45 protein-coding genes and 1 pseudogene (1 of these 46 cut by a window edge) are annotated in these 52767 nt (G+C 39.5%); 27 read left to right on the forward strand and 19 right to left on the reverse strand.

The genetic code is table 11. The annotated features are described in order from the left end of the window. The 4 genes in view from AC0UA9_RS02040 to AC0UA9_RS02055 are tightly spaced (at most 17 nt apart) and all read right to left on the reverse strand, a layout consistent with a single transcriptional unit that may run on beyond the window. Nucleotides 1–361 carry the 5' portion of a DUF6933 domain-containing protein gene (locus AC0UA9_RS02040; protein ID WP_475656306.1) on the reverse strand. It extends 236 nt beyond the left edge of the window, so 361 of the gene's 597 nt are visible here — the first part of the coding sequence; the start codon lies at nt 359–361; the stop codon falls past the left edge of the window. Then, the gene (locus AC0UA9_RS02045; protein WP_475656310.1) at nt 361–1743 is read right to left on the reverse strand and encodes a restriction endonuclease subunit S; all 1383 of its coding nucleotides are present in this window, start codon (nt 1741–1743) and stop codon (nt 361–363) included. The genes AC0UA9_RS02040 and AC0UA9_RS02045 overlap by 1 nt, the downstream gene beginning before the upstream one ends. Further along, nucleotides 1733–3394 carry a type I restriction-modification system subunit M gene (locus AC0UA9_RS02050; protein WP_475656313.1) on the reverse strand — a complete coding sequence of 554 codons (1662 nt, stop codon included), beginning with the start codon at nt 3392–3394 and terminating at the stop codon, nt 1733–1735. Before AC0UA9_RS02050 ends, AC0UA9_RS02045 begins: the two co-directional genes overlap by 11 nt. Nucleotides 3395–3411: 17 nt before the next feature. Further along, nucleotides 3412–4323 (reverse strand): WYL domain-containing protein, encoded by a 912-nt coding sequence (locus AC0UA9_RS02055; RefSeq protein ID WP_475656316.1) that lies wholly within the window; start codon nt 4321–4323, stop codon nt 3412–3414. A 195-nt stretch (nt 4324–4518) separates the two neighbouring features. Between AC0UA9_RS02055 and AC0UA9_RS02060 the strand changes: the two are divergent. Further along, nucleotides 4519–4884: pseudogene (locus tag AC0UA9_RS02060) on the forward strand (TniQ family protein); the annotation flags it as partial. Between the two features lie 17 nt (nt 4885–4901). Here AC0UA9_RS02060 and parE read toward each other — a convergent pair. From parE to AC0UA9_RS02085, 5 genes are all read right to left on the reverse strand, one after another. Further along, nucleotides 4902–6794 (reverse strand): DNA topoisomerase IV subunit B, encoded by a 1893-nt coding sequence (gene parE / locus AC0UA9_RS02065; RefSeq protein ID WP_475656319.1) that lies wholly within the window; start codon nt 6792–6794, stop codon nt 4902–4904. An 81-nt stretch (nt 6795–6875) separates the two neighbouring features. After that, entirely contained in the window at nt 6876–7502 is a 627-nt protein-coding gene (locus tag AC0UA9_RS02070; protein WP_475656322.1) for a YqiA/YcfP family alpha/beta fold hydrolase, read from the reverse strand. 144 nt (nt 7503–7646) lie between these two features. Further along, on the reverse strand, nt 7647–8405 hold the full coding sequence (locus AC0UA9_RS02075) for a metallophosphoesterase (protein ID WP_475656326.1): 759 nt from the start codon (nt 8403–8405) through the stop codon (nt 7647–7649). A 7-nt stretch (nt 8406–8412) separates the two neighbouring features. Further along, nucleotides 8413–8886 carry a DUF1249 domain-containing protein gene (locus tag AC0UA9_RS02080; protein ID WP_475656330.1) on the reverse strand — a complete coding sequence of 158 codons (474 nt, stop codon included), beginning with the start codon at nt 8884–8886 and terminating at the stop codon, nt 8413–8415. A gap of 134 nt (nt 8887–9020) precedes the next feature. Then, nucleotides 9021–9656, reverse strand: a complete 636-nt coding sequence (locus tag AC0UA9_RS02085) for an NUDIX domain-containing protein (protein WP_475656334.1) — start codon at nt 9654–9656, stop codon at nt 9021–9023. A 234-nt stretch (nt 9657–9890) separates the two neighbouring features. Here AC0UA9_RS02085 and tolC point away from each other — a divergent pair, with 234 nt between their 5' ends. The 3 genes from tolC to AC0UA9_RS02100 all read left to right on the forward strand — a co-directional run bounded on the left by tolC (nt 9891) and on the right by AC0UA9_RS02100 (nt 13138). Beyond that, nucleotides 9891–11273 carry an outer membrane channel protein TolC gene (tolC, locus tag AC0UA9_RS02090; protein ID WP_475656339.1) on the forward strand — a complete coding sequence of 461 codons (1383 nt, stop codon included), beginning with the start codon at nt 9891–9893 and terminating at the stop codon, nt 11271–11273. A 161-nt stretch (nt 11274–11434) separates the two neighbouring features. Continuing rightward, nucleotides 11435–12373 carry an LpxL/LpxP family Kdo(2)-lipid IV(A) lauroyl/palmitoleoyl acyltransferase gene (lpxL, locus tag AC0UA9_RS02095; protein WP_475656341.1) on the forward strand — a complete coding sequence of 313 codons (939 nt, stop codon included), beginning with the start codon at nt 11435–11437 and terminating at the stop codon, nt 12371–12373. A 120-nt stretch (nt 12374–12493) separates the two neighbouring features. After that, nucleotides 12494–13138, forward strand: a complete 645-nt coding sequence (locus AC0UA9_RS02100; protein WP_475656345.1) for a TcpQ domain-containing protein — start codon at nt 12494–12496, stop codon at nt 13136–13138. 89 nt (nt 13139–13227) lie between these two features. Here AC0UA9_RS02100 and glnE read toward each other — a convergent pair whose 3' ends face one another. Further along, nucleotides 13228–16215: a bifunctional [glutamate--ammonia ligase]-adenylyl-L-tyrosine phosphorylase/[glutamate--ammonia-ligase] adenylyltransferase gene (gene glnE, locus AC0UA9_RS02105; RefSeq protein WP_475656346.1), complete on the reverse strand. Its 2988-nt coding sequence runs from the start codon at nt 16213–16215 to the stop codon at nt 13228–13230. 120 nt (nt 16216–16335) lie between these two features. Between glnE and AC0UA9_RS02110 the strand changes: the two genes are divergently transcribed. The 7 genes from AC0UA9_RS02110 to AC0UA9_RS02140 all read left to right on the forward strand — a co-directional run bounded on the left by AC0UA9_RS02110 (nt 16336) and on the right by AC0UA9_RS02140 (nt 22585). Continuing rightward, nucleotides 16336–17334, forward strand: a complete 999-nt coding sequence (locus tag AC0UA9_RS02110) for a hypothetical protein (RefSeq protein ID WP_475656348.1) — start codon at nt 16336–16338, stop codon at nt 17332–17334. Between the two features lie 25 nt (nt 17335–17359). Continuing rightward, on the forward strand, nt 17360–18262 hold the full coding sequence (locus tag AC0UA9_RS02115; protein WP_475656350.1) for a DUF350 domain-containing protein: 903 nt from the start codon (nt 17360–17362) through the stop codon (nt 18260–18262). 183 nt (nt 18263–18445) lie between these two features. Then, a complete protein-coding gene (locus AC0UA9_RS02120; RefSeq protein WP_475656352.1) occupies nt 18446–20167 on the forward strand; it encodes a polyamine aminopropyltransferase in 1722 nt (573 codons plus the stop codon). Between the two features lie 133 nt (nt 20168–20300). Beyond that, nucleotides 20301–20714, forward strand: coding sequence for a YjfI family protein (locus tag AC0UA9_RS02125; RefSeq protein ID WP_475656355.1), 414 nt, complete (start codon nt 20301–20303; stop codon nt 20712–20714). Nucleotides 20715–20756: 42 nt separating this feature from the next. Further along, on the forward strand, nt 20757–21446 hold the full coding sequence (locus tag AC0UA9_RS02130) for a PspA/IM30 family protein (protein WP_475656359.1): 690 nt from the start codon (nt 20757–20759) through the stop codon (nt 21444–21446). 132 nt (nt 21447–21578) lie between these two features. Beyond that, the gene (locus tag AC0UA9_RS02135) at nt 21579–22223 is read left to right on the forward strand and encodes a hypothetical protein (RefSeq protein WP_475656362.1); all 645 of its coding nucleotides are present in this window, start codon (nt 21579–21581) and stop codon (nt 22221–22223) included. 32 nt (nt 22224–22255) lie between these two features. Further along, nucleotides 22256–22585 carry a hypothetical protein gene (locus tag AC0UA9_RS02140; protein ID WP_475656366.1) on the forward strand — a complete coding sequence of 110 codons (330 nt, stop codon included), beginning with the start codon at nt 22256–22258 and terminating at the stop codon, nt 22583–22585. Nucleotides 22586–22703: 118 nt separating this feature from the next. Here AC0UA9_RS02140 and AC0UA9_RS02145 read toward each other — a convergent pair whose 3' ends face one another. Then, a complete protein-coding gene (locus AC0UA9_RS02145) occupies nt 22704–23351 on the reverse strand; it encodes a CYTH domain-containing protein (RefSeq protein WP_475656370.1) in 648 nt (215 codons plus the stop codon). A gap of 152 nt (nt 23352–23503) precedes the next feature. On the opposite strand from AC0UA9_RS02145, the gene AC0UA9_RS02150 reads away from it, so the two are divergent. The 7 genes from AC0UA9_RS02150 (at nt 23504) to leuD (ending at nt 31620) form a co-directional block, all read left to right on the forward strand. Next, a complete protein-coding gene (locus tag AC0UA9_RS02150; RefSeq protein WP_475656372.1) occupies nt 23504–24121 on the forward strand; it encodes a TIGR04211 family SH3 domain-containing protein in 618 nt (205 codons plus the stop codon). 75 nt (nt 24122–24196) lie between these two features. Beyond that, the gene (locus AC0UA9_RS02155; RefSeq protein WP_475656374.1) at nt 24197–25102 is read left to right on the forward strand and encodes a glycosyltransferase family 2 protein; all 906 of its coding nucleotides are present in this window, start codon (nt 24197–24199) and stop codon (nt 25100–25102) included. A gap of 20 nt (nt 25103–25122) precedes the next feature. Further along, on the forward strand, nt 25123–26229 hold the full coding sequence (locus AC0UA9_RS02160) for a glycosyltransferase (RefSeq protein ID WP_475656378.1): 1107 nt from the start codon (nt 25123–25125) through the stop codon (nt 26227–26229). 472 nt (nt 26230–26701) lie between these two features. Then, nucleotides 26702–28285, forward strand: a complete 1584-nt coding sequence (leuA, locus tag AC0UA9_RS02165) for a 2-isopropylmalate synthase (protein ID WP_475656382.1) — start codon at nt 26702–26704, stop codon at nt 28283–28285. A 176-nt stretch (nt 28286–28461) separates the two neighbouring features. Then, nucleotides 28462–29553, forward strand: a complete 1092-nt coding sequence (gene leuB / locus AC0UA9_RS02170; protein ID WP_475656385.1) for a 3-isopropylmalate dehydrogenase — start codon at nt 28462–28464, stop codon at nt 29551–29553. Between the two features lie 25 nt (nt 29554–29578). Beyond that, on the forward strand, nt 29579–30994 hold the full coding sequence (gene leuC, locus AC0UA9_RS02175; RefSeq protein ID WP_475656389.1) for a 3-isopropylmalate dehydratase large subunit: 1416 nt from the start codon (nt 29579–29581) through the stop codon (nt 30992–30994). A 29-nt stretch (nt 30995–31023) separates the two neighbouring features. Then, a complete protein-coding gene (gene leuD / locus AC0UA9_RS02180; protein ID WP_475656393.1) occupies nt 31024–31620 on the forward strand; it encodes a 3-isopropylmalate dehydratase small subunit in 597 nt (198 codons plus the stop codon). A 256-nt stretch (nt 31621–31876) separates the two neighbouring features. On the opposite strand, the gene AC0UA9_RS02185 is transcribed toward leuD, so the two are convergent. Then, entirely contained in the window at nt 31877–33547 is a 1671-nt protein-coding gene (locus AC0UA9_RS02185; protein ID WP_475656395.1) for an AAA family ATPase, read from the reverse strand. Between the two features lie 131 nt (nt 33548–33678). Here AC0UA9_RS02185 and AC0UA9_RS02190 point away from each other — a divergent pair, with 131 nt between their 5' ends. Further along, nucleotides 33679–34965, forward strand: a complete 1287-nt coding sequence (locus tag AC0UA9_RS02190; protein ID WP_475656399.1) for a multifunctional CCA addition/repair protein — start codon at nt 33679–33681, stop codon at nt 34963–34965. A 90-nt stretch (nt 34966–35055) separates the two neighbouring features. Here the strand turns inward: AC0UA9_RS02190 and AC0UA9_RS02195 are convergent, their stop codons facing one another. The 4 genes from AC0UA9_RS02195 to AC0UA9_RS02210 all read right to left on the reverse strand — a co-directional run bounded on the left by AC0UA9_RS02195 (nt 35056) and on the right by AC0UA9_RS02210 (nt 39037). Next, the gene (locus AC0UA9_RS02195; protein ID WP_475656402.1) at nt 35056–35271 is read right to left on the reverse strand and encodes a DUF3820 family protein; all 216 of its coding nucleotides are present in this window, start codon (nt 35269–35271) and stop codon (nt 35056–35058) included. Nucleotides 35272–35330: 59 nt separating this feature from the next. After that, on the reverse strand, nt 35331–35894 hold the full coding sequence (locus AC0UA9_RS02200) for a response regulator transcription factor (RefSeq protein ID WP_475656405.1): 564 nt from the start codon (nt 35892–35894) through the stop codon (nt 35331–35333). After that, nucleotides 35884–37152, reverse strand: coding sequence for a sensor histidine kinase (locus AC0UA9_RS02205; protein ID WP_475656408.1), 1269 nt, complete (start codon nt 37150–37152; stop codon nt 35884–35886). The genes AC0UA9_RS02200 and AC0UA9_RS02205 overlap by 11 nt, the downstream gene beginning before the upstream one ends. Nucleotides 37153–37414: 262 nt before the next feature. Beyond that, entirely contained in the window at nt 37415–39037 is a 1623-nt protein-coding gene (locus AC0UA9_RS02210) for a methyl-accepting chemotaxis protein (protein ID WP_475656411.1), read from the reverse strand. Nucleotides 39038–39426: 389 nt separating this feature from the next. On the opposite strand from AC0UA9_RS02210, the gene msrA reads away from it, so the two are divergent. Beyond that, a complete protein-coding gene (msrA, locus tag AC0UA9_RS02215; RefSeq protein WP_475656415.1) occupies nt 39427–39987 on the forward strand; it encodes a peptide-methionine (S)-S-oxide reductase MsrA in 561 nt (186 codons plus the stop codon). 214 nt (nt 39988–40201) lie between these two features. On the opposite strand, the gene nadC is transcribed toward msrA, so the two are convergent. Beyond that, the gene (gene nadC, locus AC0UA9_RS02220) at nt 40202–41119 is read right to left on the reverse strand and encodes a carboxylating nicotinate-nucleotide diphosphorylase (RefSeq protein ID WP_475656419.1); all 918 of its coding nucleotides are present in this window, start codon (nt 41117–41119) and stop codon (nt 40202–40204) included. Nucleotides 41120–41131: 12 nt separating this feature from the next. Further along, on the reverse strand, nt 41132–41653 hold the full coding sequence (locus tag AC0UA9_RS02225) for a retropepsin-like aspartic protease family protein (RefSeq protein ID WP_475656422.1): 522 nt from the start codon (nt 41651–41653) through the stop codon (nt 41132–41134). A gap of 43 nt (nt 41654–41696) precedes the next feature. Between AC0UA9_RS02225 and ampD the strand changes: the two genes are divergently transcribed. The 6 genes from ampD to lpdA all read left to right on the forward strand — a co-directional run bounded on the left by ampD (nt 41697) and on the right by lpdA (nt 50625). Then, nucleotides 41697–42311, forward strand: a complete 615-nt coding sequence (ampD, locus tag AC0UA9_RS02230) for a 1,6-anhydro-N-acetylmuramyl-L-alanine amidase AmpD (protein ID WP_475656426.1) — start codon at nt 41697–41699, stop codon at nt 42309–42311. A gap of 58 nt (nt 42312–42369) precedes the next feature. Beyond that, nucleotides 42370–43302, forward strand: a complete 933-nt coding sequence (ampE, locus tag AC0UA9_RS02235) for a beta-lactamase regulator AmpE (RefSeq protein WP_475656430.1) — start codon at nt 42370–42372, stop codon at nt 43300–43302. A 357-nt stretch (nt 43303–43659) separates the two neighbouring features. Further along, nucleotides 43660–44406 carry a pyruvate dehydrogenase complex transcriptional repressor PdhR gene (gene pdhR, locus AC0UA9_RS02240; RefSeq protein WP_475656434.1) on the forward strand — a complete coding sequence of 249 codons (747 nt, stop codon included), beginning with the start codon at nt 43660–43662 and terminating at the stop codon, nt 44404–44406. A gap of 221 nt (nt 44407–44627) precedes the next feature. Beyond that, nucleotides 44628–47309 carry a pyruvate dehydrogenase (acetyl-transferring), homodimeric type gene (gene aceE / locus AC0UA9_RS02245; protein WP_475656437.1) on the forward strand — a complete coding sequence of 894 codons (2682 nt, stop codon included), beginning with the start codon at nt 44628–44630 and terminating at the stop codon, nt 47307–47309. 25 nt (nt 47310–47334) lie between these two features. Then, nucleotides 47335–49038 carry a dihydrolipoyllysine-residue acetyltransferase gene (aceF, locus tag AC0UA9_RS02250; protein ID WP_475656440.1) on the forward strand — a complete coding sequence of 568 codons (1704 nt, stop codon included), beginning with the start codon at nt 47335–47337 and terminating at the stop codon, nt 49036–49038. Between the two features lie 153 nt (nt 49039–49191). After that, nucleotides 49192–50625 carry a dihydrolipoyl dehydrogenase gene (gene lpdA / locus AC0UA9_RS02255; RefSeq protein WP_475656443.1) on the forward strand — a complete coding sequence of 478 codons (1434 nt, stop codon included), beginning with the start codon at nt 49192–49194 and terminating at the stop codon, nt 50623–50625. Between the two features lie 193 nt (nt 50626–50818). Here the strand turns inward: lpdA and purT are convergent, their stop codons facing one another. Further along, nucleotides 50819–52006, reverse strand: coding sequence for a formate-dependent phosphoribosylglycinamide formyltransferase (gene purT, locus AC0UA9_RS02260; protein WP_475656446.1), 1188 nt, complete (start codon nt 52004–52006; stop codon nt 50819–50821). A 220-nt stretch (nt 52007–52226) separates the two neighbouring features. Between purT and AC0UA9_RS02265 the strand changes: the two genes are divergently transcribed. After that, complete coding sequence (locus AC0UA9_RS02265) at nt 52227–52601, forward strand: hypothetical protein (RefSeq protein WP_475656450.1); 375 nt, start codon at nt 52227–52229, stop codon at nt 52599–52601. The last annotated feature ends 166 nt before the right edge of the window (nt 52602–52767 follow it).

Genomic DNA, 52767 nt, shown 5'->3' on the forward strand with positions numbered 1-52767 from the left:
AACGATCAAATGATTTTTCAATACTCACCGCTGCTAATAAATTTTCGGCCGCTTGTAGTTGCTCTTGATCAGCGCCCACTTTTAATAAGGTGTTCATTAGGCTATCGGCAAAGTGATAGTCGAGGGCAGCAAAATCAGGCTTTTTCAGGCCTATTAATAATAACGGGAAACGGGTTTGGTTATGCACCATTAATACGCAGTTTCTACGCTGTAGCGTTAGCAAATTAGCATGCCAGCCAGACAGTGGGTTATCGACAACGTGTTCCGCTAAACTTGCTTGCAAATGTTCGCCCTCAGGTAACAAGCCCTGCTGAACAGGTAACTTAGTGATAAGTTTTTTCGTACAAGCAAGTTCAATCATTAGGCGACGTCCTTATTGATGGTGATTTGACCTGAGATAAGTTTTGGTAACAAAACATCTCTTGTTTTTATTAGCTCTGCGTTCTGCTTATTATTCAATAAAACTTTATTTAAGAACGGTGTCACTACCTCTGAAAATTTTTGTGTTACTTCACTACCACTGAATGGGAGCATAATCGATTTAAAAGTTTCACGAGTAATAGTGTTAAATACTGAACCGTGCCCTCTCTTTTGAAGATCAGAAACTTGGTGTCTGGTCATAAAATAAATATACTCATCCGAAACACCTTCGTTGCCATTGATACCGTAACATGATTGGTTCATCGCCATAGGCTCTCCCACCAAAGCACACTTACCTACAGTTCCACGAGCACTGATTATCGTAGTTCCAGTTCTTAAAATTTTGGTGGATGACTTATCTACGCCAAGTTGAGTAACATGCTTTTCAGTATCTAAAACAAAGACATCACTATCATTAGGCGCGTCTACAACTGAAAACCAAGGAATATCGCCATTCCAGTATTCATCAATGCTTGTTTTGGGCGTGCCGCCACCAATCAGTTTTATCAATGATTCAAATGAAGTCTTTTTCCAGCCCTTAGGTATCCACCCATTAATACCGATTGAGGGTTGATTGGTTTGTTCAAATTCACTTGGAAATAATGCGCGGATATCATTAGGTAGTGATTTAAATTCTTTTAGCTGCTGCGCTTGCTTGCGTTGCTCAGCTCTGTGTTGCAGGGCTTCAGGAAAATCACTTATATTGGTGCCATTGGCAAAGGCGTTATCGATAACAGGATCAAAATCTACAAACCAGCTTTTAAATAATGCCTGCGCCATTTGTTCTAGGGTTTGATTGAAGTTCTGATTTAGCGCAATTTTATCATCTAAAGTGCCTAAAACCTTTGAGACTTTGATTTGTTCATCTATTGGCAAGTAAGGAATTTTAATAGACTTGATAATATCAGGGCTTAAATTAGGTTGGCCTGAGCCACTTGCAGCATTAAAAAGTATCTTTTCATATTTTTCTGAAGAAAGTATGTAAAACAAATAGCCTAAATCAAGAGACTGTTTAGGTATAAACTTACCTACACGTTGATTAAGCAAAACTTTTTTATTATCAAGGTCTCTGAAACGTCCAACCCTTCCGACACTTCCTTGACCTGTCATTGCAATTAGGACATCACCATCAGTTAGCAGGAACTTATTTAACTTTTCGTTCATTTTATCTTCTGATAACAATTGTACATCATCCATTTTTACGACTTTGTTATTAACATTTTTAATCTTAATAACAGGTATTCCCTCATGAGATTTAAGGTCTTGGCTTTTAAAAGCAAAACCTCCCAAGAAATCACAGTGTTCGCCAAGGCTAACTAACATAACCCAACACCTCCAAGTTTTGACGAATTGCTTTATCTAACTCTTCTGCCTGTTCCATCTGGCTATAAAGGGTTTGGCTTAGTTCTTTCATTTTTACTTCAAACGGGATGCCGTCATCCTCTAGTTCAGCAGCCCCCACATAACGGCCCGGTGTTAATACAAAGTCATTGGCTTTGATTTCGTCAAGCGTGGCTGATTTACAAAACCCTGCAATGTTTTGATAACTGGTTTGTTGTAGGTCGGCCTTTAGGCCGTCGTGGTTATTATTAATATTATTTTCTTGATCTTGTCGGGCTAAAGCCCGACCTACATTTTGGTTATTTCGCCAATTATGATAGGTGTTGGTTATTTTGGCGATATCTTCATTGGTTAGTTCTTTATGAACCCGGCTAACCATTGTGCCCATTTCACGGGCATCGATAAACAGAGTTTCACCTTCACGATTACGGTAACCTCGTTCAGAGTCTTGTATTTTATTCTTAGTGATAAACCATAAGCAAACAGGGATTTGTGTGGTGTAAAAAAGTTGCCCCGGTAATGCAATCATGCAATCGACTAAATCATTTTCAATGATTTTTTGTCGAATTGTGCCTTCACCGCCCGTATTAGAACTCATTGAACCATTAGCTAGTACAAAACCTGCTGTGCCGTTTTCACTCAACTTGGAGATCATGTGCATGATCCACGCATAGTTTGCGTTGCCTGTCGGTGGCACTTCAAAGCCTGACCAACGAGGATCATCAACTAATTCGTTATCTGCACGCCATTGTTTCTGGTTAAATGGCGGATTCGCCATAATGAAATCGGCCTTAAGATCTGAGTGCTGATCTTTAAAAAAACTATCACCTGCAACATCACCTAAATTGCCAGAAATACCTCGTACCGCCAAGTTCATTTTGGCTAACTTGTAGGTGGTATTGGTATATTCTTGCCCATAAATTGATACGTCTTTTTTATTGCCATTGTGACTATCAATAAACTTCAACGACTGAACAAACATGCCGCCACTACCACAACACGGATCGTAGATCTTGCCTTTAAAGGGTTCGATCATTTCAGCAATGAGCGCAACAATAGATTTTGGCGTATAGAACTCTCCACCACCTTTCCCTTCGCTAGCGGCAAACTTACCTAAGAAGTACTCATAAACACGACCAACTAAATCTTCTTCGGTCATTTCACATTCATTTGCAACTGTGTCGATATTATTGATGGTATCGATAAGGGCGGCTAATTTACTGCCATCAAGCCCAAGGCGAGAAAAGTAATTGTCTGGCAATGCTCCTTTAAGTGATACGTTGTTCTTTTCAACGGTATGCAGAGCCGTATCAATTTTTACCGCTATATCATCTTGCTTGGCTTGCTTTTGAATAAACGACCAACGGGCATCATCAGGTAAATAGAACACATTGTCTTTGGCGTAGAACTCAACCATATCAACATAGTCGGCCATGCCTTCTGCTCTTAATTTTTCACGTTGTTTTTCAAACTTATCACTGATGAACTTTAAGAAGATAAGACTTAGTACAATATGCTTGTACTCTGCTGACTCAACACTGCCGCGCAGCTTATTCGCTGCATCCCAAAGTGATTCTTCAAAACCAAGTTCTTTTGCTTTGTTCTTTTTTGCGCTTGTTTTAGCTGTTGCCATATGGGTAATTATCCTTTTTAAATATCGTAACCAGGCGCAATCGACAGACTCTCAATTCCCTGCAATTCGTGAATATTGGCGAGCCTAAGCTGATACTGTTCGCCAACTAATGTGCTTTCTAATGAGCAATCTACGTTCCATTGCCTCATTAAGTAACCTAACAGCGCTTCTCGCACGTTTAATTCTATTTTCCCACCCGTCATAGCATAATCGAGTTCGATTGCTTTAAAATGTTTTATAGAAAGGTGCGGTACTAATGTTATTTTGTGAATGCTGTTCCATTGCTTATCAAATTCTTTTGATTGTATTGTCGCGATTGGCTTTTCAATTTCAGTAACGTTTTGTAATCGTGTACAAACAAAATCTCTAAAGCCTTTATTCTTTTTATCAAAAGCACGAACATGCCAGCGTTGACCATTGTTAGCCAAACTATGCGGCACAAGAACACGTTTTGTTTCACCTGATGACAGTGAAATATAATTGCATGAGATAGCTTGCCTGTTATTGATCGCACGCATTATTGTTGCGATAACATTTGAGTCAGGATGAATTAATCTTGTTGCATCAATGCAAACATCTGACGGTGTAATTCCATTAGAAAAACCATCACCAAACCCTCGACACAAACTATTAAGTGTTGCTTCAGGGTTATGTTCAAATACAGGATTAAATTCTGAAGTGCGGTAATATTGCTTGGTTTCGTGCTTTAGGTTGAGGTTATTAGGCGCAACTTCACGATACAAAGTTAAATCGCGAGAGCATGATGCTAGCCCTGTTTCAAAGTGGTTAACAAGGTCTGCGCGCGATATTTGCCCGAAAAACTGCAAGCAGAAGTCGATGAACGCAAGGCGTTCACGCTGTGCATAATTGATATTTGTTAAATCTACCAAGTGACATTCAACATTATTTTTATGTTTATTAAATAACACTTTAAATCGAACCGGAGTAACTTGCAATTAAAATGATACTATCATTTAGATATTATCATTTTGATTTAATCTATTCAGATTTACTGCTTAACTAAAAGGTAACATTTGTAAAAGCAAGATTTGAATATGTTACTTATTCGGCCATACCCGCCACCAACAGATACATTGCCCAATTATTAACTTCGCTTAACTGCTGCAAACGGCTATAAGAACTCTATGCAGTTGTTGCGTGATGAACACTGTTTACTGGCAAACAATAGACTTCCCGGTAAAAAGATCTTCTTTGGATATTTTGATTTAGAGCGTGTGGCAATGTTAGCGAATGTTAATACACATCAGCTTTACGCATTAAGTTTTAAGCATACATTTAGCACTCGCTGCTTGGCTTTTGGGCAAGAATTTCTTACAAAGGCTGTTAACTTTTCTAGTGTTCGAGTGTGTCCATATTGTTATCAAGAACAAGGCTCTATTCCATTTTATAACAGCTTGGTAGCGAAAACGTTTTGCACAAAACACAATTGCTTGTTGATAACAGTTCACCCAATAACAGGAAGAAATTAACTTGGGCTACCCATTAATTAAACTATCGCCAAATCACCTTTAGTTTGTAGCCATTCTTTTCGGTCTCCCGCACGTTTTTTAGAGAGAAGCATATCCATCACCTCAATCGTTTGGCTTTGCTCTTCATCCACGGCGGTAAGTTGTACTAACCGACGAGTGTTTGGGTCCATGGTCGTTTCTCGTAATTGCAGCGGATTCATTTCACCTAAGCCTTTAAAGCGTTGTACGTTCACTTTTCCACGTTTTTTCTCGGCTTCTATTCGGTCAAGAATGCCATCTTTTTCAGCTTCATCTAGCGCGTAAAATACTTCTTTTCCTACATCAATACGATAAAGCGGTGGCATTGCTACATAAACATGGCCCGCTTGTACTAATGGCAGAAAATGTTGCGTAAATAAGGCGCACAACAAGGTTGCTATATGAAGCCCGTCTGAGTCGGCATCGGCTAGAATACAAATTTTACCGTAACGCAGCTCTGATAAGTCATCACTGTCTGGGTCAATGCCAAGCGCTATAGAGATATTATGTACTTCTTCTGATGCTAATATTTGTTCTGAATCAACTTCCCAAGTGTTAAGAATTTTACCGCGCAATGGCATGATAGCTTGTGTTTCTCGGTCTCGGGCTTGCTTGGCGCTACCTCCAGCAGAATCACCTTCAACTAAAAATATTTCAGTGCGCGATAAATCTTGGCTACCACAATCGGTTAGCTTGCCGGGTAAGGCTGGCCCTTGAGTAATTTTTTTACGCACGACTTTTTTACTAGCACGCATACGTTTTTGGGCGTTGCTTAAACAAAACTCGGCGAGCAATTCTGCTATATCGGTATGCTCGTTTAGCCATAAACTGAACGAATCTTTTACCACGCCAGTAACAAAGGCGGCACATTGGCGAGACGATAAGCGCTCTTTAGTTTGCCCAGCAAATTGTGGGTCTTGCATTTTAATGGATAGAATATAACTACATTTATCCCATACATCGTCGGGCGTCAGTTTTACGCCACGGGGGATTAAATTGCGAAATTCACAAAATTCACGCATTGCCTCTAATAAGCCTTGGCGTAAACCATTCACATGCGTACCGCCAGAAACGGTTGGGATTAAGTTAACATAGCTTTCACCAATACTCTCGCCCCCTTCTGGCAGCCATGTTACCGCCCAGCTTGCAGCTTCGCTTTGAGCGATAAACTCACCTACAAAGGGTTGTTCGGGTAAGCTTTCATACTCAGCAACAGATTCTTTTAAATAGTCGGTTAAGCCATCTTCATAGCACCATTCATATTTTTTATTTTCAACTTTGTCATGAAATTTAATGGTTAAGCCTGGGCATAATACCGCTTTAGCTTTAAGTAAATGTTTGAGTTTTAATACTGAGAATTTTGCTGAGTCGAAGTATTTAGGATCAGGCCAAAATTTTACTCGGGTACCCGTATTGCGTTTACCTACTGTGCCTGTTTCAGTTAACTCTTCAACTTTAAAACCGTTTTCAAACGCCATTTCATACACTTTACTGTCGCGTTTAACTGTGACGTCAACACGCGTTGATAAAGCATTAACAACTGAAATACCAACACCGTGTAAACCACCAGAGTATTGATAGTTTTTATTAGAGAATTTGCCGCCAGCGTGCAGTTTACAAAAAATTAGTTCAACACCAGACACACCTTCTTCTGGGTGTATGTCCGTTGGCATGCCACGGCCGTCATCCGTAATTTCTAGCGACTGGTCTTTATCTAAAATAACATTAATATGTTGAGCATGACCTGCTAAGGCCTCGTCAACCGAGTTATCAATAACTTCTTGCCCCAAGTGATTTGGGCGCGAAGTGTCTGTATACATGCCAGGGCGATGGCGTACAGGATCTAAGCCGCTAAGAACTTCAATGGAATCGGAATTATATTGCTCGGTCATGGTTTATTTTCTATCTATAAAAAGTAGGTTGTTATTTTTACGCTATAAATAGCGCTTTATCTTTCAATGTTTATTCAAGCGTCACTGATTGAAAAACGCTGCGATCATTGGTAATTTATTATTAAAGCCAATAAAGCTGTGATCACCACCTTGCTCTATTATTAAGTGACTGTGTTGAAACTTTTCAACTGCTTGTTGATAATCTAACACTTCGTCACCTGTTTGTACCATAACAAGGTAATTATTTTTTTGCTCGTCATTAATACGGGGCGCTCGCTGCTCTATAGCTTTTAGGTCGCGCATGTGCTGCGCTGTTACTTGGTAAATAGTGTTGGTATAGGTATTTATTTGCTCACCAATATAGTCAGCTAATAAAGTATAAGGTTTAATAGCTGGGTTGATCAGCACCGCGCGCAGTTGGTATTTATTGGCTAAATAATGGCAGAAGTAACCACCTAATGACGAACCAATTAAGGACCAAGTGTGATGCGCTTGCGCCGTGCTACTTTTGGCATTAAGTATTTCTTCTAGTTGCGTAATAGCTTCGTTAGGCGAATTAGCGAGTTGCGGGCAAACAAAATTAATAGTGGGAAAATGTTCGGTAAAATACTGACGAGCTTGTCTTGCTTTTAATGAATTAGGTGATGAATTAAAACCATGAACATAAAGGATATTTTTGCTCACATCATTATTTTTATTTAATTTCATTTTTCTCTGGTTTTATCCCGACGTTATTTTCCTGTGATAAACATTACCCCAACACGCTTCATCATTCTCCTTTTATAACCCAACTACCTCAAAATACTTAGTTACAGTTGTTAGTTTAGCTATTAAGCCAGCAACAAAGGAAAGTTAACACGAGATAATATCACTACGGATTGTGCCGTTATCTTCAAGGTAAAATAGTCGATACCTTGGGACGACACAGCCGGCACTTTCTTTTGTATCACCAAACTGCACCGAGGTTGCTGGGCAAGTAAAAACTTCAACATTCTGCTTAAATAAATGCACTGCTCGGTGAACATGCCCACAGGCAATGGCTTTAACTTTATTGGTTTGTTGATGTATTCGCGTCAGAGTTTGCCAAAACTCTTCTTGCGCTAATAAACCATGGTTATCAATAGCGTAGCCGATATTAATAGGGTGGTGATGCATCATCAACAGTTGGTATTTACTTTTATCCATTTGCTGTGACATTGCCTGCAGTTTTGTTGAGCCTACTAAACCTGAAGGGGTATCACTTTTACTGTCTAGCAGTTGTATTTGCCAATATTTATGATCAATTAATTTATTACGATTAAACTCAGGTGAAATTAAGTGCTTATTTAATAACGCTCTATCATCATGGTTACCCGCTAAAAAATACACTGGCATTGCTATATTGGCCTGCTTAACTGCGCTAACAAAATGTTGATAAGATTGCTCACTGTGGTCTTGCGTTAAATCTCCAGTAAATACGACACAGTCAATGGTCGCTCTGTGGGCAATGTCTGTTAATACACTGTTTAAATTTTGCCAAACATTGGCCCCCAAGTGTTTCGCTTTTTTGTCAGCAAATAAGTGGCTGTCTGTAAACTGGGCGACGACAAAAGGTTTGTTTTGGTTACTCATCAATATATCATCCACTTGTTGCTAGTGTTAAATGTACTTGCCCATGCGCCAAGCACAACTTTAACCATTCATTTAAAAATTGATTGGTTTGTTGTTTTTCATCTTGTTGATGCATCTGTTTATTAGGGTAGTCGTAACGCGGCTTTATTTGAAAAATGCCTTGGCTACTAATTACCTCAGCCATGCGAGCGTCATGATATAAACGAATATTCATACGAGGATAAAGCGAATGAACGCTGTGTTTTTTCAAGGCTATTTGTTCAAAAGTTATCAAAGAGGTATACCGAGTGACTTCATTTACCCTGATCATATAGCTAAGCTGCTCGTTAATAAAAAAATGGCGCTGCTGGTTAAGTTGTGTTTTGTCGGCTTGTACCTTTAACAGTAAAAAATAGTTGTCAGCGCACAATGCCATCAAGCTAACAAGGTTAGGCCGATACTTTTTTTTACCATTTACGGTACTATTAGGGAAGAAACTCACTACTGTCCTTTTGGCTAAATTACTTTGGTTGAACTAGTTTTTTGGTTACGCTGTTTTGATTAAACGATATGCTCGAGCGTTATTTGTTAATTATGCCATATTTTACGGTTAACCGCAGCGATGTAATGCTGATATTAAAGCGTTTGGTAATTCAACGCTAACCATTGTAAGCCAATAATGGTTGCTGCATTCACTATTTTTCCTTCTGTTAATAGTGCAAGTGCTTGCTCTCGTGAGACAAGGTGTAGCAATATATCTTCATGCTCTACGTCTAAACCATAAACACTACCAGGTGATACTGCATTACTGTCAAAACTTGACCAATATAAATGAATGCGTTCACTCATGCCGCCGGGGCTAGAAAGGTATTGCATAATAGGCTTAATATTCTCTGATATTAAACTGATATTAGCTTCTTCTTTTGTTTCTCGAATAGCTACCTCAATAGGGTTTTCATTGTCGCCAAACATACCTGCAACAAATTCAAGTAACCAAGGAGTTTGCTCGGTGCGCAAGGCGCCGGCTCGAAACTGCTCTACTAGCAATAGTTTGTCTTTTTTAGGGTCATATAAGACAACAACAACGGCATCCCCGCGCTCAAAGACTTCTCGGGTGAAGACATCACTACACTCACCTGAAAATAACTTATGTTTTAGCTGATACTCATCTATAGAAAAAAAGCCTTGATATTGAGTATTAATTGCCGTAATTGCTACGTCATTTACATTATATTGAAACATCGTTGGGTATTTATTTTTATCGTCTGACATAAATGCTCTCTTGCGAATAAAACACGATTTTTTTAATCATTATTTGTTACACTAACCACCATGGATTTTATTTTGTTACGTTAAAAACTTTTGTAACCTATAAAATAGCTATATATTCTGTAAGTATAATTGTCTGTAATAGGCCTGTTTAAAGCATTAAATATAATGCTCAACCTTATTTCTATTGTGATCACACGATATGCAGAAATACACCTTCGAAGGAAAGTTCGACTCATGAAAAAAACATTAAGTACATTGATTATAGCTATTGCCGGTGCTGTAACTGCAGTGAATGCGCAAGCCGACGATTTATTATCAGTTTATCAGCAAGCATTATTAAACGATACTGTGGTTTTAAAAGCAAAAGCGCAATTTGACATAGTACAAGAAGATATTGTACAAGCTCGCTCGGTTTTGTTACCACAAATTAGTGCACAAGGCAGCATGAATATTAGTGAAAGAGAATCGCAACAATCAAACGTCGGCGATGATGGTACTATCAGCTTTTTTGATACCACCACCACTACAGATTCAATCAACTTTGGCGCTAACTTGAATATGCAGCTTTATCACCATGACAGTTGGTTGCGTTTAAATATTGCAGAAAAGACAGCACATCGCAGTGACTTAACTTACCAAGTAGCAAAACAAGATTTAATTGTACGTGTTGCCCAAGCATATTTTGCGTTGTTAGCCACCAAAGACGATTTAGCTTTTGCTAAAGCAGAAAAAGCAGCTATCGCTCGCCAGTTAGAGCAAACCAAACAGCGCTTTTCTGTGGGGTTAACTGCCGTTACGGATGTGCATGAAGCACAAGCCCAGTTTGATAATGCGGTATCGGAAGAGATTCGTGCTGAAAACGCTATTTTTAGCGCAGAAGAAGAGTTACGCGTTATTACCAATACTTACCCTAGAAATATTCATGTGTTAAACACTGATCGTTTTAGCACGTCAACACCCAACCCAGCCAGCGCAGATGAGTGGCAAAAAACCGCTGAAGCAAAAAACTTAGAGCTTATTGCAGCGCAAGTGGGTATTGACGTTGCTAAACAAACTATTCGCTCAGCAAGAGCTGGCCATTACCCAACCTTAGATTTAAATGGTCAGTTGGGGCGCGGTAAAAGTCAAACTGACATAGATGCTTTTGGCGAGAATAAAAGCTTTGATGACACCCCCTTTTTTAATAATTACTCGGTTGGCGTAACACTGAATGTCCCTATATACTCTGGTGGAGCAATAGAAAGCAGCGTCCGCAAAGCGCAAAGTAATTTTGTTTTAGCGAGTCAAGACTTAATGCAAACGCATCGCGCAGTCGTGCGTACCACGCGCAATGCTTATAATACAGTTGTTGCCAGTATTTCTAGTATTAAAGCATTTGAGCAATCAGTACTCAGTGCAACAAAAGCATTAGAAGCAACTGAAGCGGGTTTTGAGGTGGGTACACGCACTATTGTGGATGTATTAGACAGTACTCGTAACTTATACAATGCTAAACGTAACTTATCATCAACACGTTATGCATATATCCAAAACGTATTATTATTAAAACGTGCTGGTGGTACAATTACTGATGAAGATATTGCAGCGATCAATGCTGGGTTAATTGCCGAAAAGTAACGCGTGTCAAGCGCTATTAACAAGGATACACAATTACTGTGTATCCTTTTTTATGTCATTGTTGCGCCTTTGCTTTCGCATATCTTTGCTTTCATATCACCAACAATACCCGATATAATTCCCCCTTTAAGTGTCTTTATAAATTATTAAGAGAAAATACTGTGAGTAAAAACAAAGTTTTACAGCCTGATTTTAAATTAGCTTTTTTATTACCTAAATACTGGTTAACTTGGTTAGGTGTTTTTATTCTTTATAGTATTTCATGGTTACCGTACAAATGGCAGTTAGGCCTAGGACGTATGCTAGGGCGTGTGTTATATAAAATTGGTTCAAAAAGAAAACACGTTGCCAATGTAAATTTATCACTTTGCTTTCCCCAAATGAGTGAACAAGAAAGAGAGCAACTGTTAAAGAAAAACTTTGAAAATACCGGTATAGCCTTATTTGAAACCGGTATGGGTTGGTGGTGGCCTGATTGGCGGATAAAAAGAAAGTTTACCGTGACGGGGCTAGCGCATTTAGAAAATGCTAAAGCAGCGGGCTATAATACCTACATTTTAGGAATGCACTATTTGTCGGCTGAAATTATCGGCCGAGGGTTTGGATATAACTACCCTTCTGTTGTATTTTATCGCCCGCATAACAACCAATTAATGGAGTTTTTTCAATACCGAGGCCGAGGGCGTTCAAATAAGTATATGTTAGGTAAGCAAGATGTTAAAGGTTTAATTAAGGCGATACGCGATGGGGAGCCGTGCTTATATTTGCCTGACCAAGATTACGGGCGTAACCGCAGTGTATTTGTCCCTTTTTTTAATGTTAAAGAAACTGCCAGCACTACGGGAACACTTATCTTTGCGCGCCAACCTAACACTAAAACCTTTATGATAATACCGCAACGCCTTGACGATGGCAGTGGTTATACTGTAGAAATTACGCCGGCATTAAACAACTTCCCAACAGACAATGATGTGAACGACGTCACCCGGGTGAATCAGGAAATTGAAAAAGCAATTTTACGTAAACCAGAACAATATATGTGGTTGCACAGGCGTTTTAAAACGCGTCCCGACCCTAATGCGCCGTCGTTATATAAATAATGAGGGATAGCTGTTAGTTGTTGAATGTTGTTAGTGTACAAATTTAATCTTTTGCTAAACCAACTAACCTTTTGTATTGTGTATAGCTATAATAAATGAATCAATTAGAGGCTAGCTGTTATGAGTTTTTGGATCAGAAGCATTATAGTAGCCGTGGTACTTATCGGGCTAGCGGTAGCATTTTTTCTTAATAAAGATGTGTTACTGGGTGCCAACCAAGTTGAAATAACAACATCACCAACCGGTGAAGAGGGAAGTAAATCCAGCCAACAATACAAGCAAAACCAAAGACGAGTTAACGCAGCAGCTGAAGGCCTGTCTAACTTTTACGCTAAAGTGTATGGCGATAAAAAAGAAAGAAGGGTCGTCAATAACGTTATTTTTCTTCCTGAGCCTGAAGGTGATTTAGTTGAAATACTACAAGCAAGAAAGATGATTGTACGCCCTTATTCAAAAAGTTGGACTGGCAGAAAATTAGCTCGCCCCTTTAGAGCAAATGAAACGCTTTACCAAAAACTCACTGAATATGCTAAAGATGAGGGTCTTGAAGTGCTTTGGTGGATCAATAAAGACTTTATTATTAAGGACCCATTTCGCATCAATAAAGACATTGTTAAAACAGCACGCCAAATAGCCCTTGCAGTGTCGGGCCATTATCCAGAAGGTGTTAATAGTTACTTTTGCTTTCGCCAGCGAACGTTAGTGTTTATTAATGAAGCTATTCCTTACCTTAAAGGTGAGTGTACATATTTAAATTCACCTTAACAGGGCTTAGTCACACGCCATATTCGCATTAAACATACCTTTGCTTTAATTTTCTCACCTTCATTACTGTGCATCAAGTCAAGACCGGCTTACACTTTATGTTGTCCAGTTGCTGGTAACATAAACTTTTGCCATATTTTCTGCACATGTTTGCTTTGTGGTAATAACGATTTATCGATTAATAGCGCTTCATTCTTTAAGGTTGCTTTGTGCCCAAAATGTCTAAGCTGCTGATAACTTTTAGCGAGTATCTCTTGCTCTGTAGTACTGACTATGTCAAGTGCTACCAATAACTTAAAAATACCTAAGGTATCACAACGTGCGGTTAGTTTTTCATAGGCATGGCTATGTGCTAACACAAGATATTGCGCCAAAAATTCTATATCAACTAAGCCGCCCCCACCTTGCTTAATGTCCATAAGCTCAGCCGTCGATTGGTCAAGGTGGCTGCGCATTTTCTTTCGCATCGCGCTCACTTCATCTTTTAACTGGGCAATATTTCTTTTTTTACTTAGCACCTGCTGTCGAATACGTTTAAAGCGATTAATAATAATGTCGTTACCATAAACCACTCTTGCTCGAACTAACGCTTGATGCTCCCATGTCCATGCATCGTGTAACTGATACTCACCAAAGTTATCAATATGTATTACTAATAGCCCTGAATTGCCAGAGGGACGCAGGCGCATATCTAATTCATATAAAACACCGCTATTCATACGGGTATTAAAAATATGCATTATGCGTTGGGCGAGTTTCATATAAAATTGGCTCGCTGAAACCACCTTATGGCCACCAACTAAGCCTGTTGTTAATTCACCTTCTGGGCTGTTATCAACAAAAACCAAATCAAGATCTGAACCATAACTCAACTCTTTACCGCCAGTTTTTCCATAAGCGATTACAGCAAAGCCTTTATGCTGGCTGTCAACTGTTGAGGTAGGAATACCAAAGCGTTTCGCCACTTGTTGCCAAGCAATATTAATCACTTCATTTATGATCGCTTCCGCCAAGGCCGTTAAATGGTCGCTGACTCTTTTTACATCGAGCACACCCGCAATATCTGCTGCAGCAATACGCAGTTGCTGTGCTTGTTTAAAAACGCGTAAACCATCCATTTGCGCTTCCAAATCTTCTTCTGGAATACGTAACATATTTTCACGTAACTCAACGCCATAAGCAGATAATTCTGGCGGGTTATGGAGTAAGTTAGGGTCAATTAGTTCATCGAGTAAAATGGGGAATTTTGCAATGTAATCAGTGACCCAGCTGCTCGCTTGACATAAGTGAATTAATTGTTTTAATGCGCCTTCGTTTTCAAATAGTAGTTCTAAATATGCGGTACGTGTCACAATTCTTTTAAATACATGTAACACACGCTCAAGCACATATTCAGCTTGCTTGGCCTGCTGAATATGACAAATAAGTAAGGGGATAAGCTTATCTAATACTTGTCGCCCCCGACTACCAATACTACGCTTGCTCAAGTCGTCTCTGAAGTCTGCAATTAAATGCCAAATTTTTTCACTATTCCAGATAACCGTATTTTGTAATACTTGCTCTTGCTCAACCCAGGCAATTGACTCTTCATTGCTCCAGCGACTATTCCACAGTACACTCCAGTGCTGATCATCTGCTTGGTGATTTGGGCTTTCTATACCTATTAATTGATCAAACTTTTCGTGTACAGCTTCCATATGTCCTTGCAATACTTCTATAAAGTCATCCCAACAAGAAAAGTTTAAGACAAACAATAACCGTTGTTTGTCTAACGCATTGTCAGGTAAGGTTTGTGTTTGTTTGTCTGCTAAAGCTTGTAAAATATTTTCTACTCGGCGTAAAAAACAATAAGCTTTTGCTAAAACTAATGTACTTTCTTCTTCTAATTCGCCAGAAATAACCAATTCAGGTAATACAGTTAATAAATTTCGCTGCTGCAATGCCGGTACTCTGCCACCACGAATCAGTTGAAATACTTGCACAATAAATTCAATTTCTCGAATACCACCTGCCCCTAGCTTAATATTATTAACCAGTTGCTTACGGCGTACTTCTTGTGAAATCATACTTTTCATTCTACGCAAGCTATCAATCACACTGAAATCGATATAGCGACGATAGACAAAAGGCCTTAATAACGCTGATAATTGCTTAGCGTAGTCTTGATTATCAAGGGTTATGTTGGTTGGTTTTTGTTGCGTTTCACTACTTGCAGTGTGACTAGCAGCGTTTTTTGTAAAAGGAATAACCCGCGCTTTGAGCATGGCATACCGTTCCCAGTCACGGCCTTGCTCTTGATAATAATCTTCCATTGCGCTAAAAGTTAGCACCAAGGGGCCACTTTCTCCAAAAGGCCTTAAACGCATGTCAACTCGGTATACAAAACCATCTGCGGTCTGTTGGTGTAGTGAGGTAATAAGTTTTTGCGCTAAGCGGGTAAAAAATTGCTGGTTGTCTAGGCTGCGCCGGCAACCTTGCGTTTCACCACTATGGGGGTAAACAAAGATTAAGTCGATATCAGATGAAAAGTTCAATTCTTTTCCGCCAAGCTTACCCATACCATAAACGAGTAAACGTTGTGGCACACCTGCCCTACTTGTTGGCACCCCCCATTTGTCCTGACAAAACTGTGTTAACCAGTTAAGACTAGCTTGGATCAAGGCGTCTGCTAGCGAAGACAATCGTTGTAACGAGCTTTGCAAATCAATATTTAACACCAAATCAGCAATGGCGATATTTACCATTTGCTGTAGTCTAAAGCGCCTTAACAAACGGTGCAGTTGTTCTTCACTTTGACAGTCTTGTAACAGCGTCTCTAATAGTGTTTCATAAGGCGGTGTTGTTGTATGATAAACACTTTTATTCTCAAATAATGCTAAGACTAATTCAGGTGCTTGTAATGCACTCGTTAAAACAAAATCACTTAAGGTAATAGCAAGTTTAAAGTGTTCAAGTTGCTCTGGTGTCAATACTTGAGTGCTTTCGCCGTGCTGTTGATGAAACTGCTGCCAACTTTTTTGTTGCTGCTGCTCAAGTAACTCATTATCATGAAGCTGTGAGAGAGTAAAATAAGACAAAGGCGTTCCTTTAAGTGGTTAATTTTATATTACCAAGAAGATGGACATAATATGTCATCAATGATATTAATACGGTATAATTTAACAATAACATAGCATTTTATGGAGATGATGGCAGTAATGCAAAAGCTAACACAATCTTTTCCTCGGCGCTGTTTAAAAAGTATGTCTACAAAAGCAATAATCGTATGCACACTTTTTTTATTGTCTGCCTGTGGAGACCCAGTCAAAGAACAAGCTTTACAACAATTGCCGATTACCGAGCAAAGAGTGGCGCAGTTAGGTGATGCCCTTAAAAAGGGTCAGGTACGTAATGCAACGTTAATTAAACAGTATGCTGCGCAAGTAGCAGCGCTCAAACCAAACCTGTCTACTTTAATAAATGAATTTAAAAAAGATGCCTCAGTAGAAGGTCCAATGTATTTAGCACTACTTGACCGAATTAACACGGCCAAAAATCAACCTCAAATGTTTGCTTCAAGCCAAGCACTTTACGAAGAGTTACTTAATATTTATCAGGCAGCTGACCCTACACTGTTTTCTGAAGCATTAAGCGACCCACTCAATGTACTAGCAGATATGTCTGATGGCCAACTACCGCGTATCAATGCATTGTCAAAAGCGCAAAGCCAACAAGCTAACAATGCGCAAGACTTTGGTACTGGCGAACAGCTAATTGGTAACCCAAGTTATGGTCAATGGCAAACCGGCAGTAATGGCATGTCTTTTTGGGCCTGGTATGGCATGTATTCAATGCTAGGCGATTTAATGGGCCGTCGAACTTATTATAACGACTGGGGAAGAAGCCGTAATTACAGCTATTATAATGACTACGGTAGAACGCGGTATAGTTCTCCTAGCCAGCTAAATAAACAAACCAAACTTGATGAACGCACAAAAAAGTCATTTGCTAGTCGTGGGCAGAGGTATTCAAGTCCTTACAGTAAAAACCGTACGGGCGCATCAAGTTTATCAAGTAAAAGTAAAACGGCACAAAGCAGTGCTAATCGTTTTCGCAGTAATAACGTTAAAAAAAGTAGCTATGCAAGTAAAAGTAAGCGCTCTAGCTTTAGAAATTCTAATACCAACACTTCTCGCAGCTTCAGACGCGGTAAGTAACCAGCAATAGGGATCAAAAAACATTATGAATAAATTAATTGAGCTTGTTGGTCTAAGCCAAGAACTACTCATTTTTTTAGCAATAGACATTACTATTGCTATCGTGCTTTTAGGCGCAATGCGCTTTTTGTTAGGTGTTACGAGTAAGGTTAACAGTACCGAAGAATTAGCCCAAAAAGACAACTTTTCATTTGGTGTCAGTGTTGCGGGGAGCATTTTAGCTTTAGGTATTGTGCTTACCGGCGCCATTACTGGTGAGAACGCCCCTAGCTATACTATGGAAGTAATTGGCATGTTAGCTTACGGTGCTTACGGTTTAATTTTAATTAAAGTCGGTCGCTTTATTCAAGACAAAGTTGCATTACAGCACTTAAATAAAACCGAGCTCATAAAAGAGCAAAACCTCACCATTGGTATAGTCGATGCTGCTGGTGCAATTGCCACTGCCATTATCATTCGTGCAGTATTACTTTGGGTTGATGGCTTAAATGCAGCAACTTTCATTGCGATTACTAGCGGTTTTATTGTTGCCCAAACGGTTTTAGTATTAGTGACTCGTATTCGAGAAAAGCAATACGCTACAAACAACCAAGACGATTCATTACAAGATGCATTAAGCGAAGGTCAGTTAGCGCTTGCCATCCGTTATAGCGGCCAAGTAATTAGTACCGCACTAGCCGTTACCGCAGCGAGTTATTTCTTTGTTTACAGCCCAGATGATTTGGTGATGATCCTTGTTGGATGGTTAATATTTGGCGTTATTATGACAGTATTGGTGTCGCTACTAACCACCATAGCAAAGCGCATTGTGTTATGGGGTATTAACTTAGTAGAAGAAGTGGATCAGCAACATAATATTGGTGTGGCTAGCATTGAAATGGCAACAAGTATCGCCATCGCATTAATTTTAACGGCATTGATGGCCTAAGTTAAGTGACAGCTGCTAGGTACTTGGTGTTAGGCGCTAAGGGGTAACGATAACAGTTAAACGCTAGGCCTAGTACTTCCTTGTGCCTAGCGCCTGGCTTTTTGCTCGTCACTCAGCACTGTCTAAGTACTTAACCCCTGGTCAAGCGTCCATTCTTTTACTTTTTCTTTATCGAATTTTATTATGCTTTCAAAAGACTCACGCCTGCTTGACGATACCTTACTTATTTTAACCATGGCTGTGTTGGCAGGCTGCGGGTTAATTTATGAATACCTGCTTTCACATTACGCTGGCAGAGTATTGGGCGTAATGGAAAGCACCATTTACACCATGATTGGCTTAATGATTGTGGCTATGGGGTTAGGTGCTTTTGCTGCCCGCAAGGTGCGCTGTGCTTTTAATGGTTTTGTTTATTTAGAGTTAATTATTGCCCTACTCGGCTCAAGCGCTATTTTATTTATTGGTGCTTTAATAGCTATCACACAAACGTTGCCACATATTATTGCCGACCTATTTTCGTTGCCGCCCGACATGCTTCCCCAAGGCGGGCTCTTTAAGACCTTAAGTTTTTTAGCCATTAATAGCCCTTATTTTTTTGGTGTTGTTATCGGCTTTTTCATTGGGATGGAAATTCCGTTAATTGCGCGAATTCGTGAACAAATTCATGGCCAGCATTTAGCAAATAACCTTGGCACAATTTATGGTGCTGACTATATCGGTGCTGGGGCAGGTGCCGCCATTTGGGTAATTTTCTTACTAAGTATCGATATCAGTAAAGCCGCTGCGTTAACTGCTAGCCTAAACCTAATAGCTGGCGCATTCTTTATCCTGCGGTATTGGCAACAGTTGGTTTGGCGTAAAACTTTTGTCGGCTTGCATTTGCTTTTGGCACTACTCATTCTACTCATGTTTAATTATGGCAACCAATGGCTTAACCAAATGAATAGCTTACTCTATTTAGATAAGGTCGTTCATGTACAAAAAACAAATTATCAACAACTGACTTTCACTGAAAGAAAAATGGGCTTAAATACAAGCGATATTAAAGCAAACAAAACGCAAAGCAGTGTGATTAATTTTTACCTTAATGGTCGCTTACAGTTTTCTTCTCTTGACGAACATATTTATCACGATTACTTAGTCGTCCCGGTGATGGCAGGCTCAGCACGCCATGATAATATTTTAATTGTTGGCGGTGGCGATGGTTTAGCATTACGCGATGTATTAACTTACGATCCAAAAAGTGTAACCTTAATTGACTTAGACGGTGAGTTAATAGATATTTTTCAAAAACCTGATGAACATTTAAGTGCCAGCCTGGCTAACAAAATTCGTTATTTAAATCAAAATAGTTTACAAGATCAGCGGGTAACAATTTTACGTAGCGACGCTTTTGTTACCTTGAATGACCTACTGAAAACTGGGCAGGTATTCGACGCAATTATTGTTGACTTACCTGATCCAAGCCACCCAGATTTAAATAAACTTTACACGGTTAACTTTTATGCTAGGTTAAAACAGCTCCTAGCGGGCGATGGCTTAATTGCTATACAATCAACCAGTCCATATCATGCTAAAGACTCTTTTATTTCTATCGGCAAAACACTAAAAGCCGCTGACTTCCCACATGTTCAACAGTACCACGACAATATTCCTAGCTTTGGTGAATGGGGCTGGACTATTGCCGCTAAAATGGGTGCGAGCCCTTTGGCACGGCTTAACCAATTAGACGAACTTCCCATTGCACCTAATTGGCTTAATTTAGCGCTCCTAAAAGCGGCCTTTATTTTCCCCAATAACTTCTACAAAAACGAAGAAAATATTGATATAAATATCTTAGGCAGTCACACCTTATATCAGCTTCATCAACAAGCTTGGAAAAACCAACAAGGACTAGGCCAGTAGATTATTGTTAAGGGTTAAGTGCCGAGAAATGAAATAGTATAAATAAATGCTTGACATAATATGTCAAGGTGGTAAATTTAACTTAGATGACATATTATGTCATCAAAAGAAAATAAATTAAGGATAGGAACATATGAATATTCATAGTATAGCCGACCACTTAAATGGCTTAGGCGACAACTCAGAAACAGGAATGAACTTTGACTGCCAACCGATTTCAGGCGAAGTAGATGTACTACAAATTACTGTTTTAGGTAGAGAAGAGTTACCTATTTTTGTTTCAGTAACTGATGATCAAGTACTTTGCATTAGCTATCTTTGGGGAGTTGATGAAGTAAAACCTGACAGCATAACTGCAATGCACGAGAGCATGTTAGAAATGAACATTCCTATGCCATTATCATCTTTTTCTAAAATTGGTGAAAAATATGTGGTTTTCGGTGCCCTTTCTATCAACTCAAGTTTTAATGATATAGAACACGAATTAGCGGTATTAAGTAATAACGCTTTAGAAGTTATTGATGATATGAGCGACTACCTACTTTAAGCCAATCGTTAGCTTAGCTAGTTACCTTATTAGGAGAGAAAAATGAGTATATTTAAAAAAATTATGACTGCAGTTCGTGGTGGTGCTTCACAAGCAGGTGAAGCGATCATTGATGCTAATGCAACCCGCATTTTCGAACAAGAAATTCGTGATGCAGAGAACCATTTAACTAAAGCAAAGCGTGATTTAACCGGCGTAATGGCCGAGCAAATGTCAGCGCAACGCGAAGTAACACGTTTAGAAAAAGAAATCACCGAGCACGAAGGGTATGCCGGACAAGCATTAGAAAAAGGTGATGAAGCCCTAGCGCTAGCTGTAGCAGAAAAAATTGCCACACTAGAAAGTGATCTAGCGACACAGCAGCAAGCCCATGATAGTTTTGCTGGTAATGCACAAAGATTAAAAGAATTAGTCAAGAAAAGTGAACGTCAAGTAAGCGAACATAAGCGTCAACTTTCTATGGTGAAAACCACAGAAAGTGTACAAAAAGCAACCTCTGCAATTACTGATAACTTTTCATCAAGTAATTCTAAATTGTTAAGCGCTAAAGACTCATTAGAGCGCATTAAAGCAAAACAGCAAAAATTTGACGATAAGATGAAGGCAGCTGAGGTACTTGAGTCTGAAGATTCTGACACATCACTTGCCGCACAATTACAAGCTGCCGGCATTGGTGCTCAAAGTAGTAATGCCAATTCGGTATTAGACCGCATTAAAGCGAAACAAAAGTAATAGCAAGCGGTTGAGTCAAAACATTCACGCTAACGCGACAAGCAGTAGATTATAGTTTCTGTTGCTTGTCGCTTTTGCTTACTGATAGCTTTATTAGCACAGCGCTTGTTAGCGCAATACTTAAGGTGGGTTATGAGTTTTTTTACACGGTTATTCAAGAAAAACAACCAAACAGAGCAACGTCAATTAACGCATGTAAATCAACTTTTAGTGGGTGATATTATTGTCCTTACTGATAGTTTCGCTTTACCAGAGATACTGCGTAACCAACAGCTACAAGTTACGGCTGTAAATACTTACGAGTATGAGCACAGCACTGAAGCTGAATGGACCCTACAAGGGAGTGATGATTTGCTATTGTTTCTTTCTTTAGCTATTGATGACACTACCGAATTAAAATTTGCCTTAAAGCTATCTCCTCAAGACGTTGAAACGCTTTTTGATTTAGACACTTTTTCTGAAATTTTTGATGAGCCAGGCGACGCATTTCTTGAGCGTAAAGCAGACAATAAGCTTACTGCCAACTGGACTAGTGAACAATATCAACAAAGCACTTTTGCAAAAGTAGGTTTTTTTCACCGTAAAGATCACCGAAGTGAAACCATTAGCGCTTATGAAGGGAAAGATAGCGGCGAACAATTCGAACTTTATACCTTATACAATGAAGATCAAAGTAAAGGGGTTGATATAGAAGTCTGGCAAGATGGCGACACGGATGTATTTCTCACTATTTTTCGCCCGTTAACTGATATTATAGATATGTATTCAGCAAGTTAGCGATACTAACCAAAATATAATTAGAGGTTATCATGACCAAAAAAATGCCTGACAAATGGCAATCTTCTGTAAAAGCAATCAAGGCTGTTCAAGTCGCTTTTGACATGGACGAAAAAATACAACTTGCTATTAGAAAGCAAGCCCTTGACGCTGGCCTAAGCCCTTCTGAACAAATACGTGATATTTTAGGGCTCCCAGTTAATAAGCGCCCAAAACGCCCTCGCCTTACTGTTAGCTTAGCCCCTGATGACTACCAAGTTTTAGCTAAAAAGTATGGTTTGCCAGCCGAGCAACAGCTGGAAATAAAAAAGCGCTTAATGGATGAACTTATTTCTCATGTCAAAAATAATGAGACTAAATAGCCTATGCTAACGACATTCAGATCAGTGATAACACTATTCATTCCTAAAAGTTAACGCTACATAGCTAGCATAAAACTCTCCCCTAGTTTGCACTGTTTACTACTCGCAAACAAAGCTACTAAGGTGTTTTTACTGCATCGTAATACAAAGCATAACCACGTGCAGCTTTACTAATGTTCGAAGGTGTCATTGAAATAAAAGCCATTAATTGCTCTGCTAACGAGAATAGCGCTTGCTGGCTACCACTGACTAATTCAATTTCAATTTCATTAATAGCTAAACTGGGTTTTCCTGCTTCGGTTGTAATATCGCCGCTATCTAACGCCAGTTCAATAACATTGTCATTTTGACGAATAAGCCAAGTGTGGCGTGAGAAATTAGTTGAAAAAATAACGTTTAAACGCTGTTGTAATGCCATCACATCAAAGTTTTCAGGCCAAATTTTCTCAGGAAAGAGTGATAAATCTAGCTTGCCTTTTGCAATATCAACATTATATTCTGGCCGTTGGTGTAAGCCAGCAACCACTTTTCCGGCTGTTTTAATCGTTTGCTCATAGTGAGCACCCTTATTGCGTATTCGCAAACCAAAATCTAGTTTTCTTAACTCTAAGTCATCACTATCAAAGTACTCATTCACCAAGTGGTATTGATCAAGCTCAAAAGCGGATTCGCTTTTATTTAACATCGCCGTAATAGCACTGACAATATTGTGGTGGGTAACATTGTCTTGCGATAATTGATATTTTAATTCTATTTCTGTAGTCATTGTTGTTAATATTCTTCATTTATTTCGTTGTGAATAGGATACACTTAGTTTATCAGCAGGCCAAAGCTTTCCTAATCTTAACTTGATCTAACGACCTCAAACACATAATATCTTCTTTTTAAGGATTTACTTTTACTTTACTGGCTTTTTTCATGAATATACTTTGCATACTTTTTAACCGGTTGATAAAGCGCAATGTCATCTTTGTTTTCATCTCTTTAATTGCAGCCTTTGCAACACAAGCACAAGAAAATCAACTAGGGTATATCTCTGACGATTTAACGCTCTTTATGCACGCAGGTCCCGGCACTAATTACCGTATTTTAGGTACAATTAATGCTGGTACTGAAATACAAACTACAGGTAAGTCCGAAAAAGGTTACAGCGAAATACTTGATGACAAAAATCGGCTTACTTGGGTTAAAACTGAGTATATTACACGCCAACCGGGCTTACGCTTTGCCGTTACAGAGCTCAGCCGCAAACTTGAAGCGGTCAATGAGTACCGCGACCAGCTTGATGGCGAGCTGAATAACTTAAAAAGTAGTGTAGACTTAATAACGCAAGAGAAGTCAAGTTTGCAAGCAGAGCTGCTTCAAGTACAACAACAATTTAAGCAAGCGCAAAGTAAACTAAAAGACCAAGACACCGCCATAAAAAAACAATGGTTTTTTAATGGCGCCATTGTCTTAGGTATAGGGTTAATTTTAGGGCTTGTACTTCCCAAGTTTTTTGCTCGTCGCCGCAGTTCAATGGATAATTGGGGGTAAACCGGCTTTAATCCGTTAATAAAAGAGTGATATACTCTAGCCATAACCATCACAATCCAAAATGCGAACGAGTTAATGATAACTACAAAAACTTATGCTCCTTGTTGGTATAATACTTATGCCGTTCATTTTTTTCGCCTAGTCTTGAAACATATTTTACCTGTTTCTTGGTTTCGCCCTGCTTTACCCGCAACAAAAGATAGAACGGCGGTAGATGGCACTTTTAATTTAGAAATTGTCAGCCACTGCTGGCAATATTCAAATATGCTGGTATACCAACTCAGCTCATTTGTGAATTACCCCCCAAAAGATTTAACACTGACTGTTACTGTTTTTTATTCTACAGACGATCAAGCTACACAAAAAACACTGGATCTTTTTTCAAAAATTGAAGTACCCAATGTTATTTGGAATTGGCAAGCAACTGACAATAACAAACTTTTTCGTCGTGGAATAGGCCGTAATGCTGCTGCCTTATCAACAAAAGCCGATTGGATCTGGTTTACTGATTGTGACATTATTTTTCATGAAAACTGCTTAGACTCTTTAGCACAACAACTTCAAGGAAAAACAGATAGTTTATTTTTCCCAAAAGAAATTCAAGTCACCGATATGCTTGAAGAAGATGACCCATTATTACAAGCCGACGCACAACCACAAGTTATTGATATAAACACCGATGACTTCAAATCACATGCGCGTAGTAAAGCAATAGGGCCATACCAAATAGCCCATGGTGATGTTGCTCGCGCTATAGGTTACTGTGACAATTTTCGTATTTTTCAAACTGAATCAGAACACTGGCGAAAAACCTATGAAGATACCGCTTTTAGATGGTTATTAGGTACCGACGGCATACCGCTATCAATCGACAGTGTCTTCCAAATACGTCATGTTAAAAAAGGACGCTACACTGAAGATTCTAACGTGTCAAAAATTCGCACTAACGTAAGACGAATACAAAAAAAAGTAGCTGAATAACAAACAGTAGATTTAAGCTAATGAACAAAAAAGTTTTGATTTTCACCAAAAAAGTTTTGCCTAGGTCAAACACTTTTGTTGCTAGCCAAGGTAATCATTTACCAACAACCTCCCCTGTTTTTATTGGCTTTAGCAAAGATGAAACTGGGATTGATTTAATTACAGGCAAAAAAACCTGTGTGCAAGCGGAATATCAGCGCTTTTCTGGTATTAGCAAACTCGCTCTGGAAAAGTTTTCTTATTTATCTTCAGGTTGGGAGAAAGCGCTAAAAAGCCACAAAGCAAATATCATTCATGCTCATTTTGGAAAAGGTGGCTTTTATTGCTTACCTATAGCAAAAGCGTTAAAACTGCCATTAATTACCACATTTCATGGCTCTGATATTACCCAAAAAGATAAATTTTCTTATAACCAAAAACATAGAAATGCCGTGTTTGAGCACTCAGACAAAATCATTGCCGCCTCTAAGTTTATACAACAAAAACTTATTGAGCGTGGTTGTCCAAGAGACAAAATAATTCAACATTATATTGGCATAGATAATCACTATTTTTCACCCGAAGGCAATAAATCACCGCAAGCCACTATTTTATTTGTTGGCCGGTTAATTGAACAAAAAGGTTGCCAGTATTTATTACAGGCGATGAAAAAAATCAACAAAGTGCTCCCTCAAGCGCAACTGGTTATTGCAGGTTATGGCACCTATCAAACTCACCTAGAAAAAATGGCTGCTCAAGTTAACAATGTGCACTTCGTTGGCTCGCAAAACCAACAGCAAATAAAGAAGTTAATGGCAAAGTCTTGGCTAACCTGCTTACCTAGCATTAGAATGGCAAGAGGTAATGAAGAGGGGTTATCAACAGTTTGTATAGAAAGCCAAGCAATGGGCACTCCTATCGTTGCCTTTAATACCGGGGGGGTTAAAGAAGTGGTTGCCCATGATAAAACTGGCTTACTAGTCCCCGAAAAAGATACAGAGCAACTCAGTAACTCTTTAATCACTTTGTTAACATCCCACTCACTTAGAAAAGAGTTTTCTTTAGCGGGTATTGCCAGAGTTGATAAATACTTTAATGTGAGAAAGCAAGGTAGAGCGCTTGAAGATATCTACTTAAGTCTCTATTAACCTGATAAAACTGCCTAACAAGCTAAACGCTGAATTCCTAGCAAGAAATAAAGAGAAATAACCAGCAAAATAAACTAACGCCTTAAAATTCAAGCTTCTAAAACCTATTAATCCAAGTTCGACCTGTTCACCAAAAATTTATAATACTTTTTAATTGACAGCTAGCATGTTAATGCGTTACTAATAGACATAGATTATATTTAACAAGTGATTTTTATCGGGATTTTCCGTATAATTATTCAAGCGCTAGAAGAACATTAAAAAATGATAAACAAAGTTGAACGCACTAATACTAACCTCCTCCTCGCATTATCCATGCGCGGCTAGGTTTTATTGCTATTCAAAATTTTAATCATTAAATAAATAGAATTAAATTAAAACCCGCGCTAAATTTCGCGGGTTTTTTTATGTCCGCGGTTAGCTAAAAAGTTAAAACGACTGACAACAGCAAAGATTTACAAGGATCTGACAAATGAGCAATTCACAGGTAAACAATGACCAAGTTATTATTTTCGACACCACCTTACGTGATGGTGAACAAGCATTAAATGCTAGCTTATCGGTACATGAAAAACTACAAATTGCCTTAGCCATCGAACGCTTAGGGGTTGATGTAATGGAAGTAGGCTTTCCCGTTTCATCACCCGGTGATTTTGAGTCAGTACAACAAATTGCTCGTGCGGTTAAAAATGCTACTGTATGTGGTTTAGCCCGTGCTGTTGAGGCTGATATTGACGCCTGTGCTCAAGCATTAAGTGTTGCTGAACAGTTTCGTATTCACACGTTTATTTCTACCTCTGATGTACACGTACAACAAAAGTTAAAAAAAGAATTTAGCGACGTTGAAGCCATGGCTATACGCGCAGTAAAACACGCGCGTAAATATACCGACGATGTAGAATTTTCATGTGAAGATGCTGGTCGTACTCCTATCGACAACTTATGCCGCATGGTTGAAAGCGCCATTAAAGCAGGTGCAACCACGGTCAACATTCCTGACACAGTAGGTTACACCTTACCTTTTGAATTTCAAGGAATTATTACTGATTTATTCAACCGTGTACCTAATATTGACCAGGCGATAATTTCAGTGCACTGCCATAATGATTTAGGTTTAGCCGTTGCTAACTCAATGGCTGCGGTACAGGCTGGGGCGCGTCAAATTGAATGTACTATTAACGGTATTGGCGAAAGAGCGGGCAACTGTTCGTTAGAAGAAGTGGCAATGATCATGCAAACCCGCCAAGCGTTATTAGGCATGAAAACAAATATTAACCACCAAGAAATAGCCCGTGTTTCCAAATTAGTCAGTACTGTGTGTAATATGCCAGTGCAATTAAACAAAGCCATTGTTGGTGGTAACGCATTTAGTCATTCTTCAGGTATTCATCAAGATGGCATGTTAAAAGCCAGCAATACTTATGAAATAATGACCCCAGAAAGCGTCGGTATAGCGAAAACCAAATTAAACTTAACCTCGCGAAGTGGTCGTCATGTGATAAAACACCGCATGGAAAGCTTAGGCTATCAAGCGTCTGACTATGATATTGAAGAGCTATATACCGACTTTTTAGCCTTAGCTGACAAAAAAGGTCAAGTTTTCGATGATGACTTAGAAGCCTTAGTATTTAAGTTACAACAAAAAGATTTAGAAGACTTTTTCCAGCTAGAAAAAATCAATGTACAATGCGGCGACGGAGACTTTGCCACGGCCAGCATTAAGCTAAGAACCGGTGATAAATCAGGGACAGAAGACAACACTAAAGTGCACGCAGCAACAGGTAATGGCCCGGTAGACGCCCTATATCAGGCAATTAAGCAAAGTGTAGACATTGAGTTTGAAGTCAGTGATTACACTATTTCAAACAAAGGCTCTGGTGAAGACGGCTTAGGCCAAGCTGATTTAGTAATTACTTGGCAAGGACGAAACTTTCATGGTTATGGCCTAGAAACTGACGTGATTGAAGCATCAGGCCAAGCATTAATTAATGCCTTAAACAGCATTCATCGCGCTATCACTATTGCTGATTTAAAGTCGGCAAAACAAGTCAGCTAAAACGTCAACGGTAAGCGAACACTTAGCGCGGCTACTTTTTAATAAATTAGCTGCGCTTACCTTACTGAGCAAGTTAAACGTCCCTGCATTGAATCGTGCCAAGTTGCCCGTATTAAGTGATGCGTTATTTTACACTGTTACTTTTAACAAGTAATAAAATTTAAAGAGAAATATAAATGTATAACATAGCAGTTTTAGCCGGAGATGGTATCGGCCCAGAAGTGATGGTTGAAGCGAAAAAAGTATTAACCACAGTAGCAAACAAATTTAATATTAACATCAACACAAAAGACTATGATGTTGGTGGCGCTGCCATTGATAATCACGGTAATGCTTTACCTGCCTCAACCATGGCAGGCTGTGAGGCTAGCGACGCTATACTATTTGGCAGCGTTGGCGGCCCAAAATGGGCAAATTTACCACCAACAGAACAACCTGAGCGTTGTGCTTTATTGGGCTTACGTGGTCATTTTGATTTATTTTGTAATATGCGCCCTGCCACTTTACAGCCAGCCTTATCTTCACTGTCTACGTTACGTAGCGATATTTCATCGCCAGGTTTTGACGTATTAATTATTCGAGAATTAACCGGCGATATTTATTTCGGTGAACCCAAAGGCCGTAAAGGCGAAGGTGAAGAGGAAACAGGCTTTGATTCAATGTTTTACTCTCGCCGTGAAATTAAACGTATTTCTCACCTTGCTTTTCAAGCGGCACAAAAACGCGACAACAAAGTAACCTCTGTAGATAAAGCAAACGTGCTAGCAACCAGCCAATTATGGCGTCAAGTAGTTGAAGAAGTAGCGGCCGAATACCCCAACGTTGAACTTGAGCACTTATACGTAGACAACGCTGCAATGCAATTGGTACGTGACCCTAACCAGTTTGACGTAATGCTTTGCCCTAACTTGTTTGGTGATATTTTATCTGATATATGCGCTATGATCACCGGCTCTATGGGGTTATTACCCTCAGCAAGTTTAAACGAAAAAAGTTTTGGCATGTATGAACCTGCCGGTGGCAGTGCACCTGATATCGCAGGTATGGGCATTGCCAACCCGATTGCACAAATTTTATCTGCTGCCTTAATGCTGCGTTATAGCCTTAATGAAGAAAAAGCAGCGAAAGCCATTGAAAGTGCCGTTGGTAGCGCACTAGATAACGGCATACTCACCGCTGACTTATTACCTGAAAATGAAAGAGAAAAGGCAAAATCAACCCATGAAGTGGGTGATTATATCTGCCAACAAATTATTGCCCAGCCTTAATATTTAAGAAAAGAGAGCGAATAAAATGACAACGTCTACCCCGCAAACTATGTACGAAAAATTATGGCAAAGCCATTTAGTTGAAGAAACTGAAGGCGAAACACCATTACTTTATGTTGATCGCCATTTAATTCATGAAGTGACATCACCACAGGCATTCGCAAACTTGCGTTTTCATAACCGCCCAGTACGCCACCCTGAACGCACTATTGCTACGATGGACCATAATATTTCAACGCGTTCAATTAAAATTGATGCCGCCGGCGAAGGCGCTGCAAATCAATTACGTGCCTTAGAAAAAAACTGTAAAGAGTTTGGTATTGAACTCTTTGGCATGGGTCATAAAAACCAAGGCATAGCCCATGTAATGGGGCCTGAACTAGGCTTAACCTTACCTGGCACTATCATTGTTTGTGGTGATTCTCACACCGCAACACATGGCGCTTTTGGTGCACTTGCTTTTGGTATTGGCACTTCTGAAGTAGAGCACGTTTTTGCAACACAAACATTGCGTCAAAACAAAGCAAAAACCATGAAAGTTGAAGTGAACGGCCACGTTGGCGCAGGAATCAGTGCTAAAGACATTATTTTAGCCATTATCGGAAAAACAGGTAGTGCTGGTGCCACCGGTTATGTCGTTGAGTATACAGGTGAAGCCATTGAAGCGCTTAGTATGGAAGAGCGCATGACGGTATGTAACATGAGTATAGAGTTTGGCGCTAAAGCGGGTTTAATAGCGCCCGATCAAACGACATTTGACTACGTTGAAGGCAAAGAATATGCCCCTAAGGGTGATGTGTTTAAACAAGCAGTGGTTGACTGGACTAACCTAAGATCTGACCCAGACGCTGAATTTGATTTAGTCATCACATTGGATGCTAAAGACATTAAAGCGCAAGTGACTTGGGGGACGAACCCTGGGCAAGTCGTTAGTGTAGACGGAAAAGTACCGTCACCTGATGATTTTACTGATCCGGCAGAAAAAGAGTCTTGTCTTAGTGCGCTAAAGTACATGGATTTAACCCCAGGCACTAAAATGACAGACATCCAAGTAAACAAAGTATTCATTGGCTCTTGTACCAATTCACGTATTGAAGATTTACGTGCTGCTGCCGATGTTGTACAAAGTTACAATGGTCAAAAGGTGGTAGACACAGTAGACGCCATTATTGTGCCTGGCTCTTACCGCGTAAAAGAACTAGCTGAGCGTGAAGGGTTAGACAAAATATTTATTGATGCAGGTTTTGAATGGCGTCTACCCGGCTGTTCAATGTGCTTAGGCATGAACGACGACGTATTAAAAGCGGGTGATCGCTGTGCATCTACCAGCAACCGTAACTTTGAAGGCCGCCAAGGTCGTGGTAGCCGTACTCACCTAGTGAGCCCTGAAATGGCGGCTGCAGCTGCTATTACTGGTCACTTTGTTGATTTAAATGCGTAACCACCGACAAGCTTACTGAGGATTAGAACATGGAAAAATTTAACATACACACAGGCTTGGTTGCACCATTAGATGTTGCCAACGTAGATACCGACCAAATTATCCCAAAACAGTTTTTACAAAAAACAGAACGTGTGGGTTTTGGGGTACATTTATTTCACGATAGACGTTACCTTGACCAAGCCGGCACACAAGAAAACCCAGATTTTGTGTTAAACAAACCTGAATACAAAGGTGCAAGCATTTTATTAGCCGGTGAAAACTTTGGCTGTGGCTCAAGTCGCGAACATGCGCCTTGGGCATTACAAGAGTTTGGTTTTAAAGTGATTATTTCATCAAGCTTTGCTGATATTTTTTATGCCAACTGTATTAATATTGGTATTTTACCAATACAGCTTGCCGAAGAAGAAATTGAGCAACTATTCAAACTGTCGGCAGAGTCACTATTAAATATCACAGTAGATTTACCTAACAACACGTTGTCTTGCGGCGACTTAACCTTTAAGTTTAGTTTAAGTGAGTTTCAACAATACAGCTTAGAAAATGGTGTTGATAGCGTAGGTTGGACCTTAAATAAATTAGACGCCATTGAAGCCTTTGAAGCAAAGATGCCTGCTTGGCAGTAATGTTTTAGCGCTAATACTAATAAGCCCCTTGCATGATGATTTAAAGATTCATGTAAGGGGCTTAATGTAAATAAAGCCACCAAAGCAAGTACTGCGTCGAATGTGCTGAAGTTAGCGCAATTACAGTCTTGTAACATTGTAGACTTCTATCAAGAGCTAGTTGCCGCTGGCGTTAATATAAAAGTGAGAGAATTGGACTTTATACCGAGTAAACTTAATTTAATTTAATAAAGCTTATTTCCCACATTATATTACCTTACCAATTTGTTAACGCAGGTAGGCTAAATTTTTCACCGCGATAAGTTAAAATCACTTGTTGTGGCAATATTCTTTCAATAACGACACCATTGGCAATGGTGTCGCCTTCATAACGGTCGCGGCCATTGACATTAACCCAGCCCTCTCCGTCTGAGGCGTAAATATGTTGCTCAAAGCGCAATGTAGGTACACCTTCTTGTACCCATGCTGGCATTTGCGTTAATGACTTTATCGCACCATTTAACGCTTGGTTTTGTTTATTTTTTAATGTATTAGCAGTAAGTGAACCCTTACCTTCAGTGTCCTCAATAGCTGCTTGAAATCGCGCTAGTAAATCGTCTGATACTCCATCAACTGCTGTGACTTGATAGCTTTTTTCTTCGGCTGCAAGCTCAGTGTTTTCCTTAGATTGACTCGTTTGCTTAGTATTTTCTTTGGTAATGGATGTGTTAGGGGAAGTAGTTGCTTTTGTCGTTACCGGTTTTGATTCAACTTGCGCTGCTGCCGCAGTTTGTGCGTTAAGTTGCTCTTGTACTTTTGCGGCTATTATTGCTTCTATTTCACTACTAAGCGCTATGGCATTTTTTTGTTCTTGTTGCGGGATAGCGCCGTTTTCAGCTTCTTCTACTTTTTTATTCGCTGGCTCTGTCACTTCATCAGGTAATTTTTTATTTGTATCCTTTGCTGGAAGTGCTTGTTGCTGCACTACTGCTAGTTCAGGAGCGACTGGGTCTGTGCTTTTGGTTTGCCCGAGCCAATAACCTGCGACTAATACGCCAATTAATGTACAAGTAGCGAAAGCTATTTGGGTATTTTTATTTTGCCACCATGGCGCTTGCTCAAAATCATCGCCTAGGGCGTGACTTGCCGCTTTTAATACAATTTTTTTATCAACAACCGCATTATTACTATTGTAAGCTTCCATTAAAGCACTATGACAAAGTAAATTAACAAGCCTTGGGACGCCCTGAGATAACTTATGAATGGCGGCAATAGCACTTTTATTAAAAAGTGCTCTGTGGCAATCAGCTACTGATAACCTGTGCTTAATATACTGGGCCAACTCTTGTGGGTTTAACGGTAATAAGTGATACCTTGCTGTGATACGCTGCGCTAGTTGTCGTAAATCACGACGCTTGAGTAATTGCTGTAATTCAGGTTGGCCAATTAAAATAACTTGTAACAGTTTTTTAGTGTTTGTTTCTAAATTCGTGAGTAAACGCAGTTGCTCTAATACTTGTGCTTCTAGATGCTGAGCTTCATCTATAATTAAGACTGTATTAATATTGTTTTCATGGTTTTTCAGCAGTTTCTCCGATATTTTATCGGTGAGCATTTTTAAAGTAGCGCCTGTTTTACGATAGCGAATTTTTAGTTGATCACAAATGGTCGCTAATAACTCTTGGCTAGAAAGTGTGGGGTTTAAAATAAATGCCAGTTGTGTACCTTCAGGTAGGTCATCCATTAAACAACGGCTTACTGTGGTTTTTCCTGTACCCACTTCACCTGTAAGTAGCACAAAACCACCATTATCACTTGCACCTGCACCACCTAAACCATGGCTTAAATGTGTAAGCGCTTCGCGATGTCGGTCACTCATAAATAAATATTTAGGGTTAGGGGCAATTGAAAAAGGTAATTCACTTAACGAAAAGAAATTTGTGTACATATAAAGGTTGCTGCTACTTAAAGGAGTTATAATATAAAATGTATGCGATAGGGCTAAAATACCCCTTTTAACGGGGCTATGTCTACGAATATTATGGTAAACTTTACTTATCACTTACTGAGGCTAATTTTTTGACTACAGATCATAACGTTATTCCAAATATATCCGCGCTTGATGTTTACCTTGTTGGCGGTGCGGTACGCGACCAACTGTTAAATAGACCTGTTACAGATTACGACTATTTAGTGGTAGGTGCTACGGTTAAACAAATGTTATCTCTTGGCTTTCATCAAGTAGGTAAGGATTTTCCGGTGTTTTTACATCCCAAAACCAAACAAGAGTATGCTTTAGCACGCACAGAGCGTAAAAAAGGCCACGGTTATACCGGCTTTGCTTGCTATGCTGAGCCTGACGTTACCATAGCGCAGGATTTACTACGCCGAGATCTAACCATTAATGCTATGGCAAAAAATGCCCAAGGTGAAATTATTGATCCTTACCATGGCCAGCAAGATTTAGAAAACAGAGTATTGCGCCATGTTAGCGATGCTTTTATTGAAGACCCATTACGCGTGCTCCGCGTGGCCCGTTTCGCTGCTCGATACCATAGTTTTGGCTTTACCATCGCTGACGAAACCCTGGTGTTAATGCAAAAAATCAGTGCTAGCGGTGAGCTTAGCAGTTTGCCTGCAGAACGAGTTTGGCAAGAAATTCAACTAAGCTTAGCGGAAAACAACCCCGAAGTTTTTTTTGAGGTATTACGAGCATGCTATGCCTTAAGTGTATTGTGGCCTGATCTCAATAAGTTATGGGGTATTCCTAATCCAGCACAGTGGCACCCTGAAGTGTGTAGCGGCGTACATACCATGATGGTATTACAGCAAGCTGTTTTATTAACAAAAGACAATAAAAACAAAACCGCTATACGTTTTGCTGCTTTATGTCACGACCTAGGTAAAGGACTAACAGAAAGTGAACATTGGCCAAGCCACCGCGGCCATGAAGAAGCCGGCTTACCTTTAGTTGAAAATATAGCTAAACAATTTCGAGTGCCCGTCTATTATAAGCAATTGGCGTTAAAAGTGTGTGAGCATCATTTACATTGCCATAAAGCATTTCAGTTAGATGCGAGCACTTTATTGAAAATATTTAATCAGCTCGACATTTGGCGCAAGCCGCAAGAGTTTGATGATTTTCTTATTGCCTGCAAAAGTGACTTTTTAGGTCGACTTAACTTTGACAACCGCCCTTACCCGCAAGAAAAATATCTAAAAGAAGCCATGTTAGCTGCCGTACAAGTAAATGCTAACGTTTTTGTCAAGCAAGGGTTAACCGGGTTAGCAATAAAAGAAGCCATGGCAAACGCACGTTTACAAGCCATTCAAGCAGTAAAAAACCAATATAGAATTGTTATTTAACCCGACGTGACGGCTGGTTCCCAATACGGTATATATGTACATGCTTGAAGTATTAACGAACAACCAAACGAGTAATACGCTACGTAGATACTACTCAAGCATAGGTTCAAAAACACTTTCTAAGCCATTGAGCTTTATTTCATAAATAAAAGCGAGCTGCTCACCTAGTTTTCCTTCAGGAAAGCCTTTTGCATGAAACCACACTAAATATGGCTCAGGCAAATGTAATAGTTTTCTGCCTGCATACTTACCAAAAGGCATTTTCAGGTTAACCGTACTCATTATTTGTTCACTCGTTAAACTCATATACTCTCACTGATATTATTTATATACACCGCTATACAAGCGCTTAAGATTCGGGGTTCTTAAGTTTTTAGTAATTCACTTTGTGGTTTTTTTTGCAACTTACGTTGTAGCGTTCGCCTGTGCATTGACAATTGTCGTGCCGTGGCTGAAACATTCCCGTCATTAGCTTTTAATACTTGCTGAATATATTGCCATTGAGCCTGCTCAGCTGACAGCGTTTCACCTTCTATTTCAGCGTTGATTGCAATTGAAGACGCTTTACGTTCATTAAGTGCTGCTAATAATGTTTGTGTATCTAAGGGTTTAGATAAATAATCGTCTGCCCCTAATTTAATTGCATCAACCGCCGTCGCAATACTAGCGAACCCAGTTAATAAAATAATTCGGCTTTGCGGTCGTAACTTTCTTAAGGGGGTAATAATGCCCAACGTGGTTTCTTGCGCAAGTTTCATATCAAGTAAGATATAATCTGGTTTATGCTGATGACAGGCCAGTAAGGCAGCGGAATTCGTATCGACATGCAAGCATTGGAAACCATGTTTGGTTAACCGACGTGTTAAGGCATTAGCAAAAACATTATCGTCTTCTACCAGTAATAATTTTTTTGTTGTTCTATTTGTCATCGTAACCCACCTTATTCACAGGTAAACTTAAGGTAACTAATGCGCCACCTTGGTGATGGTTTGTTAACACTAACTTACCACCTAATCTTTCTAAACTCGCGTGACTTAAAAATACAGCCATCCCTAAACCTTCTTCACTATTAACTAGCTTTATGCCCAACTGTTTTAACTTTTCTAAAGTAAAACCAAAGCCAAAATCTCGAATGATAAACTGCCAGTTTCCTTCCACTATTTGGCTAGTTAGGCTAATTTTATTTGAATGATTACTTTTTGTTGCCCTGATCGCATTGTTAATTAAATTCAATATGGCGGGGAGTAAGGCACCATCGACCATAATAGTGATATTATCTTGGTGGGTATTAGTCAATTCAATGTCAACATCTGGGTAGTTCACCTGTAAATTTTCTATTATTTCCTCCAGTAATGTCGAAACCAACTGGGCTGTACTTCGTTGCTCTTTAATAGAGAAAACCATCGCTCTAAAGGCGTCTAGGCTTTCGTTACAACGCCTTAACTGGCTTTGCATATCAGCAACAGTACTATTAGTGGGAAATTCTTCAGCAAGTTCATCTGCTAAAAGCTGTACGGTAGTAATAGGGGTGGCTAACTGGTGGGTAACTTGCGCTGAGGCAACACCAAGTGAGGTTACTTGGTCTTGCTTTAATAAGTTTTCTCTATAAGCTGCAATGGCTAATTCACGCTGGTTAATACTACGGGCCATTTTCCCTACAACCAAAGCAACAACCAAAGCTGAAAATAAAAAATTTATACCCATGCCAATAAAGTGCCCTTCCATATTGCCATGCATAACACTCATCGGTAATAACCAAAGTAAAATACTATAAGAGCCAATTGCTAGGGCTGCGACTAAAGCCAGCAATGTGGCTGGCAATGTTACCGCAGCAATCGCAATGGGGATCAGCAACAATGAAACAAAGGCATTGGTTGCACCGCCACTAAAAAACAATAACAAAGACATAAATAATATGTCTGCACAAATCTGTATTAACAAAGCTAACTGGCTGATCTGTATTTTTTTCTTGTAATATACAAAACTCATTAAAGTATAAATAACCTCCAACCCAATCACGCCAAATAAGGGGGTCCAAGGAAGCTGGTAATGTAAAACCAAATTAACAAAAAGTATGAGTAGTAATTGAATAACAATCGCCGCGCTACGCAAGGCAAGTACCATTTGCATTGGGTTACTTGCGGTTATATTGACTGAGAAACGCTTAGCTTTAATAAAAAATGACATAAATGATTACAACACGCGCCTACTAGGCCTTTAGCTTAATCTGAGTATTTACATCATATTAGCCTGATTTTTTATGCAATGTAATGAGCAAAAACAACAAATGCATAATAAAAGACAATAAGTTAATTACAAATTGGCTGCTAACATCAGCACAGTGCTACTTAACAAGTCAAGTAGCATACCTGTTAGGCCTTACATGTATTCTGATCTAGATTATTCTGGGTATTTGCGGCCCAGCCCTGATATTTACAGGCCTGGTTCATTAGTAATGAAATTGAGTTAAGGCTTCTTTTAATGCTAAACTTTGCCGTTCAACAAGCTTGGCATTATCTAACACATTATTAGTATTGGCTTTACTTTTGTCTGATAAAGAAAACACGCACTCCATTCTATTTTTAACTTCTTTAACCGCTTGCATTTGTTCATTTTGATTCTGGCCTATAATTTCATTTTTACTAATGATTTCACTGAATGAGTGCGTAATGATTTGTAGGCTAGATTCTGTATTTTTTAACATTTGCGCACCATCATTAGCAAAGTTTTTATTTTTGCTCATTTGACTTGCGGCTTCATCCGTGGCTTTTCTTATGTTAGCGATCACCATTTCAATCTCTCCTGTTGAGTCTTGGGTACGCTGCGCAAGTGACCTAACTTCATCAGCCACTACAGCAAAACCACGTCCTTGTTCGCCAGCGCGTGCTGCTTCAATGGCCGCGTTTAGCGCTAATAAATTAGTTTGCTCAGCAACTGTTTTTATCACAGTGAGCACTGAGTTAATTTGCTGGCTGTGCACTTTTAACACATCCATTTGCTCGGTTGAATGCCCAATAGCTTCCGCAAGCTCCATGATTTGTTTAGCCGAGTGCTCTACAACTTTAAAGTTATCTGCTGCATGCTTATCAGCTTCTTTACTCACGTTAATAGTATTTTCAGTGTGTGCTTGTGTTACTTGCACTGCTTGGGTCATTTGTTCAATAGAAGTATTAGCATTAGCTAATTCATTCTGTGTACTGACAACTTGTCCTTGCGCTGCTTGACAGGCAACAAGTGTGTTTTCTGTGGCTGAATCTAGTGTGGTGCCAATGTTTGCTAGCGTGTCGACAAAGTATACAATTCTATCCATCATAAGATTAAAGCTTTGCCCTATTTCTCCTAATTCATCTTGATTGTTTAACTCAACACGCAAAGCCAAGTTTGATTCTTTTTCAACATTAATAATTGTACGGTGCAAGTGTTTTAAAGGGTTTCTAATGGAATGAAATATTGACCAGCCCATCAGCAATGTAAAAATAGCAACAATACTTACTGTAATAACTATTATTTTATTTGTTTGCTCGCTAAGGTTATTGCTCAATTGGCTGTCTTCATAAGCCAATTCCTTCTGTAATAACACTAACTGATCTAGTTTGGCTAAAAAAGGCTCTAGCGCTGCGTAGAGTTTTAAATCAACATAGTTACCCATACTATAGGAAGAAGCTTGTGCTAATAAGCTAGAAATTGCCTCTATTGAGATAACGCTTTTTTCATAAAGCGGCGCTATTGTTGGCAGCAATGCTACCTCCTGAGCTGACAAGCTCCCTTGCTGATAAGCTTGCCATTGTTGAATAATGATATTTTTGCCTTGTTCAACCTTAGTTTGCGCATCTTGCCATAATTCCATGCCACTTCGAGTTTTGTGACTGGTATCAATAATATTGGAAGTAAATGTTCTAATAATTAGGTTAAGCCTTTGGGTTTGGCTTAATCTTTCTTCTAGTTGTTGCTGAGCAGCTAGGTGACGATCTGTTGACACCTTAATACAAGCAAAGATAATGACGCTAAATATTATAAGCGGCACTAAAGATAAAACGATAAGCTTACCGCTTACACGACGTAATTTTTTCATAGACAAACAAGGCTGTTAAAAGGCTAAACTAGGATAGTTGGCAGAATAACAAGCAATTATGACAGTAATGTGAAGGTATTATTGCGCTATTGTGACACCACTATTACGGTAAGATTACACTATGGTTACGACACTGCTAGGGTATCTTCATGGCGTTAGGTAAGCAAATTGAGAGGCTTGAGCCAATCACCTTACCTTCTGTCTCGCACTTTATTGCCCTAAAATTGCGCTAAGCATCTACCTTGTGATTAAGGTCTGGTTTATTGAATATCCCCCCTTTTAGCTAGCATGAAAGTCACTTAAAAACGAATGATAATTTATGTTGTAATTGCCCTTCAAAAAAGCGTAACCTAGTGTGAAAATTACACCAAGAAAATTATAGAGATAATATGACTAACCCAACCACTGCTGATATAAACTCCCAACAACTCGCAACTTTAGCAGGCGGCTGTTTTTGGTGCATTGAAGGGGCTTTTACGCAAGTTAAAGGAATTCTTTCCGCAACCTCCGGTTATATGGGGGGTAAAACAGCTACACCCACTTATGAAGCTGTCTGTACAGGTGAAACCGGCCATGCTGAAGTGGTACAACTACGCTTTAATCCGGCACTAATTAGCTACCAAGAGATACTTGAGATATTTTTTACCTTGCACGATCCTACGCAATTAAACCGACAGGGCAACGACATTGGCACTCAATATCGCTCTGCTATTTTTTACCATGACCAATCACAACAAGACATAGCGCAAACAACAATCAAAGCCATGGTTGATGCTGCCATGTTTGAGCAAGCAATAGTCACGCAGGTTTGTCCTGTAGAGCCTTTTTTTGTTGGCGAAGATTATCATCAAAATTATTTTAATAATAACCCTGAAAACCGTTACTGCCAGGCGGTAGTATCACCTAAACTCGCAAAATTTAGGCAAACTTTCATCAGCAAGTTAAAATAAGCTGCTGTGGCACATGAATGGTTAGTGTAACATTGTGACGATCGAGCTTTGCGTTATAAATGGTGGTATGCCTCTATTCGTTACCTTGTTACCGGCCTGCTTCGAAAAACCTGGCTGTCGCTACACTTGTTTGCTAAACGAAGCGAGATTACCTACTTAAGTACTGTTAGTTATTGCAAGCAATGAAAAGTAAGTTAAGCCAACCTCAGGTTAGTTATTTAAAACGCATTGATAAATCGACCGCCTGAACATGTTTTGTGAGTGCGCCACTTGAGATAAAATCAACACCAGCTTTGGTGTATTCTTTTAAAATCTCTATCGTCATATTCCCTGAAACTTCCAATTTCGCTTTACCACGTGTCGCACTAACCGCCTCTTCAATCATGGTAGGGGTAAAATTATCTAGCATAATAATATCAGCGCCAGCCGTCAGTGCTTGTTGTAATTCATTCATTGACTCAACTTCTACTTCAACCGTTTTATCACTATGGTTTTGTTTTGCTGTCGCCACTGCTTGCCCGATACCACCACAAGCAGCAATATGATTTTCTTTAATTAAAAAAGCATCAAACAAGCCTATCCTGTGATTGACACCACCGCCACAAAGTACAGCATATTTTTGCGCACTACGCAGGCCTGGTAATGTTTTTCGTGTATCTAATAACTTAGTATTTGAACCGGCTAATTCTTGTACATATTGCCCTGTTAAAGTCGCTGTTCCTGACATAGTTTGAAGAAAATTAAGTGCTGTGCGCTCACCTGTTAGTAAAGTACGGGCATTACCCTCTAGTTCAAATAAGGTGGTATTGGCGTTAACCTTTTGGCCATCTTCTACAAACCAGGTTATTTTTGTATCAACCACCTCTGCTTGTGACAAGTCTAATTGCGCAAATACTTCATTAACCCATGCGACACCACAGACAATGCAATCTTCACGAGTAATAACACTGGCAACTGCTTGTTCATTAGCAGGAATTAACATGGCAGTAATATCATCGGCTACTTTAGCTTGTTGCTCGCCACAAACACCTAAGTCTTCCTGAAGTGCCCAAGTAACTGCGGTGGTAATATCCTGCTGTAACCTTGCTCTGTGTGTAGCAAGTTCTGAAGTTAACTGTTCATTAGTACGCATCTGTTATTCCTGTTAAGGGTGTTCTCGTAAGGTAAGTTGTTTGCCTTTTTGGCTAAATTCCACTTTTTTTAAAGCACTCATTCCCAATAAAATTGCATCACTTTTCATGGCAGGGTTAATGTTTGCCGCAACATTATATAGGAAAATATTACCAATGCTAAGTTGATCTATGGTTGTTCTATAAACGGTTACCGTACCATTTGCTGTTTGCACTGGGTAGCTACCAGCACTTGTTAGTTGTAATTCATCAGCGATATGGGCAGGAATTGATACTTGAGTAGCTCCTGTATCAAGTAAAAAGGTGACCGATGTACCATTAATACTTCCCAAGGTAACATAATGCCCTTGCCTATTTTGCTGTAACACAACCTCTGCTTGCCCTGAACTGGTTAAACTGATTTGCGGTTGGCTATTGGGGTTATATTGCTTATCAAGCACGCCTTGAAAAAAATACACCAGTAAGGCGATAGCAATAATCCAAGCAAGCCAAACAAATATTTTACCAATTTTGTTTGTTGGGTCATCTTCAGTCATAATAAAGAAATTCTTAAATAGGTGTTAAAGTAACAATTATTGTATGTCATTAAAAAACAAAAACAAATTAATAGAACATCACAATTTGTATCCAAATCTTACCATAAATAATGGCTGGCTATCGGCTGTAAACCAGCAAAAATCAAGTTTTTTTACCCCTCGAAGTAAAAAAGATCAAGTTTCTTTACTGGTTGTACATAATATATCTTTACCCGCAGGGCAGTTTGGCAATCACTATATCACCGACCTCTTTTTAGGACGAATAGATGCCAATGCCCACCCTAGCTTTGCTGATCTTGCCCCATTACAGGTATCTGCGCATTGCTTAATTAGGCGTGATGGCAGTATCATTCAGTATGTCTCTTTTAATGATAAAGCATGGCATGCTGGTGTCTCTGTTTTTAATGGGGTAGATAAGTGCAATGATTTTTCTATTGGTGTAGAGCTTGAAGGAACTGATGATATTCCTTATGAAGAGGTACAATATACAGTGTTAGCAAAGCTCACTAAGCGTATACAAAAAAGCTACCCTTTAATTACCAATGAAAATATTGTTGGCCATTGTGATATTGCCAAAGGCCGAAAAACAGACCCTGGAAAAGCCTTTAATTGGTCACACTTTTATCGGTGTTTACAAAAACTAAACATTAGCGAATAATTCGTTTTATTGTTAATATTTTTTAATTATTAACAAGTACTATCAAGTAAGGTTACACATGAGTCTTTTAAGTTTGTTAATCGCCTTAATGGCAGAAAAAACACTTCCATCTACAACATGGTGCTTTGATGACTATTATAAAAAGTACGTTAATTTATTTCTAAATAACAAGCTATTGGCAAAAATCCATGGTGACAATAGTAATGTCAAGTACACGCTTTTTCTCTTCATACCCGTCGTGATTATTTACGCCATGTTAGCGTTTTTAGACAATGGTTTATTACATTTAATCATTTCTACTTTAATCCTTATTGTAACTTTAGGTTGTTTTGTCACCAGAAAAAGCTACAAACAGTATTTACACGCTGCTTTTAAAGGCGATGAAACGACTGCTCAACTGCACCATCAACAATTACTGCAGCATAAAAACTTGCCAACCATGAGTTTTGGGCAAGCGCTAATGTGGTTAAATTATCGCTACTATATTGCTATTATGTTGTTTTTTGTATTTTTTGGCGCAGCTGGTGCTGTGTTTTATCGTTTATTAACCACGGTAATTGAACAACAAAATGGCTGCAGTTTAGACAGTAAAAGCTGTGATACCCCTCGTACCGCAGATAGCACCTTACCCGAAAGTGATATAGAAGCCCCTCAAGGTAGCTGGTCTGCCGGTGCGCTGTCATCTGGCTGTAAAAACTATTACAACGTACTTTTTTACCTTGACTGGATACCCGTACGAATCACTTCTTTTGGTTATATGTTTGTTGGTCATTTTTCAAAGGCCATGCCTGTGTGGTTAGAAAGTTTATTTGATGTCCAAAAACCTGCCCATCAAATCCTTATTGACGTGGCAGAGAAATCTGAAGACTTTATGATTGAAGATGATGACTGCACTGCAGAGCCCTGCCTACTAGTTCGTTTAGTTAAACGCAACGTGCTATTAATGTTAGTATTTATTGCAATACTAACCCTCATTGGCATAATAAATTAATAGGCACAGTGCGTTAATCGCTAAATATAGATTTGTTTGGCATCAATATAAGTTTTTATTCTAATATTGATGCTGAGCCCCTCGCCCTACGCCTGCCCCCACAAGTACCTTATGAAACGTCTGTTTTTTATACGAAAAATTGGTATTACCATTGATTTAAACAAACAAATTAAACGAATGTTTTAAGCTTTAACTCTACTTTTTACACCTTGTTTTATATCAAACCTTCTTGCTTTACAGCCGCACTTCAACTAAATTACGTTGCAAGCTGGGTGTTTATTTGTTACTTTAACACTCGCAAAAACACAATGGTAATACCAATTTACCAAGATGATTTATCTCAGGGTTTAGGACTTAATGCAACTGCCATTAAAACAAAAAAAGCTATCAGATATAATTTTAGCGCAATTAGAAAACATGATTATAGAAGGTAGCTTATTACCAGGTGAGAAGTTGTTACCTGAGCGTGAGTTAGCCAAAAAATTTGAAGTATCTAGACCCTCGCTGCGAGAAGCAGTACAAAAATTAGAAGCTAAAGGTTTAGTAACGCGCAAACAAGGCGGTGGTACTTTTGTATCAACTGCCATTATGAAATCTTTCTCTGACCCTTTATTTGATTTAATGGCAAACACCAGTGAATCTCAATTTGACTTGTTAGAGTTTCGCCACGGCATTGAAGGCATGGCTTCTTATTATGCCGCAATGCGCGGAACAGAAGCAGACTTTGAAGATATACAAAATAAGCACGACCAAATCGGAAACTCTCAATTAGAGAATGATTATAGTCTTGAAGCTAAGGCAGTTTATGAGTTTTATATCGCTATTTGTAAAGCATCACACAATGCAGTGATATTACATACAGCACGTAGTATGTCTACTCTTTTGATAGATAATATTGAAAAGAATCTAACCATGTTAGCAAAACGCCCTGACATTTTTAGCAAGATTACAGATTTTAGAAATAATTTACTCGAAGCGATAACAAGCGGACAGCCCAAAAAAGCATGGGGGGCTAGTCATCGCCACCTTGCTTTTATTGAAGAGTTACTTCTCAAGATGACACAAGAAAATAGTCGAATGGAACGCTCCATGAGGCGAATGTAACGTAACCGCTGACTTTAAGACAAACAAAGGCCTATTAACGTAGTGTAATGGGTAAAGGGGCTGCGGTATAGGTGCATAGTTTCAGCTATGTAATAATTGTAAAAGACAACCAGTTTAGAGAATAGTTTCAAGTTACGAAAGCCATTATCAATCATGTATTTCGCCACTCTTTAACTCACCGCTCACGACTGAAACATCAATAATATTGGAGACAACGCAATATGTCAGATCTACCAAACATAGACATCGATTCATTAGAAACCCAAGAGTGGTTAGAGTCGATGGAATCTGTACTAGAAAATGAAGGGCCTGAGCGCGCGCATTTTTTACTTGAAGCATTAATTGATCGTGCCCGTCGTGGTGGTACTCATTTACCTTTTGAAGCAACCACTGCTTATGTAAACACTATACCGCCAGGACAAGAGCCGCATATGCCTGCGGATCAAACCATTGAGTCACGCATTCGTGCCGCTATTCGCTGGAATGCCTTAGTTTTAGTATTACGTGCTTCCAAAAAAGATTTAGATCTTGGTGGCCACATTGGTAGTTTTGCCTCGTCTTCGACACTTTATGATGTAGGTTTTAATCACTTCTTTAAAGCGGCTTCAGAAAAAGATGGTGGCGACTTTATTTTTGCACAAGGCCACATTTCTCCTGGTATTTATGCACGTGCTTTTATGGAAGGGCGTTTAACGGAAGAGCAAATGAATAACTTCCGTCAAGAATGTGATGGCAAAGGTTTGTCTTCATACCCTCACCCCCATTTAATGAAAGACTTCTGGCAATTCCCAACTGTTTCTATGGGCTTAGGTCCATTACAAGCAATTTACACTGCTCGTTACTTAAAATACCTAACGGATCGCGGTATTAAAGACTGTTCAGGCCAACGTGTATACTGTTATTTAGGTGACGGTGAAACAGATGAGCCTGAATCATTAGGTGCGATTGGTTTAGCTTCACGTGAAGGGTTAGATAACTTATGTTTTGTTATTAACTGTAACTTACAGCGTTTAGATGGCCCAGTACGTGGTAACGGCAAAATTATTCAAGAGCTTGAAGGTACCTTCCGTGGCGCTGGCTGGGAAGTGGTGAAAGTTATTTGGGGCTCTTACTGGGATCCATTACTTGCACGTGATACTTCAGGTAAATTACTTCAGTTAATGAACGAAACAGTTGACGGTGAATACCAAAACTGTAAGGCCAAAGGTGGTAAGTACACCCGCGAAAGCTTCTTTAACAAGTACCCAGAAACCAAAGCGATGGTTGCTAATATGTCAGATAAAGATATCTGGCGCTTAAACCGTGGTGGTCATGACCCAGTTAAAGTATATGCCGCTTACGAAAAAGCGAAAAACACTAAAGGTCGTCCAACGGTTATCTTAGCTAAGACTGTTAAAGGTTTTGGTTTAGGTGCCTCTGGTGAAGCATTAAACATTGCCCATAATGTTAAGAAAATGGATATTGAGTCTGTCAAACATTACCGTGACCGTTTCAATATTCCCGTAAGTGACGAAGAGATTGCTGACTTACCTTTTTACAACTTCCCAGAAGACAGTGACGAGTACAAATACATGAGGGCACGCCGTGAAGCCCTTGGTGGCTCGCTACCAGCACGTCGTGAACAAGCGGATGAACAACTTGAAATCCCTGCTTTAAAAATATTTGACCCTATTTTAAAAGGCTCAGGTGACCGTGAAATTTCATCAACAATGACATTTGTACGCGTACTTAATAACTTATTAAAAGACAAAAAAATAGGTAAGCGCATTGTGCCTATTATTCCTGATGAAGCACGTACTTTTGGTATGGAGGGCTTATTCCGCCAAGTAGGTATTTATGCAAGCGAAGGTCAAAAGTATGTACCACAAGATGCTGACCAAGTTGCTTATTACCGTGAAGATAAAAAAGGCCAAGTACTACAAGAAGGTATTAACGAATTAGGTGCAATGGCATCTTGGGTTGCTGCTGGTACTTCTTATTCAACGTGTAATGCCACAACTATCCCATTCTACATTTATTACTCTATGTTTGGTTTCCAACGTGTGGGTGATTTAGCATGGGCCGCGGGTGACAGCCAAGCACGTGGTTTCTTATTAGGTGCTACCGCAGGTAGAACAACCCTTAATGGTGAAGGTCTGCAGCATCAAGATGGCCATTCACACGTACAAGCTGGTTTAATCCCTAACTGTGTGACTTATGACCCAACTTATGGTTACGAAATTGCCGTTATCGTGCGTGAAGGTTTACGTCGTATGTACGAAGAGAATGAAAACATCTTCTACTACCTCACCTTAATGAATGAAAACTATAAACACCCTGCAATGCCTGAAAGCAAAACAGTTGAAGATGAAATCATTAAAGGTATATATCAACTAGAGCAAGCAACACCAGCTAAAGGCAAAGCTATTGCTAATGTGCAGTTGCTAGGCTCAGGTACTATTTTAGAGAAAGTACGTAAAGCGGCACAAATACTTAGCGATGATTACAATATTTCAAGTGATGTTTACTCAGTAACCTCATTTAATGAGTTAGCACGTGACGGCCAAGACGTTACGCGTTGGAACATGCTTCACCCTGAAAGTAAGCCTCGCGTACCTTATATTTCATCTGTAATTACACCAGAAGCAGGCCCAGCAATAGCTGCTACTGACTATATTAAAAATTATTCTGATCAAGTTCGTGCTTACATTAATACACAATACCGTTGTTTAGGTACTGATGGTTTTGGTCGTAGTGATAGCCGCGATAACTTACGTACGCATTTTGAAGTTAACGCATCGTACATTGTTGTTGCCTCATTATTTGAGTTAGCAAACCGCGGTGATATTGAGCGTTCAGTTGTTTCAGACGCAATCAAACGTTTTAATATCGACACTGAAAAACTAAACCCATTGTACGCGTAACTTGTGACTAGAGAAGGAAAGTAAAATGTCTATTGAAAAAATTCTAGTCCCCGATGTTGGTGGCGATGAAGTTGAAATAATCGAAATTTGTTTTGCTGTTGGCGACACATTAGAAGCCGACGAAGGAATAATCACGGTAGAAACTGATAAAGCTTCTATGGATATTCCAGCCCCTTTTGCCGGTAAACTTACCAGCTTAGCCATAAACCTTGGCGACAAAATTAAAGAAGGCGACGTGATTGGCGAAATGGAAACTGCAGGGGCAGAGAGTAGTGACTCTGACGCTACAGAGACTGAAAGCACTCCTGCACCTGAAGCACCAAGCGAACCTGTTGCTGAAACACCCGAAGCTGAGCCTGCTGTTGAAACTACGCCAGCGGCAACGAGCTCGGCACCTACAGCCTCAGAAGTCATTGACATTGCTGTGCCTGACATAGGTGAAGACGGTGAAGTTGATGTGATTGATGTACTCGTTAGTGTTGGCGATGTTATTGAAGAAGAGGATGGTTTAATCACCTTAGAAACTGATAAAGCAACCATGGATGTACCATCAACACATGCAGGTACCGTTAAAGAGGTTTATATCAGCAACGGTGACAAAGTAAAACAAGGTTCACTGGTTATTAAGCTTGAAACAAGTGGTGGCGGCGAAGCAGAAGCGGCGGCCCCAGCCCAAGCAGCTGAACCTGCTCCTGCTCCAGAAAAGGCACCTGCAAGTGCTCCAACGAAGGTAGCGTCAACAACAGCACCTACCTCGGCACCTGTGCCACACCACCCACAAGCGGGTGACGTTAAAAAAGGCGCTATTTATACCTCGCCTTCTATTCGTCGCCTTGCCCGTGAGTTTGGCGTTGACTTAACCTTAGTAAAAGGGACTGGTAATAAAAACCGTATTTTAAAAGAAGATGTACAGTCTTATGTAAAATATGAATTGTCACGTCCAAAAGCCAATGCGGGTAGCTCTGTTGCTGCCGGTGAAGGTGGCTTACAGGTAGTTAGTGCTAAAGCGATTGATTTTTCTAAATTTGGCGAAATTGAAACAAAAGCATTATCACGTATTCAAAAAATATCAGGGCCATTTTTACATCGTAACTGGGTAACAATCCCGCACGTTACTCAATTTGATGAAGCTGACATCACTAATGTTGAAGCTTTTCGTAAAGAGCAAAATGTTATTTGTGAAAAACAAAAGCTTGGCTTTAAAATTACACCCTTAGTATTTGTACTAAAAGCGGCGGCTAATGCCTTACTCGCTTTCCCAACGTTTAACTCAAGCTTGAGCGAAGACGGTGAAAGCTTAATACTTAAAAAGTACGTTCACATTGGTGTGGCGGTAGATACGCCTAATGGTTTGGTTGTACCGGTAGTACGCGATGTTGATAAGAAAGGTATCCATGAACTATCTCGTGAATTACTTGAAATTAGTATAAAAGCGCGTGATGGCAAGTTAAAAGCGGCAGATATGCAAGGGGGTTGTTTTACTATTTCTAGCCTAGGTGGTATTGGCGGTACGGCATTTACGCCAATCGTTAACGCACCAGAAGTGGCCATTTTAGGGGTGTCAAAATCTGAAATGAAACCAAAATGGAATGGCAAAGATTTCGAACCTAAACTAATGTTACCATTATCTATGTCTTATGATCACCGTGTAATTGACGGTGCATTAGCGGCACGCTTTACCGTACATTTAGCCGGTGTAATGTCAGACATTCGTAAATTAATACTTTAATTAACCCAAAATGGCCTACTTTAGTCGGCAGTTGTTAATTAATATTGGCGAAATTCAACACATAAGCGTAGAATTTCGCCATCATAAATTTATATAAATCATAAGTTGGTGCAGCCGGTCTGTTTCAGCTTTATCTATTTAATAAGGATAAACATGAGTAACGATATAAAAACTCAAGTAGTAGTATTAGGTTCAGGCCCTGGTGGATATTCTGCAGCATTTCGTGCAGCAGATTTAGGCCTTGATGTGGTACTCATTGAAAGCCGCGAAACATTAGGTGGTGTTTGTTTAAATGTAGGCTGTATTCCATCTAAAGCATTACTACACGTAGCTAAAGTGATTGACGACGCAGCAGCGATGGCCGCTCACGGTGTTACGTTTGGCAAACCTGAAATTAACCTAGACAAAATCCGCAATTGGAAAGAAGACGTTATTGGTCAACTAACCACAGGCCTAGGCGGTATGTCTAAAGCGCGTAAAGTAAACACGGTTTATGGCTACGGTAAGTTTACTTCAGATAAAACCATTGAAGTCGAAGGTAATGACGGCAAAAAAACTACCATCACTTTTGACAACGCAATTATCGCTGCTGGTTCATCTGTTATCGATTTACCTTTTATCCCTAAAGATGATCCACGCGTTATTGATTCTACTGGTGCACTTGAATTACAAGATGTTCCTGGCGAGATGTTGGTATTAGGTGGTGGTATTATCGGCTTAGAAATGGGGACAGTTTATTCAGCACTTGGCTCTAATGTCAGTGTTGTTGAGTTTGCCGATCAATTAGTGCCGGCCGCTGATAAAGATATTGTTAAAATTTACACTAACTACAACAAGAAAAAATTCAACATCATGTTGTCTACTAAAGTTGTTGCTGTTGATGCAAAAGATGACGGTTTATACGTGACTTTTGAAGGTAAAAACGCGCCAGCAGAGCAAGTACGTTATGACAAGATTTTAGTTGCTGTGGGTCGTAAGCCAAATGGACACTTAATTGCTGCTGATAAAGCGGGTGTAAACGTTGACGAACGTGGTTTTATTAATGTTACTAACGAACTACGTACTAACGTACCGCACATCTTCGCCGTTGGTGATGTTGTAGGCCAACCTATGCTTGCACATAAGGCTGTTCATGAAGCGCATTGTGCAGCAGAAGTTATCTCTGGCAAAAAACATACGTTTGAGCCTCGTTGTATTCCTTCTATCGCTTATACTGATCCAGAAATGGCTTGGGTTGGCGTAACTGAGGCTGAAGCTAAAGAAGAAGGTTTAAACATTGAAACAGCTAACTTCCCTTGGGCTGCTTCTGGCCGCGCTATTGCCTCTGCGCGCACTGAAGGTAAAACAAAGTTAATTTTCGAGAAAGAATCTGGCCGAATTCTTGGTGGCGCTATTGTTGGTATTAATGCGGGCGAAATGCTGGGTGAAATTTGTTTAGCGGTTGAAATGGGCGCTGATGCTGAAGATATCGGTTTAACGATTCATGCTCACCCAACCTTGAATGAATCTATAGGCTTAGCTGCTGAAATTTTTGAAGGCTCAATTACTGACTTGCCTAATGCTAAAGCAGTAAAGAAAAAGAAGTAATTAACCTGATTAATATCAATATAAACAATTAATTAGAGTTAACTAAAACCGCTTATAGCAAATGGCTTAAGCGGTTTTTTTATGCTTAAAGTAGATAACACCAAGGGCTTGCAAGTGTCTGAGCAGACTTAGTTTTTATCGACAAATTTTCTTTGGTAACTTTTTAAAGAAAAAAGCCATATTATCTATCGTATTAATAGTGTATTTTTATTTTGTTAGCACAAGCCACGGCGTCATTAACCGCTGTTTTAATGTTGTCACGACGCGCTAATGCGACACCTAATCGGCGTGTACCATGAATATTAGGCTTAGCAAATAAACGTAGTTGGGTTTGCGTTTGACTCAAAGCATTATCAATACCAGAAAAAGTGATATTAGTAGATTTTCCTTGCCCTAAAATCACGGCCGAAGCTGACGGTCCGAATTGTTCAATAGTATTAATAGGTAAACCTGTGAAAGCACGGACATGTAGAGCAAACTCAGATAGCTCTTGAGAGATTAATGTGACCATTCCTGTATCATGAGGGCGGGGAGAGACTTCGTTAAATATTATATCATCACCTTTGATAAAAAGCTCAACACCAAATAAACCGTAACCTCCTAGTGCTTCAACCACTTTTTTAGCCGCTATTTGTGCCGCTTTTAACGCTTTTTCACTCATCACTTGCGGTTGCCAAGATTCTCGATAATCCCCCTCCTCTTGACGATGCCCAATTGGCGCACAAAAGTGAATACCATCAACCGCACTAATGGTTAATAAAGCAATTTCATAGTCAAAATCAATAAAACCTTCAACAATTACGCGTTGGTTATTAGATTGCTCACCCGCACGCCCACCACTTTGTGCGTATTGCCAAGCTTTGTCGATATCTTCAATATGCTTAATTACACTCTGTCCTTTGCCTGATGAGCTCATAATAGGTTTTATCACACAAGGTAGGCCAACATCATTAATCGCTTCTTTAAGCGCTTCTAAGCTATCTACAAAGTGATAAGGCGAGGTTTCTATCTTTAACTCCTCTGCTGCTAAGCGGCGAATACCTTCACGGTTCATGGTGAGCTTAGTTGCGTTAGCGCAAGGCACCACATTTAACCCTTGGTTTTCAAGCGCTACTAATGCGTCCGTAGCAATGGCTTCTACCTCAGGTACAACAAAGTCTGGCTGTTCACTGTTAATAATATCTTTTAATGCCTTAGCATCTAACATATTAAACACATGGCTACGATGCGCTACTTGCATTGCAGGTGCATTAGCGTAACTGTCACACGCAATAACCTCTAATCCTAAGCGTTGGCATTCAATCGCCACTTCTTTGCCTAGCTCTCCTGAGCCGAGCAATAACACCCGGGTTGCGTCTTTACTTGTTGCTGTACCAAACATATTAAAACCTTAAAAATTTTTCCTATAACAAAAAGCCATAGTTTCTGATGACGATCATACTGTATTCCCCTTTTTTATACTACTATCCGAAGTAAGATCTGATACGTAATTAATACTTAATTAATGCCCTATTGGCTACGTAATTTATAGTATAATTATCACTAGCGTTCCCTTATTTAGCGGGAAAGCTCTGAAAGGTAAAACCATAAGGATAAGCGCCATGAAGGAATTAAAAAACAAAGACATACGCCAAAACACGCTAATACTATTGAGTATTTTATGGTTATCTGCTTGTGCTATACCACCAAAGCTAGCGTTAAATGAACAAAGAACACAATGGGATTTTGACCACCAACTACAATATAAAAAAACCCTGTTGTCGACCAACAATTATCAATTAGAAGTTATTTCAAATAAAAATACGCGGTTTGAATATTTAAGTGCTTTTTTATTCCGTCAAAGTTATATTATTTGTGGGCGGTATGGCTATAAACTTGAAGTCTTAAAAGGCGTTGAGGGAGTAGATGATAAACGTGCTTTACCTAACTTTATTCAAGCTAACTTAACCGCAAACCTTAAATGCCCTAGTAAGTAATTATTTAGTTTATCTTTACGCATGTGTGGCGTTTGCTGTAGGTGTCGAACCTTGGCGGGTATTAGCGCCTGGTTCGTGGCCAAGTCACTGCTACTCTATCTAGCTGAGCTACGTGTCTGTTATCCAATTGCTTAACTGTGTAACGACTTAATCACTCAGCTGTTAT

It is taken from the genome of Colwellia sp. F1 (assembly GCF_056238625.1).

What these genes read in the sequence shown, in the direction of transcription:
- aceF (WP_475656440.1), top strand. Translation starts at nt 47,335, where the DNA reads ATGTCTATTGAAAAAATTCTAGTCCCCGATGTTGGTGGCGATGAAGTT.
- AC0UA9_RS02120 (WP_475656352.1), top strand. Translation starts at nt 18,446, where the DNA reads ATGCTTTCAAAAGACTCACGCCTGCTTGACGATACCTTACTTATTTTA.
- AC0UA9_RS02075 (WP_475656326.1), bottom strand. Translation starts at nt 8,405, where the DNA reads ATGAGTAACCAAAACAAACCTTTTGTCGTCGCCCAGTTTACAGACAGC.
- AC0UA9_RS02125 (WP_475656355.1), top strand. Translation starts at nt 20,301, where the DNA reads ATGAATATTCATAGTATAGCCGACCACTTAAATGGCTTAGGCGACAAC.
- AC0UA9_RS02210 (WP_475656411.1), bottom strand. Translation starts at nt 39,037, where the DNA reads ATGAAAAAATTACGTCGTGTAAGCGGTAAGCTTATCGTTTTATCTTTA.
- leuC (WP_475656389.1), top strand. Translation starts at nt 29,579, where the DNA reads ATGACAACGTCTACCCCGCAAACTATGTACGAAAAATTATGGCAAAGC.
- AC0UA9_RS02085 (WP_475656334.1), bottom strand. Translation starts at nt 9,656, where the DNA reads ATGTCAGACGATAAAAATAAATACCCAACGATGTTTCAATATAATGTA.
- ampE (WP_475656430.1), top strand. Translation starts at nt 42,370, where the DNA reads ATGAGTCTTTTAAGTTTGTTAATCGCCTTAATGGCAGAAAAAACACTT.
- AC0UA9_RS02205 (WP_475656408.1), bottom strand. Translation starts at nt 37,152, where the DNA reads ATGTCATTTTTTATTAAAGCTAAGCGTTTCTCAGTCAATATAACCGCA.
- AC0UA9_RS02185 (WP_475656395.1), bottom strand. Translation starts at nt 33,547, where the DNA reads ATGTACACAAATTTCTTTTCGTTAAGTGAATTACCTTTTTCAATTGCC.
- parE (WP_475656319.1), bottom strand. Translation starts at nt 6,794, where the DNA reads ATGACCGAGCAATATAATTCCGATTCCATTGAAGTTCTTAGCGGCTTA.
- AC0UA9_RS02045 (WP_475656310.1), bottom strand. Translation starts at nt 1,743, where the DNA reads ATGTTAGTTAGCCTTGGCGAACACTGTGATTTCTTGGGAGGTTTTGCT.
- nadC (WP_475656419.1), bottom strand. Translation starts at nt 41,119, where the DNA reads ATGCGTACTAATGAACAGTTAACTTCAGAACTTGCTACACACAGAGCA.
- AC0UA9_RS02100 (WP_475656345.1), top strand. Translation starts at nt 12,494, where the DNA reads ATGAGTTTTTGGATCAGAAGCATTATAGTAGCCGTGGTACTTATCGGG.
- AC0UA9_RS02135 (WP_475656362.1), top strand. Translation starts at nt 21,579, where the DNA reads ATGAGTTTTTTTACACGGTTATTCAAGAAAAACAACCAAACAGAGCAA.
- AC0UA9_RS02145 (WP_475656370.1), bottom strand. Translation starts at nt 23,351, where the DNA reads ATGACTACAGAAATAGAATTAAAATATCAATTATCGCAAGACAATGTT.
- AC0UA9_RS02070 (WP_475656322.1), bottom strand. Translation starts at nt 7,502, where the DNA reads ATGAAATTAAATAAAAATAATGATGTGAGCAAAAATATCCTTTATGTT.
- AC0UA9_RS02265 (WP_475656450.1), top strand. Translation starts at nt 52,227, where the DNA reads ATGAAGGAATTAAAAAACAAAGACATACGCCAAAACACGCTAATACTA.
- aceE (WP_475656437.1), top strand. Translation starts at nt 44,628, where the DNA reads ATGTCAGATCTACCAAACATAGACATCGATTCATTAGAAACCCAAGAG.
- leuD (WP_475656393.1), top strand. Translation starts at nt 31,024, where the DNA reads ATGGAAAAATTTAACATACACACAGGCTTGGTTGCACCATTAGATGTT.
- lpdA (WP_475656443.1), top strand. Translation starts at nt 49,192, where the DNA reads ATGAGTAACGATATAAAAACTCAAGTAGTAGTATTAGGTTCAGGCCCT.
- leuB (WP_475656385.1), top strand. Translation starts at nt 28,462, where the DNA reads ATGTATAACATAGCAGTTTTAGCCGGAGATGGTATCGGCCCAGAAGTG.
- AC0UA9_RS02140 (WP_475656366.1), top strand. Translation starts at nt 22,256, where the DNA reads ATGACCAAAAAAATGCCTGACAAATGGCAATCTTCTGTAAAAGCAATC.
- AC0UA9_RS02200 (WP_475656405.1), bottom strand. Translation starts at nt 35,894, where the DNA reads ATGACAAATAGAACAACAAAAAAATTATTACTGGTAGAAGACGATAAT.
- pdhR (WP_475656434.1), top strand. Translation starts at nt 43,660, where the DNA reads ATGCAACTGCCATTAAAACAAAAAAAGCTATCAGATATAATTTTAGCG.
- leuA (WP_475656382.1), top strand. Translation starts at nt 26,702, where the DNA reads ATGAGCAATTCACAGGTAAACAATGACCAAGTTATTATTTTCGACACC.
- ampD (WP_475656426.1), top strand. Translation starts at nt 41,697, where the DNA reads ATGTCATTAAAAAACAAAAACAAATTAATAGAACATCACAATTTGTAT.
- AC0UA9_RS02110 (WP_475656348.1), top strand. Translation starts at nt 16,336, where the DNA reads ATGCAAAAGCTAACACAATCTTTTCCTCGGCGCTGTTTAAAAAGTATG.
- msrA (WP_475656415.1), top strand. Translation starts at nt 39,427, where the DNA reads ATGACTAACCCAACCACTGCTGATATAAACTCCCAACAACTCGCAACT.
- AC0UA9_RS02160 (WP_475656378.1), top strand. Translation starts at nt 25,123, where the DNA reads ATGAACAAAAAAGTTTTGATTTTCACCAAAAAAGTTTTGCCTAGGTCA.
- AC0UA9_RS02155 (WP_475656374.1), top strand. Translation starts at nt 24,197, where the DNA reads ATGATAACTACAAAAACTTATGCTCCTTGTTGGTATAATACTTATGCC.
- AC0UA9_RS02130 (WP_475656359.1), top strand. Translation starts at nt 20,757, where the DNA reads ATGAGTATATTTAAAAAAATTATGACTGCAGTTCGTGGTGGTGCTTCA.
- AC0UA9_RS02225 (WP_475656422.1), bottom strand. Translation starts at nt 41,653, where the DNA reads ATGACTGAAGATGACCCAACAAACAAAATTGGTAAAATATTTGTTTGG.
- AC0UA9_RS02195 (WP_475656402.1), bottom strand. Translation starts at nt 35,271, where the DNA reads ATGAGTTTAACGAGTGAACAAATAATGAGTACGGTTAACCTGAAAATG.
- tolC (WP_475656339.1), top strand. Translation starts at nt 9,891, where the DNA reads ATGAAAAAAACATTAAGTACATTGATTATAGCTATTGCCGGTGCTGTA.
- purT (WP_475656446.1), bottom strand. Translation starts at nt 52,006, where the DNA reads ATGTTTGGTACAGCAACAAGTAAAGACGCAACCCGGGTGTTATTGCTC.
- AC0UA9_RS02115 (WP_475656350.1), top strand. Translation starts at nt 17,360, where the DNA reads ATGAATAAATTAATTGAGCTTGTTGGTCTAAGCCAAGAACTACTCATT.
- AC0UA9_RS02050 (WP_475656313.1), bottom strand. Translation starts at nt 3,394, where the DNA reads ATGGCAACAGCTAAAACAAGCGCAAAAAAGAACAAAGCAAAAGAACTT.
- AC0UA9_RS02150 (WP_475656372.1), top strand. Translation starts at nt 23,504, where the DNA reads ATGAATATACTTTGCATACTTTTTAACCGGTTGATAAAGCGCAATGTC.